This window comes from Burkholderia sp. NLJ2 (genome assembly GCF_049487195.1).
GTDB lineage: Bacteria > Pseudomonadota > Gammaproteobacteria > Burkholderiales > Burkholderiaceae > Burkholderia > Burkholderia pyrrocinia.
Genome location: NZ_CP137810.1, coordinates 173,015 through 229,937, shown reverse-complemented (window position 1 = coordinate 229,937; position 56,923 = coordinate 173,015). Strand labels below are relative to the sequence as shown.

54 protein-coding genes, 1 tRNA gene and 3 pseudogenes (1 of these 58 only partly in view) are annotated in these 56,923 nt (G+C 62.3%); 15 read left to right on the top strand and 43 right to left on the bottom strand.

Annotated elements, in window-relative coordinates:
• Positions 1-132: 132 nt before the first annotated feature.
• Positions 133-217: transfer RNA gene (locus tag R9B84_RS23375), tRNA-Leu, on the top strand.
• A 209-nt stretch (positions 218-426) separates the two neighbouring features.
• Here the strand turns inward: R9B84_RS23375 and R9B84_RS23370 are convergent.
• Positions 427-708, bottom strand: coding sequence for a YciI family protein (locus tag R9B84_RS23370; RefSeq protein WP_423762455.1), 282 nt, complete (start codon positions 706-708; stop codon positions 427-429).
• A gap of 390 nt (positions 709-1,098) precedes the next feature.
• Entirely contained in the window at positions 1,099-1,890 is a 792-nt protein-coding gene (locus tag R9B84_RS23365) for an alpha/beta fold hydrolase (RefSeq protein ID WP_423762454.1), read from the bottom strand.
• Between the two features lie 290 nt (positions 1,891-2,180).
• On the opposite strand from R9B84_RS23365, the gene R9B84_RS23360 reads away from it, so the two are divergent.
• Positions 2,181-3,041 (top strand): helix-turn-helix domain-containing protein, encoded by an 861-nt coding sequence (locus R9B84_RS23360; RefSeq protein ID WP_423762453.1) that lies wholly within the window; start codon positions 2,181-2,183, stop codon positions 3,039-3,041.
• 60 nt (positions 3,042-3,101) lie between these two features.
• Here R9B84_RS23360 and R9B84_RS23355 read toward each other — a convergent pair whose 3' ends face one another.
• From R9B84_RS23355 to R9B84_RS23310, 10 genes are all read right to left on the bottom strand, one after another.
• Positions 3,102-4,034, bottom strand: coding sequence for a fumarylacetoacetate hydrolase family protein (locus tag R9B84_RS23355; protein ID WP_423762452.1), 933 nt, complete (start codon positions 4,032-4,034; stop codon positions 3,102-3,104).
• 48 nt (positions 4,035-4,082) lie between these two features.
• A complete protein-coding gene (locus tag R9B84_RS23350; RefSeq protein WP_423762451.1) occupies positions 4,083-5,384 on the bottom strand; it encodes an MFS transporter in 1,302 nt (433 codons plus the stop codon).
• 94 nt (positions 5,385-5,478) lie between these two features.
• Entirely contained in the window at positions 5,479-6,666 is a 1,188-nt protein-coding gene (locus R9B84_RS23345) for an acetamidase/formamidase family protein (RefSeq protein ID WP_423762450.1), read from the bottom strand.
• 48 nt (positions 6,667-6,714) lie between these two features.
• Positions 6,715-7,149: a GlcG/HbpS family heme-binding protein gene (locus R9B84_RS23340; protein WP_423762449.1), complete on the bottom strand. Its 435-nt coding sequence runs from the start codon at positions 7,147-7,149 to the stop codon at positions 6,715-6,717.
• Between the two features lie 304 nt (positions 7,150-7,453).
• On the bottom strand, positions 7,454-8,584 hold the full coding sequence (locus R9B84_RS23335) for a YncE family protein (protein ID WP_423762448.1): 1,131 nt from the start codon (positions 8,582-8,584) through the stop codon (positions 7,454-7,456).
• 102 nt (positions 8,585-8,686) lie between these two features.
• The gene (locus R9B84_RS23330; RefSeq protein ID WP_423762447.1) at positions 8,687-9,790 is read right to left on the bottom strand and encodes a porin; all 1,104 of its coding nucleotides are present in this window, start codon (positions 9,788-9,790) and stop codon (positions 8,687-8,689) included.
• Between the two features lie 276 nt (positions 9,791-10,066).
• Positions 10,067-11,074, bottom strand: a complete 1,008-nt coding sequence (locus R9B84_RS23325; RefSeq protein ID WP_423762446.1) for an ABC transporter permease — start codon at positions 11,072-11,074, stop codon at positions 10,067-10,069.
• Complete coding sequence (locus R9B84_RS23320; protein ID WP_423762445.1) at positions 11,071-12,051, bottom strand: ABC transporter permease; 981 nt, start codon at positions 12,049-12,051, stop codon at positions 11,071-11,073. The genes R9B84_RS23325 and R9B84_RS23320 overlap by 4 nt, the downstream gene beginning before the upstream one ends.
• Positions 12,052-12,053: 2 nt before the next feature.
• Positions 12,054-13,559 (bottom strand): sugar ABC transporter ATP-binding protein, encoded by a 1,506-nt coding sequence (locus R9B84_RS23315; RefSeq protein ID WP_423762444.1) that lies wholly within the window; start codon positions 13,557-13,559, stop codon positions 12,054-12,056.
• A gap of 92 nt (positions 13,560-13,651) precedes the next feature.
• Positions 13,652-14,662, bottom strand: a complete 1,011-nt coding sequence (locus R9B84_RS23310) for a sugar ABC transporter substrate-binding protein (protein WP_423762443.1) — start codon at positions 14,660-14,662, stop codon at positions 13,652-13,654.
• 380 nt (positions 14,663-15,042) lie between these two features.
• Here R9B84_RS23310 and R9B84_RS23305 point away from each other — a divergent pair, with 380 nt between their 5' ends.
• Positions 15,043-16,107, top strand: a complete 1,065-nt coding sequence (locus R9B84_RS23305) for a LacI family DNA-binding transcriptional regulator (RefSeq protein WP_423762442.1) — start codon at positions 15,043-15,045, stop codon at positions 16,105-16,107.
• A 217-nt stretch (positions 16,108-16,324) separates the two neighbouring features.
• Here the strand turns inward: R9B84_RS23305 and R9B84_RS23300 are convergent, their stop codons facing one another.
• From R9B84_RS23300 to R9B84_RS23275, 6 genes are all read right to left on the bottom strand, one after another.
• Positions 16,325-16,675 (bottom strand): cupin domain-containing protein, encoded by a 351-nt coding sequence (locus tag R9B84_RS23300; protein WP_342311034.1) that lies wholly within the window; start codon positions 16,673-16,675, stop codon positions 16,325-16,327.
• Positions 16,672-17,649: a quinone oxidoreductase family protein gene (locus R9B84_RS23295; RefSeq protein ID WP_423762441.1), complete on the bottom strand. Its 978-nt coding sequence runs from the start codon at positions 17,647-17,649 to the stop codon at positions 16,672-16,674. The genes R9B84_RS23300 and R9B84_RS23295 overlap by 4 nt, the downstream gene beginning before the upstream one ends.
• Positions 17,650-17,754: 105 nt before the next feature.
• Positions 17,755-18,636, bottom strand: coding sequence for a 3-keto-5-aminohexanoate cleavage protein (locus tag R9B84_RS23290; protein WP_423762440.1), 882 nt, complete (start codon positions 18,634-18,636; stop codon positions 17,755-17,757).
• A gap of 18 nt (positions 18,637-18,654) precedes the next feature.
• Positions 18,655-19,332 carry an SDR family NAD(P)-dependent oxidoreductase gene (locus R9B84_RS23285; RefSeq protein ID WP_423763561.1) on the bottom strand — a complete coding sequence of 226 codons (678 nt, stop codon included), beginning with the start codon at positions 19,330-19,332 and terminating at the stop codon, positions 18,655-18,657.
• 85 nt (positions 19,333-19,417) lie between these two features.
• The gene (locus R9B84_RS23280; protein WP_423762439.1) at positions 19,418-20,332 is read right to left on the bottom strand and encodes a dioxygenase; all 915 of its coding nucleotides are present in this window, start codon (positions 20,330-20,332) and stop codon (positions 19,418-19,420) included.
• A 268-nt stretch (positions 20,333-20,600) separates the two neighbouring features.
• Positions 20,601-20,921, bottom strand: coding sequence for a hypothetical protein (locus R9B84_RS23275; protein ID WP_423762438.1), 321 nt, complete (start codon positions 20,919-20,921; stop codon positions 20,601-20,603).
• 292 nt (positions 20,922-21,213) lie between these two features.
• Here R9B84_RS23275 and R9B84_RS23270 point away from each other — a divergent pair, with 292 nt between their 5' ends.
• Entirely contained in the window at positions 21,214-22,122 is a 909-nt protein-coding gene (locus R9B84_RS23270; protein ID WP_423762437.1) for a LysR family transcriptional regulator, read from the top strand.
• 358 nt (positions 22,123-22,480) lie between these two features.
• Positions 22,481-22,726 carry a DUF4148 domain-containing protein gene (locus tag R9B84_RS23265; protein WP_423762436.1) on the top strand — a complete coding sequence of 82 codons (246 nt, stop codon included), beginning with the start codon at positions 22,481-22,483 and terminating at the stop codon, positions 22,724-22,726.
• Positions 22,727-22,820: 94 nt separating this feature from the next.
• On the opposite strand, the gene R9B84_RS23260 is transcribed toward R9B84_RS23265, so the two are convergent.
• Positions 22,821-23,693, bottom strand: coding sequence for a LysR family transcriptional regulator (locus tag R9B84_RS23260; protein ID WP_423762435.1), 873 nt, complete (start codon positions 23,691-23,693; stop codon positions 22,821-22,823).
• Between the two features lie 139 nt (positions 23,694-23,832).
• On the opposite strand from R9B84_RS23260, the gene R9B84_RS23255 reads away from it, so the two are divergent.
• Complete coding sequence (locus tag R9B84_RS23255; protein WP_423762434.1) at positions 23,833-25,074, top strand: MFS transporter; 1,242 nt, start codon at positions 23,833-23,835, stop codon at positions 25,072-25,074.
• 239 nt (positions 25,075-25,313) lie between these two features.
• Here the strand turns inward: R9B84_RS23255 and R9B84_RS23250 are convergent, their stop codons facing one another.
• Positions 25,314-26,198, bottom strand: a complete 885-nt coding sequence (locus R9B84_RS23250; protein WP_423762433.1) for a LysR family transcriptional regulator — start codon at positions 26,196-26,198, stop codon at positions 25,314-25,316.
• Between the two features lie 79 nt (positions 26,199-26,277).
• On the opposite strand from R9B84_RS23250, the gene R9B84_RS23245 reads away from it, so the two are divergent.
• The 3 genes from R9B84_RS23245 (at position 26,278) to R9B84_RS23235 (ending at position 29,070) form a co-directional block, all read left to right on the top strand.
• Entirely contained in the window at positions 26,278-27,579 is a 1,302-nt protein-coding gene (locus R9B84_RS23245; protein ID WP_423762432.1) for an aspartate aminotransferase family protein, read from the top strand.
• 181 nt (positions 27,580-27,760) lie between these two features.
• Complete coding sequence (locus R9B84_RS23240; RefSeq protein WP_423762431.1) at positions 27,761-28,618, top strand: AraC family transcriptional regulator; 858 nt, start codon at positions 27,761-27,763, stop codon at positions 28,616-28,618.
• A gap of 44 nt (positions 28,619-28,662) precedes the next feature.
• Positions 28,663-29,070 (top strand): DUF2000 family protein, encoded by a 408-nt coding sequence (locus R9B84_RS23235; RefSeq protein WP_423762430.1) that lies wholly within the window; start codon positions 28,663-28,665, stop codon positions 29,068-29,070.
• A gap of 27 nt (positions 29,071-29,097) precedes the next feature.
• Here R9B84_RS23235 and R9B84_RS23230 read toward each other — a convergent pair whose 3' ends face one another.
• The 8 genes from R9B84_RS23230 to R9B84_RS23195 form a co-directional block, all read right to left on the bottom strand.
• Positions 29,098-29,448 carry a VOC family protein gene (locus tag R9B84_RS23230; RefSeq protein WP_423762429.1) on the bottom strand — a complete coding sequence of 117 codons (351 nt, stop codon included), beginning with the start codon at positions 29,446-29,448 and terminating at the stop codon, positions 29,098-29,100.
• Between the two features lie 85 nt (positions 29,449-29,533).
• Entirely contained in the window at positions 29,534-29,980 is a 447-nt protein-coding gene (locus tag R9B84_RS23225; protein WP_423762428.1) for a DNA-binding protein, read from the bottom strand.
• Positions 29,952-30,551: a nucleotidyltransferase domain-containing protein gene (locus R9B84_RS23220; RefSeq protein WP_423762427.1), complete on the bottom strand. Its 600-nt coding sequence runs from the start codon at positions 30,549-30,551 to the stop codon at positions 29,952-29,954. The genes R9B84_RS23225 and R9B84_RS23220 overlap by 29 nt, the downstream gene beginning before the upstream one ends.
• A gap of 218 nt (positions 30,552-30,769) precedes the next feature.
• Positions 30,770-31,471, bottom strand: coding sequence for an ABC transporter ATP-binding protein (locus R9B84_RS23215; protein WP_262545724.1), 702 nt, complete (start codon positions 31,469-31,471; stop codon positions 30,770-30,772).
• Positions 31,471-32,244 (bottom strand): high-affinity branched-chain amino acid ABC transporter ATP-binding protein LivG, encoded by a 774-nt coding sequence (gene livG / locus R9B84_RS23210; RefSeq protein ID WP_065501344.1) that lies wholly within the window; start codon positions 32,242-32,244, stop codon positions 31,471-31,473. The genes R9B84_RS23215 and livG overlap by 1 nt, the downstream gene beginning before the upstream one ends.
• Positions 32,241-33,512: a high-affinity branched-chain amino acid ABC transporter permease LivM gene (locus tag R9B84_RS23205; RefSeq protein ID WP_423762426.1), complete on the bottom strand. Its 1,272-nt coding sequence runs from the start codon at positions 33,510-33,512 to the stop codon at positions 32,241-32,243. Before R9B84_RS23205 ends, livG begins: the two co-directional genes overlap by 4 nt.
• A gap of 11 nt (positions 33,513-33,523) precedes the next feature.
• Positions 33,524-34,450: a high-affinity branched-chain amino acid ABC transporter permease LivH gene (gene livH, locus R9B84_RS23200; protein ID WP_069748923.1), complete on the bottom strand. Its 927-nt coding sequence runs from the start codon at positions 34,448-34,450 to the stop codon at positions 33,524-33,526.
• A 171-nt stretch (positions 34,451-34,621) separates the two neighbouring features.
• Positions 34,622-35,740: a branched-chain amino acid ABC transporter substrate-binding protein gene (locus R9B84_RS23195; protein WP_423762425.1), complete on the bottom strand. Its 1,119-nt coding sequence runs from the start codon at positions 35,738-35,740 to the stop codon at positions 34,622-34,624.
• A gap of 815 nt (positions 35,741-36,555) precedes the next feature.
• Here R9B84_RS23195 and R9B84_RS23190 point away from each other — a divergent pair.
• Positions 36,556-37,179, top strand: a complete 624-nt coding sequence (locus tag R9B84_RS23190) for a hypothetical protein (protein WP_423762424.1) — start codon at positions 36,556-36,558, stop codon at positions 37,177-37,179.
• Between the two features lie 84 nt (positions 37,180-37,263).
• Here R9B84_RS23190 and R9B84_RS23185 read toward each other — a convergent pair whose 3' ends face one another.
• The 4 genes from R9B84_RS23185 to R9B84_RS23170 all read right to left on the bottom strand — a co-directional run bounded on the left by R9B84_RS23185 (position 37,264) and on the right by R9B84_RS23170 (position 41,324).
• A complete protein-coding gene (locus R9B84_RS23185; protein WP_065501341.1) occupies positions 37,264-37,482 on the bottom strand; it encodes a hypothetical protein in 219 nt (72 codons plus the stop codon).
• A 596-nt stretch (positions 37,483-38,078) separates the two neighbouring features.
• Positions 38,079-39,047 (bottom strand): hypothetical protein, encoded by a 969-nt coding sequence (locus tag R9B84_RS23180; RefSeq protein WP_423762423.1) that lies wholly within the window; start codon positions 39,045-39,047, stop codon positions 38,079-38,081.
• A 650-nt stretch (positions 39,048-39,697) separates the two neighbouring features.
• Entirely contained in the window at positions 39,698-40,342 is a 645-nt protein-coding gene (locus tag R9B84_RS23175; protein WP_423762422.1) for a LuxR C-terminal-related transcriptional regulator, read from the bottom strand.
• A gap of 43 nt (positions 40,343-40,385) precedes the next feature.
• The gene (locus R9B84_RS23170; RefSeq protein ID WP_423762421.1) at positions 40,386-41,324 is read right to left on the bottom strand and encodes a S1C family serine protease; all 939 of its coding nucleotides are present in this window, start codon (positions 41,322-41,324) and stop codon (positions 40,386-40,388) included.
• A 360-nt stretch (positions 41,325-41,684) separates the two neighbouring features.
• Between R9B84_RS23170 and R9B84_RS23165 the strand changes: the two genes are divergently transcribed.
• Positions 41,685-42,860 carry a Fic family protein gene (locus R9B84_RS23165; protein WP_423762420.1) on the top strand — a complete coding sequence of 392 codons (1,176 nt, stop codon included), beginning with the start codon at positions 41,685-41,687 and terminating at the stop codon, positions 42,858-42,860.
• Positions 42,861-42,950: 90 nt separating this feature from the next.
• On the opposite strand, the gene R9B84_RS23160 is transcribed toward R9B84_RS23165, so the two are convergent.
• The 9 genes and pseudogenes from R9B84_RS23160 to R9B84_RS23120 form a co-directional block, all read right to left on the bottom strand.
• Positions 42,951-43,247 carry a hypothetical protein gene (locus R9B84_RS23160; RefSeq protein ID WP_423762419.1) on the bottom strand — a complete coding sequence of 99 codons (297 nt, stop codon included), beginning with the start codon at positions 43,245-43,247 and terminating at the stop codon, positions 42,951-42,953.
• Positions 43,248-43,380: 133 nt separating this feature from the next.
• Complete coding sequence (locus R9B84_RS23155; protein ID WP_423762418.1) at positions 43,381-43,845, bottom strand: hypothetical protein; 465 nt, start codon at positions 43,843-43,845, stop codon at positions 43,381-43,383.
• Positions 43,846-44,224: 379 nt separating this feature from the next.
• Complete coding sequence (locus R9B84_RS23150) at positions 44,225-44,434, bottom strand: hypothetical protein (protein ID WP_321787964.1); 210 nt, start codon at positions 44,432-44,434, stop codon at positions 44,225-44,227.
• 11 nt (positions 44,435-44,445) lie between these two features.
• Positions 44,446-44,865 (bottom strand): HNH endonuclease signature motif containing protein, encoded by a 420-nt coding sequence (locus tag R9B84_RS23145; RefSeq protein ID WP_423763560.1) that lies wholly within the window; start codon positions 44,863-44,865, stop codon positions 44,446-44,448.
• Positions 44,848-45,030, bottom strand: a pseudogene (locus R9B84_RS23140) (RHS repeat-associated core domain-containing protein); the annotation flags it as partial. The pseudogene R9B84_RS23140 and the gene R9B84_RS23145, both read right to left, overlap by 18 nt.
• A gap of 386 nt (positions 45,031-45,416) precedes the next feature.
• Positions 45,417-45,905 (bottom strand): competence protein ComJ, encoded by a 489-nt coding sequence (gene comJ / locus R9B84_RS23135; protein ID WP_423762417.1) that lies wholly within the window; start codon positions 45,903-45,905, stop codon positions 45,417-45,419.
• A complete protein-coding gene (locus R9B84_RS23130) occupies positions 45,898-50,205 on the bottom strand; it encodes an RHS repeat-associated core domain-containing protein (protein WP_423762416.1) in 4,308 nt (1,435 codons plus the stop codon). The genes comJ and R9B84_RS23130 overlap by 8 nt, the downstream gene beginning before the upstream one ends.
• Positions 50,202-50,660 carry a DcrB-related protein gene (locus R9B84_RS23125; RefSeq protein WP_423762415.1) on the bottom strand — a complete coding sequence of 153 codons (459 nt, stop codon included), beginning with the start codon at positions 50,658-50,660 and terminating at the stop codon, positions 50,202-50,204. The genes R9B84_RS23130 and R9B84_RS23125 overlap by 4 nt, the downstream gene beginning before the upstream one ends.
• A 17-nt stretch (positions 50,661-50,677) precedes the next feature.
• On the bottom strand, positions 50,678-52,816 hold the full coding sequence (locus tag R9B84_RS23120; RefSeq protein WP_423762414.1) for a type VI secretion system Vgr family protein: 2,139 nt from the start codon (positions 52,814-52,816) through the stop codon (positions 50,678-50,680).
• A gap of 381 nt (positions 52,817-53,197) precedes the next feature.
• On the opposite strand from R9B84_RS23120, the pseudogene R9B84_RS23115 reads away from it, so the two are divergent.
• The 4 genes and pseudogenes from R9B84_RS23115 to R9B84_RS23100 all read left to right on the top strand — a co-directional run.
• Positions 53,198-53,413, top strand: a pseudogene (locus R9B84_RS23115) (transposase); the annotation flags it as partial.
• Between the two features lie 130 nt (positions 53,414-53,543).
• Positions 53,544-53,780 (top strand): annotated as a pseudogene (locus tag R9B84_RS23110) (contractile injection system protein, VgrG/Pvc8 family); the annotation flags it as partial.
• A gap of 290 nt (positions 53,781-54,070) precedes the next feature.
• The gene (locus tag R9B84_RS23105; protein ID WP_423762413.1) at positions 54,071-54,970 is read left to right on the top strand and encodes a hypothetical protein; all 900 of its coding nucleotides are present in this window, start codon (positions 54,071-54,073) and stop codon (positions 54,968-54,970) included.
• Between the two features lie 17 nt (positions 54,971-54,987).
• On the top strand, positions 54,988-55,272 hold the full coding sequence (locus tag R9B84_RS23100; RefSeq protein WP_083214408.1) for a PAAR domain-containing protein: 285 nt from the start codon (positions 54,988-54,990) through the stop codon (positions 55,270-55,272).
• A gap of 124 nt (positions 55,273-55,396) precedes the next feature.
• On the opposite strand, the gene R9B84_RS23095 is transcribed toward R9B84_RS23100, so the two are convergent.
• Together R9B84_RS23095 and R9B84_RS23090 are read right to left on the bottom strand one after the other, a co-directional pair.
• Entirely contained in the window at positions 55,397-55,906 is a 510-nt protein-coding gene (locus tag R9B84_RS23095) for an OmpA family protein (RefSeq protein ID WP_423762412.1), read from the bottom strand.
• 87 nt (positions 55,907-55,993) lie between these two features.
• A protein-coding gene (locus tag R9B84_RS23090; protein WP_423762411.1) for a diguanylate cyclase domain-containing protein crosses the window boundary here: on the bottom strand, positions 55,994-56,923 show its 3' portion. Its footprint extends 339 nt past the window's final position; the window shows 930 of its 1,269 coding nt (coding positions 340-1,269); its start codon lies beyond the right edge, outside the window; it ends in the stop codon at positions 55,994-55,996.

The window sequence follows — 56,923 nt, the reverse complement described above, 5'->3', positions numbered from 1 at the left end:
TGGCAGTAGCGATGATCGTCGGACCGATCGCACGAATTCTACCGGGATCGCGCTCTCACACACCGCAATCGTGTCATACCCCCTTCACAAACGCGCAATGTGACGCTAGAATTGCGCCCCTTGCAGTGCAGTGCCGACGTGGTGAAATTGGTAGACACGCTATCTTGAGGGGGTAGTGGCGAAAGCTGTGCGAGTTCGAGTCTCGCCGTCGGCACCAGATGCGGTTTCTCCGCGTTTCGAGCATTTTCAAAAACCCGCGACAGCGCATGGCCTCGCGGGTTTTTTGTTTTTATCATGTTCCATGTCCCGCAGCGGGACAACTGAAACGGACCGGACCGGCGACACGGTGCAAGAGGCGGCCTGCGTCTGCATGTGCCCGCTCACGGAGCCGCCCCCCGGACTCGATGGGCCGCGCGGAACAACACATCAGTGCTCGTCGGCCCGGTTCAGGAAAAACCGGATATCGACCGTCTTCCAGATGCCTTCCGTGTTGAACGGGTCGTCGTGCACGAGTCGCCGCACCGCGTCGATATCGTCCGCTTCGTAGAGAAACAGGCTCCCGCCCACCGAGCCGTCCGGATCGATGAGCGGCCCGGCAATCCGCGCCTTCAACGGTGAAGCCAGCAACCGCGCCTTATGCGCTGCAAAGTGGGTCTGGCGACGCTCCGCCATACCCGGGTGATCGAGGCAATAAACGATGAAGAGCATGTTCCTTCCTTGGGGGATGCGAGCCGCCGACGGCCGTGCCGCCGGACATCAGCGAGACCCGCTGCACCCGCCACTGCCGAATGGCGCACATCGGATCACGTGTCCAGGTTCTCGTTGACTGGACTATACGGCTCGCATCGCATGGGGCGTTGACCGAAAGATGCGCCCGCTTACCGGATCGTCCGCATTTCGTCGTCTGCGCCGGCTGTCTCGGCGATGCGAGATGCGAAGACACCTGCGCGCACGTCGCCAGGCAGCACGACCCCGCGAATAAAATCGACTTCGACGGATCGACGAACGCCTGATCTCGTTCGGATTCCTCTATTCAAGCCGGACATCCGACGAATGCGCGAGCAGAGCCGCCTCGTCAGAGCGAAAGAATCGACGCGATCAGCGTCCGTAGCGCAACAGGAAATCCCTCAGCTTCGGATTGACATCGTGAGCGTGGGTCAGGTTCGGCGTGTGTCCGGCACCGGCCACACCGACCAGTCCTTTGGAGTTCGGCAGCCTTTCGGCAAGTGCCTCGCCGCAACGGAGCGGGATGGCTGCATCGGCATCGCCATGAAATACGATCGACGCATGAGTGATCTCGCCGAGCCGCGGCGTAATATCGTCGCGCGCCGTCAGCGCATCGACCGGGTATTCGAAGTTTTCACGCGGCATTTCCAGCCACTTCTCGATCCACGCCGACGGGGGATAGTCGGCACCGAGCAAGAACCCGGCGAGGTGCGCGGCGACGTTGGCCGCGCCATTACGCGCCCATTCCGTCTTGAGTTCCTCGAACGAGGCGGTCACCGATGAGTCGTCGAGATCGCTTCGCGTGGCGATCAGCGCCAGCGCGCGGAATCTGGCGGGCTCGAGCAGCGCCGCGCGCATCGACACGAACCCGCCCTGCGACATCCCGACCAGCGAAGCCGACGCAATTTCAAGGTGATCGAGCAGCGCGATCAGGTCGCGTGCCGAATCCCAGTAGCTGAACGCCCGGTCGATCGGCCCCGTCGAGCCGAAGCCGCGCTGATCCCAGACGACGCAACGAAACGTGTCGTTCAGTGCCGCGACGTTGGGGCGAAACATGTCGCCATCCATCAGAAAGCCATGACTGAAAACGACAACCGGTGCGTCTTGCGGGCCCGATTCCTCATAGGCGAAACGGATACCCTCGCGTTCAAACCATGCCTTCATCCTCAGCCTCTCGTCAGCTCAGACCAATCGGGGCTGCGCCATGCGGCCCGCACGCGTCACACTCTATCGTGCGCGTTGCTTCGGCGATGGTCGATTGAAGCGGCCACTTACCCGATCGTCCGTTTTTTAACGGCGATGCGTGTCGAGCGTTGCGCAAGCAACATCTGCGATCTTCCCCGGATTGACGGGCCGCCGGGCATTTGATTAAGTAGACGGCTTATGCGGACGTTCAAGCGACGCCTCTTTATCGCGACGGCGCTCCAGCCGCGGCGATACCGGAGAAGGTTGAAATGGTGCTAGCAGCAATGGAATCGGAAAAGCCGGTATGGATACTGCAAGGTGAGTTCGGCCGTGCCACGGTGAACTTCATCAGCCGGCCGCTAGTCGCGCATGCGCACTCGCAGTACCAGTTCCTGTTCAAGCTTGGCGGGAGCGACTGCGCTTTCCGGATGGGTGCCGAGGCATGCACGCTCAGCGCCGACTCCGCCATCTGCCTGAATCCATGGGTCGAACACGCAAAGTGCGCAAACGAGGACACACCGTCGCTGATCCTGTCGCTCGTGATCGAAACGCCCTGGCTGCGCAAACGGCTCGGCCTGGCGGACGGTGGCCCGTCCGACATTTTCCCGCGCAGGATGGTTGTCGTGACGCCGGACGTGCAGCATCACGTCGATCGTCTGGCAGCCGCCATCACGAATCATCTCGTTGCACAGGATGCCGGCTGCCTGCCGATCCTCGAGGATCTCGTCACGGCACTCGGGCGCGATTTTGCCGATCCGGAGCTGACGACACGCATCGCACCGTCGACGCGTCCGGTCGACTTCAGAATCAGGAAGGCGCTCGACTTCATCAAGCGCGCGCCGTCCGCGAACATGACGGTCACGCAGGTCGCCGCCGAGGTCGGGCTGTCGAGATCGCGTTTTTTCGAGCAATTCCGGCGCTGCATGGGCATCTCGCCGCAGCACTTCATCGACTGGGTTCGAATGTCGCACGCCATCCGGCTGCTCGCGGAAAGTGACCGGCCGCTCGCCGACATCGCGGACGAGCTCGGCTTCGAAGAGCATAGCCACTTCACTCGCTTCTTTGCGCAGCACATGGGCGTGCCGCCGAGCGATTTTCGCCGGCATTCGGTCAAGCTCGATCTCGAGTGACTCGACTGACCGGCGCGGTCGGTCTGCCGCATGCGCGCGGCTGCGCACATGCGGCGCAGGTCAGGCCAGCAGGTCGGACGGATCGGCAATCACCGGATTTCCCAGCACGCCCAGGCCGTCGATCTCGATTTCGACCCAGTCGCCCGGGCGCATGTGCACGAGACCCGGTGTCGGAAACGGCCCGTACTGTCGCGACAGGTCATTCCCGTCCACGTCGTCCGGCCCCGGCTTCAGCGCGCCCGGCGTCCCCATCGCGATCAGGTCGCCGGGTCGCAGCCGGTATCCGCGGCTCAGGTAGCTGACCGTGCGCGCGACGTCGATCAGCATGTCGTCGAGGGGCGCGCGCTGCCGGACGATGCCATTGATGCGCGTGAGCACCGTGTGCTTCGCCGGGTCGCCGAACTCGTCCGAAGTCATCAGCCACGGGCCGTACGACCCCGACGCTTCGAAACATTTCCCGAGGCCGAATTGCCGGTTGTGCACCTGGTATTCGCGTACCGAACCCTCGTTCAAACACGTGTAGCCGGCGACGTATTCGAGCGCGCGCTCGACTGGGATGTAGCGCCCCGGCTTGCCGATGATCACGCCGAGTTCGCCCTCGTAGTCGAATGCGCGTGCGACCGCTTCCGGCGGCGCGACGATCGACTCGCCCGCACCGACGTACGACGCGGCGGTGCGCAGGAACAGATGCGGATAGTCGGGATTCGTTTGCAGGCCGGTCTCGGCGATGTGGCTCTTGAAGTTCAGCGCGAGCGCCCACATTGCGTTCGGCCGGCCGAGGAACGGCTTCAGCGTCACGGACGCGAGCAGCCGATTGCCGGTCTTGCCGGCGGCCGCTGCGCGCAAACGTTCGAGCCCATCGTCCATCTCGAGAATCGCGTTCAGATTCGTGGGCAATTCCGGTGCGATTTCCGCGACGGGAACGAAATGCGTGTCGCTGGTGACGACGCCGAGCGCTTGATGGCCCGCGTCCGAGTAAGCAATGATTTTCATGATTGAGCGTGATTCCGCAAGGTTCCAGGAAGACGTGTCGAAAATGATTCAGTGCGCGGCCGGCGCGCCGCCCGCGGCCAGTTCGCGACTGGCCGCACGGCGGCCGACGATCGCCAGCACGCCGAGCGCAGCGATCGCGGCGATCGCCGGCACCACGGCGACGAGTACGATGTCGCGCGGATCCCAGCCTGTCGCGAGCAGCGCCCCGCCGATCGCAGGGCCGACGAACGAACCGATCCGCCCGATTGCATGGCCCCAGCCGACGCCGGTGGCGCGGATGCCCGGCGGATAAAACGCGACCGCAAGCGCCGTCTGGCCCATGATCCCGTTCACAAGTCCCGCGCCGATCACGCCGATCGACAGCAGCACCGCCGACGGCGACAACGCGGCCTGACTCAGCGCCGCAATGCCGGCGATCACGCAGACGATCCCCACCGCCAGCGCCGACTTCACGCGCAGCCTCCCCGAAACCGTCATCGCCGTCACCGCAGCCGTCATCAGCAGGTTGCCGCTCAATCCGCCGACACTGAACGCGGCCATCCCGGCCGGTGCCCGATCGAGCGAAAAGCCGAACGACAGAAGCATGGTCGGAAGCCAGAACAACAGTGCGTAGACGTCCATGAAGATCAGGAACGAGAACAGCCACAGCACGCCGGTATAGCCCGCACGTCCGTCAGCGAACAGCGCGCGCACCGGACTCGCCACAGGCTGCTCCGGATGCTGCATATCCGTTGCCGTGGATGCGGACGCGGGCAGGATCCGGAAAAACGCCGATGCGACCACGAACGGCAATACGCCGCCGATCAGGAACACCGACTGCCAGCCGAAGCGGTGCATCAGCGGGCCGCCGATCAGCCCGCCGGTCACGGCACCGACCGACATCCCGGTCGTCACCAGCACCGACGCGGCGACCTTGTGCTTCGTGCCGATGATCGACGCCGAGGCCGTGATCGCGATCGGCAGTGCCGCACCCAGTCCGATCGCCGCCATCACCCGCATCACCGACAGCAGCGCCACGCTGCTCGCGGACATCGTCAGCAGCGTGCAGCCCCCGAACAGCGCGACGCTGGCCAGCCCGACAGCGCGATGTCCGAAGCGATTGGCGAGCGAACCCGTGACGATGAAGCCGATCGCCGCGCCGACATTCGTCGCGACGAAAACCGGTGTGAATGCAGCGGGCGCGAGATGCCATTCCCGAGCCAGCGTCGGAACGACGAACGAGATCGACGTCGTGTTGAAGCCGTCGAGCACGACGACGAGAAAGCAAACGAGCAGCGCGACTGCCCGGCTCATTCCGCCGACCGCCGACATGCCGGCGTCGCCTGCGGTCTTTTGATCATTCAGTTTCACTACGCAACCTCCTGCAGCACGCGCGGCCCGGTTCGCCGTGAAGCGCGGACCTGCCCGTGCGGCCGCTCGTTCCAAAGCCGTAAATGACGTGCGCCTACGCGCGCACGGAATCCGACAGGCGCCGCAGCATCTCGGCGGAGAAAATATTCTTCGGCACCATGCAGTGCACGCCTTTCGGCGGTTCCGTCTTGTAGACGGTGCCGGTCTGGTGCGCGTACTGCGTGATCCGGAAGCTTCCGGCAACGCTCAGGATGCCGTAGCAATCGACTGGCGCAATCCCGGTGGCCGAGGCCATCCAGCCGATCGTTTGACGAATGCACGCGACGAGCGCGCCGTCGAGGCTATCGGCGAAACCGAAGCCGATCCAGTGCTCCGGGGTCTCGGCCATCGGGCCGTTGAGCGACGATCGCTTGTGGAGCAGGAACTGGATCCGCATTTCCTCGAACGCGGATTCGATCGACGTCTGATCGACATTGCCCTCGCCCGATGCGCCCATGGAGCCGCCCGTCCACACGCGTGCGCCGGCGACCTGCACGGGCAGGAATACCGACGTCCCGACGCCGAGCACGGCGCAGTCGAGATTGCCGCCGTAGCTACCGGCGAAGTTCGCACTTGTCACCCGGTCGCCGGGCGGCTGGGTGCCGAGATACGCCTGAAACGGCTTCAGCGGAATCTGCACGCCCGGTACGTACGACGCATAGCTGCGCGCGTCGTCGAACTTCAGGTAACGAAGGTACGGACCGAAATCGCCTGGCAGTGCGCCGACGCCCGGGGGCGCGGAATTCCAGCCCCAATCGATCGGTCGCATCTTCAACATGCGGCATTCGACCACGTCGCCAGGTTCGGCGCCTTCGATCTCCACGGGCCCGATCAACGAGAATGCGCCGTTCGGATATTTCTTGCGGATAGGCTCGCGCTCCTTGAATCCCATCCCGTACTTCGCTTCATTGCCCCAGTTGGTCCACGTGCCGTCGTACCAGACCGTATCGCCGGACCGGATCGAAGCCGCGGCCTCGGCATCCGGTGTCATTTGACCGACCTGCACCGTTTTCCACGACGGCACGAGCTTCACCGTCTTGCCGCCCGGCACCACGCGCATCGTGGCTGCGCGCGCCTTCGGGGCCGCCGTTTGCGCGCGTGCGACGCCGACGAAACCGGCCGCGATCGCACCGAAGCCGAGCTTCAGCATGGTGCGGCGGCATTGCGTGGTCCCATCCATCGTCAACGCGCTGCTCGTCTCCGTGCCGCTTGCCGGGTCGGCTCCCGAGTGTTCCATTTCCATGTTGTGTCTCATACGTCTTCCAGACCTGGTTTTAAGGACAATGCGCGTTCAACGCGCGGATTGAGCGCCGAGCCCGGCGATCGCCTTCAGGACCACCTGATCGTCGATCTCGGACGGCGCGCCGGCAGCGCCGAGCGCGCCGAGCAGATGGCCGTTCATGAACACGGGGAACGTGCCGCGGCCGGGCAGGAACGGTGCGTAATAGCCGGCGCCGGACATGTTGCTGTACTCGGACGGATCGTCGCGATAGCGATGTTCGAGCGTGACGCCGGATTGGCCGCCGAGCGCGACGGACGCGAACGCTTTGCCGCGCGCGAAGTCGATACTCGAAAACGATGCGCCGTCCATCCGCACCGCGGCGAGCAAATGACCGCCAGGATCGACGACAGCGAAGCCCATCGCCAGGTGTCGTGCATTCGCTTCCGCGATTGCGAGCGAGAGCAACGTCTGCGTCTGTGCGTAGCTCAGAACATAGGTCGGCATCGCAACGTTGCCGTGTGTGTCTTCGGCGAACGAAGCGTGCATCGCGCCGGCGAATCCAGCCCAAACGCCTAGCACCTTCACCAACCACCGAACCCGTAACCTGAATTTCACTTCCATCTCCTGACTCCGCTTCGCCCTGTACGCTCGAGTCCCAGCGTACGTCCGGCCAGGCCGCATGACCTAACCATCCCGCCTCGCGATTTACCGTCGAGTCCGATATTCGGTTTCACGCAGCGGTCGAGCGCGGTGCTCAAAAAAATCCGCGGGAGCCCATCTCCCGCGGAAAATCACCACACTGGAGACCTTATTCCGTCGCGAACACCGCGACGCCGGTTCCCGGGAACTGCGCGGGCGAGCCGGCACCGTACGGAACGAAAACGTGATGCGACGCACCGTCGACCGCGACCGAATGCGAGGACTTGCCGGTCGGAACGATCGCGACGAGGCTGCGGGTGCTGGCATCGATGATCCCGAGGGCGGAGTCGAACTTCGCATCCTTCGCGCCTACCCGCGATACGTTGTCCGCCGAGTGGTGGCCGCCGGCGAGGAAGTAGCGATTCGAAACCGGGTCGTAGGCCACCTCGTCGGCGCCGCCGAACGGCAATTGAGCGAGCGGCGTACCGTTCGTCCGGTCGATGATCAGCGTCGTCTGCTTGCCGCCTTCGTCGGGATCGCAGCCGATCAGCGCATCGTTTCCCGGCCCGAGCGCGAGACCGCTCGGGCCTTCGCAGCCCTTCAGCTTCAGCGCGGCCTGAACGACCGGCTTGCCTTCGAGCACCGACTTCACCGGGATCAGGTCAACCTCGCCCTTGGGGTTGGCCTTCGTCCCATCGTTGTTCAGCACGAAGTTGTCGTTCTTCGTGTCGAACTCGCACGCCTCGAGGCCGGTCGAATCCGCCAGCGGCATCTTCGCGATCACCGAATGCGTGTCGGTATTGAAGAAGGTCACGAATGGGGGTTGCTCGGCCCCGCTCGCGAACATCGCGACATGATGCTTGGGGGCGAGGCAGCCTTCGTCCACACGAATGCCCGACGAGCTGACCTCGATGCGCTTGACGAGCTGCTTCGATGCAACGTCGATCACCTTGACGGCGTTCACGTCGCCCACATACACCAGCGACGTGCCGGAAATCGGCAGCACGCCCGACGGACCCGACTTTTCGCGCGACGGACCGATACCCGCGAAGTCGGCCTTGATCCGGTCGCGGAGCTTCATCGTGGTCGCGTCGAATACGTCGAGTGTCCCGTTCGCACCGTCAGCGAGGTAATAGTTGCCGTCCGATGCGGCGCTGATATCGAAACCGAACGGCTTTTCGCTCGAGACCGGAATGGTCGTAATCAACTTCGGGCCGCCACCGGCGGCATCGGCTCCCCACGCAACGGCAGCGGCGGCCGTCAGGCTCATCATTGCGAATGCGACATAGGTTTTTTTCATCGTTGACTCCTCCTGGTACTTATCGATAGACCCGGTACGAACCGGGATGCGTAGCTTTCGCGGTCCGCCGACACCCTGTCGGCGGACCGCCGCGCGATACGGTCAGAACGTGTGTGCGAGGCCGATCCGGATGTCCGCCTGATGGCCGGTCGGCGCCGGCGCAAAGCTCGCGCCGATCACCGCATCCACGCCCCCGGACGCCTTCAGGTAATCGGACGACAGGTAGACCGTCGTGCGCTTCGACAGCGAATACAGCGCCGCGGCCGTTACCTGGTTCCACGCGTGCGCTTCGAAGCTGGTGTGCTGATAGCCGCCGACGAGCTGGAACGCGGGCGTCACCTGCCACGTCGCGCCGCCTTCGTAGACGTTCATGACCGACTTCGCGTCCTGGAACTTCAGCACCGTGTTGGTATAGTCCGCGTACAGCGTGACGTCGCCGATCGCGTACGACCCGCCGACACCGAGCGTGCCGAGCGAGCGGATCTGGAACGACGGCGCAGTGTCGGTGACGCTGTCTCCCGACCCGGTCGCAACAGGAAGGCCGAAGAACGAATGCACCCCGATCTGCGCGTAGGGGTCGATCGTCGGTGTTGCGACGAACGTGTACATCGCCGCGAGCGTCATCGGCCCGTTCGTGTACTGCAAACCGGCGCTCCAGCCGCTGCCGTCGTGGAAGCTGCCGGGGGTATTGCTGAACCCGTACATCGCACCGAACTGGAATCCGCCCCACGTCGGGCTCATGTACTTGATCGAGTTCGTCAGCCGGTCGTTGTTCGTGCGGTCGAAGTCGCCGAGGTGAATCGCATAGCCGCTGCCGGCCGAACTGACGTTGAGCGGCGCGAGGAATTCGGCAGTGAAGTCGAACTGCTTGCCCAGCGTGACCACGCCGTAGGGTGTCTGTACGCCGACATACGCCTGTTGCCCGAACATCGTGCCGGGCTGATTCAACTGCCCGTTGTTCAGGTTGAACAGCGACGACAGCTTGAAGATCGCCCGATTCCCGCCGCCCAGGTCTTCCGCACCCGACATGATCCAGACGTTCGGGAACAGCACGCCGCTGTCCATCTTGAAGTTGTGATGCCCGCCTTCGTTCGTCACGTAAGTCAGGCCGTTGTCGATCTTCCCGGAGAGCGTGATGCTGCTCTGTGCGAAAACCGATCCGCTCAATGCGACGCCGATCAGTGCCGCGATCGCTGTTTTCTTCATCTCCACCACTGTCTACCCCTCCATTTCAGTCGTTCGATACCGGATGCCCGCGCATGGAATGTCTTATTTAATCTGTATAGCTAATCATTCCAATGGCTACTTCGAAAGCGAAAGGTCACGAGAGCCGATTTGATTTGTCGCCCGAACCGGATCGCGTCATGCCGATCACCTGGAGTTCATGTTAAGGACACTTCGGTCGGCGACCGTCGCCGAAGAGTCCCGTCGCTTGTCAAATCGTCTCTTTGTTTTCGTCGGGAGAGTCTTGCTTGCGGGCCGTCAGCCGACCCGCTCGGCATGCCGGCGACCGAGCGCGTCGGCGAGCACCGCTATCAGGAGCACGACGCCGACGACCAGCGGCTGCAGGTTCGCATTGAGATTCAGCAGGTTCATCCCGTCGATGACGAGCGCCAGTGTCAAACAGCCAAGCAGCGTGCCGAGCAAGGTGCCGGTTCCTCCGAATAACGACGCTCCGCCGATCAGGATCGCCGCGATCGCGGGCAGCAGGATCGGATCGCCCATCGCCGAATCGGCCGCATTCACGCGTGCGAGATAGACGACCGCGGCGATCCCTGCCATCAGGCCGCTGATCGTGTAGACCACAATCCGGCGGCGCCGCACCGGAATCCCGGACAGCCGCGCCACTTCCGGATTCGCCCCGATCGCATAGATCTCGCGACCGATGTTCAGGCGCGCGGTGACGACCGAGCCGACGACGAGCACGAGCAACATCATGTAGACGGGAATCGGCACGCCCCACCAGAAGCCGGTACCGAGGGCACGAAAGCCGGCCGGGAAGCCGAAGATCTCGTTGCCGCCCATGTAATGAAATGCGAGCCCCTGCACGACCCAGAGCATCCCGTAGGTCGCGAGGAACGGCGGCAGCCGCAAGAGCGTGACCGCCAATCCGTTCAGAAGCCCGATCGACGCGCCGCATGACATCGCAATCGCGACGGCGAACCACGGGGACACGCCGGCCTTCATCGCGCCCGCTGCCAGACAGGCGGAAAGGGTGAGGTTCGCGGCGATGGACAGGTCGAACCCGCCGGAAAGAATCACGATCGTGAGGCCGGACGCAAGCAGGAACATCAGACTGGCCTGCCGCAGCACGTTCAGCAGGTTTCCGGACGTGGCGAAACTGTCCGACGCGAACGCAAGCGCGATTGCCAGTACACCGACAAACACTGCGCGATAGATCAGTGCGGTCGCGTCTTCGGACAAGCGACCGCGACGTTCGAGGCCCATGACGCGCATCGCCGCAAACGGAGATTGATTCCGGGTACTCATGCTTGCGCTCCTGCGATGCGGGATTTACGGACACTATCGATGACGACGACCGCGAGAACCAGCAAGCCGATCGTCACGACCTGCAGCGACGATTCGATTCCAACCAGGTTGAGTGCATTGCGAAGCACGCCGATCGTCAACACGCCGATCGCCGTGCCGGGCAACCACCCTTCCCCGCGCTCGAACGACGTACCGCCGAGAACAACCGCGGCGATTGCGTCGAATTCCATGCCGATCGCGGCATTCGGCTCTGCCGCGTTCATGCGTCCGACGAGCAGGAGCGCGGCAAGGCCCGCGAACAGGCCGCTCATCACGTAGATCGCGACGTGATAGACACGGGCGCGGACACCCGCCAACGTCAGTGCGTCCCGGTTGCCGCCGATCGCGAACACATAGGCGCCGAACCGGGTGTGGTAGAGCAGCAGATGCGTGACGGCGTAGGCCGCGAGCGCGCAGGCGATCGGAAACGGAACACCGAGTACCGACGACCCGTAAAGCGTGCCGACCACAGGATTCGCCACGACCACCGCGTTGCCGTCGGTCATCACGAGCGCAACGCCGTGTGCGACGCCGAGCGTGCCGAGGGTCACGACGAACGGCGGCAGACCCAGTCGGGCGACGAGCGTACCGTTCAGGAAACCGATCGCGATACCGACCGCCGCGGCCGCGCCGAGCGCGGCACCGACGCCGGTGCCGGTGCCGAGCAACTGCGCGAATACGACGCCGCAGAGGCTCAGCAGCGCGCCGACCGACAGGTCGAGCCCCTCGCTCAGGATCACCAGGGTCATCGGCATCGCGATCATCACGAGGATCGAGACCTGGAGGCCGATATCGACCAGATTCACGCGCGACGCGAAGCCATGTACGCCGAAAGCCGCCGCTGCGACCAATGCGACACTGGCCCACACGATCGAAGGCAGCGGCCGTTTGCGCCGCGCGGCCGGATCCCCGCCATTACGTTTCGTTTCAACCGACATCGTCAACCTCCGTGCATTGCCAGACCCAGGATGTTTTGCTCGCTCAGTTGTTCGCGCTGCAGTTCGCCCGAAATCGCGCCGCCACGCATCACGTATGCGCGGTCGCAAACATGCACGATCTCCGACAGCTCCGAGCTGATCAGCAGGACGGCCGCGCCTTCTTCGACCAGCCGCTCGATCAGGTTGAAGATTTCGGTCTTCGCACCGATATCGATGCCGCGCGTCGGCTCGTCGAAGATATACAGGCGACACTCGGCACTGAGCCACTTGCCGATCACGATCTTCTGCTGGTTGCCGCCGCTCAGGTTGCGCGCCCGTTTCGCCGGATCGCCCGGTGCGATCCGCAGCATGTCGATCAGGTCGCGCGTCGCTCGCGTTGCGCGGGCCGGGCGATACCAGCCCTTCGGGAACAGGTTCCACAGGCTCGACACGAGCAGGTTCTCGTGCACCGAGCGGCGCAGCGCGAGACCTTCCTGCTTGCGGTTTTCCGGAATCAGGCCGACGCGGCGTTTGACGACCTCGTGCGGGCCGCCCGATACCGACGTGCCGAAAATCTCGATGCGGCCGCCCTGGATCGGGTCGGCGCCGATCACCGCGCGCGCGACTTCGGTCCGCCCGGCGCCGACCAGGCCCGACAATCCGACGATCTCGCCGCAGCGCACCTGCATGTCGACCCCGTTCACACCGGTCGACGTCGTCAGGTCACGCACGTCGAGCGCGATCTCGCCGCACGCGCCGAAATAACGGCGCTCATAGACCACGCCGACCTTGCGCCCGACCATCAACGCGATCAACTGGTCGGGAGTCGCGTCGCCGGCCGGCATCGACGTAACGAGCCGGCCGTCGCGCAGGACGGTCACGCGATCGCCGAGATCAAATACTTCCTTCATCCGATGCGAGATGTAGACGATCGCAACGCCCGCATCGCGCAATCGATGCACGACCGTGAACAGCGCGTCGGCTTCCCGGTCCGAGATGGCCGCGGTCGGCTCGTCCATCACGAGCACGCGCGCGTCGTGCGACAGCGCTTTCGCGATCTCGACCATCTGCTGCTGCGCAACGCCGAGGTCCGCCGCATGGGCCCGCGTGTCGTACGCGAGCCCGAGCTGCGCCAGCACGGCGGCGGCGTCCGAATGCATGCGCCGGTGATCGACGAGGCCGAAGCGGTTGCGCGGCTCGCGGCCGAGATAGATGTTCTGCGCGATCGACAGATGCGGCACGAGCGAGAATTCCTGGAATATCACCGCGATGCCCAGGCGCTTCGCGTCGGCCGGCGATTCGATCGCGACCGGCATGCCGTCGTATCGGATCTCGCCGCCATCGGCACGGTAAGCGCCGAACAGCACCTTCATCAGCGACGACTTCCCGGCGCCGTTCTCGCCGAGCAACATGTGCACTTCGCCTGGATACAGCGTGAGGTCGACGTCGGTCAGCGCAGCCACGCCAGGAAAATGCTTGCAGATCTTGCGTAATTCGAGACGCGGAACGCGCCCGGTCGAGGTTTCCATGTTCATCTCCACGGTGCTGTTCGGCGGGCAGCCGTGCGTCATGCGACAGCCGGGGCTGCCGTGCCGCACGGCGGCCCGCCCGGCCGCGCGCGTCACTTGCTGGCCACGTCGCTCCACGCCGGGCATCGACGCTGGTCGCCCGGTAGTTCGAACGGTGCGTAGTTCGTCTTGTCGATCACGATGCCCTTGATCAGCACCGTATCGGGCACGGGTTCGTTCCGCAGGGTGCGGACCGCGGCAATCGTCGCGATGCAACCCATCTTGAAGCCGTTGAATTCGGCGGTCGCAAGCAAGCGCCCTTCCTTGATCGCCTTGACCGATTCAGGCACACCGCCGATGCCGACGACCTTCACCTGTTTCTGCCCCGCCGCCTCGAGGGCTTCGATCGCACCCATCGCCATCACGTCGGCGGCCGCCAGCACGCCGTCGATCTTCGGATTCGACTGGATCAGGTTCTCCATCACCTGCAGCGCCTGCAGCCGCTGATAGTTCGCCGGCTGCGACGCCAGCAGGTGAACGTTCGGGAATTCCTGAAGGGCCTTCCTGAACCCGCGCACGCGCTCGTCGCTCGTCGTCGAGCCTTTCACGCCTTCGAGGATCACGACATTGCCGTTGCCGCCGAGGCTCTTGAACAGGTACCGCGCAACGTCGAGACCGAGGTTGTAGTCGTCCGCGACGACGACCGACGAAAACTTGCCACCCGCCACGCGATCGTTGTAGTTGACGACCGGAATGCCGATCGTGTTGATCTTCTGGATCGCCGGCACGACGCCGTGCGGATTCACGCCCATGAACAGCACGGCGTTCGGCTTCTTCACGCCGACGTCTTCCAGCTCGCTCAGTTGCTCGCCGAGATCGTTCGGCCGCGTCGGCGCGTAATGCGTGACCGACACGCCGAGCTGCTTCGCCTCGGCATTGACGCCCGCGCGAACGAGCGCGAAATGCGGGTCGACCTGGTTCTTGTAGAAGGCGGCGATCGTCTCGCTTGCCGCAAGCGCGCTCGCGCCATGGAACATGCCGATCGCCGCCGCGGACGCGGCGACGATGCACATCGCGGCCCGCCTGCGTGCCGGCTGCCGTTCGGGTTTGGGGTTCGTCTCCATCCACTGGCTCCTGTACGTCGTTCACATTGGCCACGCCGCCATCCGGCATGGCATCCTGGGCAACAGTGTGCAACCGTTTGCATAAATTCAGACAAAAGGTGGCCAGGTAACGCATCGGCGTTACATGTCGCACCTTTTAATCGACCCGTCTTTTTCCGGGCTTCTGCGTGCCCGACCGCCGATGGCATCTTCGGCGCTGGAACCGCTTCGACCGGCTGTATCGAGCACGTGACTCACTTTATGCAAACGTATGCACATCCTACCCAAGGCAATTACCCTGTCAATGAGGTTTAGTGCTGAAAACATTAGGGTTTCACCTGCAACATTGATCGCAACCCATTGCATCGATACAATCGGATCCCTATTCACCAGCAGGTTCCATGAGCCCATCCCCCGAAACGCGCGGCACCGGCCGCGTCACGATTCGCGAAGTCGCCGCGGCGGCATCCGTCAATGCGTCGACGGTGTCGCGCGTGCTCAATCCGGCCACACGCCACCTGATCGGCGATGAGGTCGTGCGCCGCGTGCTCGCCGTGGCCAAGTCGCTCGGCTATCGACAGAACCGGCTCGCCTCCGCACTGCGCGGCGGGCAATCGAAGGTGATCGGCGTGTGCCTGCCCGACATCTCGAACCCGGTGTTCCCGCCGATGGTCTGCGGGATCGAGGAGGAGCTCGCGGCCGAAGGTTATGGCGTGCTGATCGCGAACATCGTCGGCAAGCCCAGGAACCAGGAACGGATGCTCGAGCAGATGCTCGAGCGCCAGGTGGACGGGCTGATCCTCGCTACCGCCGCGCGGCACGACCCGCTCGTACGGCGCTGCATCCTCGACGGCGTGCCGGTCGTGCTCGTCAATCGCGGCGAGGACGGCGGCCACGTACCCGAAGTCGTCAATGACGATTTCCTCTCGATGCGGCTCGCGGTCGAGCATCTGGTCGGTCTCGGGCATACGCGCATCGCGCACCTGTCCGGGCCGGAACGGCTCGCGACCGGCCTGTCGCGACTGCAGGGCTTCCAGATCGCCACCCAGCAGCACCATCTTGCGGCCAACGTCGTCGTGGAAGCGGCCGAGTTCACGCGCGAAGCCGGGCGCGTCGCATGCGCACAGTTGCTCGACACGCATCGCAGCGTGACCGCCATCATCGCGGCGAACGATTTGATTGCGCTCGGCTGCTATGACGTGTTCGCCGAGCGGCGGATCGCGTGCCCGAAGGACATCTCGCTGATCGGGCACAACGACATGCCGCTGCTCGACATGCTGAATCCGTCACTGACCACACTCCGAATCCAGCATCGCGAGATGGGCCGTCAGGCCGCACGCCTGCTGCTCGGCATGATCACGACACCGGGCAAGGCGCCGTTGCGCATCACGCTGCCGCCTGAACTGATCGTGCGCGGATCGACGGGTGCCCCTCGGGCGGGGGGCAGCCGGGCGCGCGCGAACTGACGCGTCGCGTCGATCGTACGGTTACCGAAACGGTCGTTGCCGTCCCCGCGCGCCGGTGTGAATCGGGTGAGACAAATATAAGGTTGCGGGCGTCCGGAAACCTGACCGAAATGGCTTGCGGCTTGCCGGATCATCCGGTTTTCGCGACCGTCGTAGCCGCTCGCGGCCGCATCGATCTGTCGCGGGCGGCATTGCGCCACCCGCCCCGCCTCCGCATCTAGTCGCGCGGTGGGCGCGCGAACGGCATCGCGAGCAGGATCCTGGCCGGACGGTCCGACCGGTTGTGCAGCGAACGCCGCTCGCCCGGCGCGAGGCGGCACGAATCGAACACCTGCAATTCGACTTCGACGCCGTCTGCGTCTACGCACACCTGACCTTCCAGCACGACGTAATGCTTCTCGACGCCCGATCCGTCCATCGTCGTGTGCCCGCCCGGCTCGATCGTCGACACGCCGAGCCAGAGCGATTCGGCCGGGCCTGCCTCGCGTCCTTGCAGGCGTACGCATTGCATCCCGAAGTGATTCGGCGGGAAGTATTCGGGCGCATCGCGAAAGCGCGTCACGTTCACGGCTTGAGCAACACCCGGTTCGCGGTACCGCTGAACACCGTCCGATACGCGTGCGCCGCATCCGCAAGATCGAACACGGAGCCGGCATCGATCGGGAACGGCTTCAACGAACCCTGCTCGAACGACGGCAACAGCGCATCGAGGACGTCGGCGCAGTGCCGCGTGTCGAGCGCGAGCGTGTCGATCCCGACGTAGGTGTGCTGCCCGCGATAGAACGCGAAGATGTCGAACGGCACCGCGCGCTCGATCGTCGAGATGAGGATTTGCGTGCCGCGCACGCCCATCGCGCGATTCGCACGCTCGAAATACGGACTCCCGACCGTGTTGTAGACGATGTTTGCGCCACGGCCGGCCGTCATCTCGAGCACGAGCTCGTCGAACGGCTCCGCGGACGCGTTGATCATCGTCACGTCGCCGGTGGCGTGCCCGATGTACGACGGATCGTCGCGCACGACACCGATCACCTCCGCCCCCGCCATGGTCGCGAGCTGGACGGTCGCCTGCCCGACCTTGCCGTTTGCACCCAGCACGAGCACGACGTCGCCGCGCCGCACGCCGCCGGCACGGTGCAATCCCTCGAAAGCGGTGACGAACGGCACGCCGATCGATCCCGCCTCGTCCATCGTCAGGTTGGCCGGTTTCTCGCGCACGCTGTGCGCCGGCACAACGAGATGGCTGGCATGGGTTCCGTCGCGCCGGATGCCGAGCTCGCCGCTGCTGCCCCAGACCTCCTTGCCGATCAGGTCCGGCGGGCCGTCGATCACGCGCCCCGCGTAATCCCGGCCCGGCGTACGCGGCCACACCGCGTGCGGCATGAACCCGAGCACGGCCTTCACATCGCTCGGATTGACGCCCGCGCTCTCGATCTCGATCAGGCAGTCGGTCGTATCGATCGCCGGGACAGGCTGCGTGTCGATGCTCAGTGCGAGCGCGCTGATATCAGCGCTTTTCTGCTGGACGCGAATGCATTTCATGCTCGATTGATTCCTGGAAATGGTCGATTCGGACACATGGCGCGGCGACCGTCGGCCCACCGCGCATCCATGCGTCGCCCTGAATGAGCGTGCGTCGGGTTGCGCTCAGGATGCAAGGCCGAGGCATTCGCGCGCGTCGCGGCTCGTCGCGATCTCGCCACCGAGCAGCGTGACGATCTCGCGTGCTCGCGCGACGAGCGCCGCATTGCTCTCGGCGAGCACGCCTTTCTCGATATAGATGTTGTCCTCGAGGCCGACACGCACGTGCCCGCCCGCGAGCCACGCCTGCGCGACGATCGGAAACTCGAAACGCCCGATCCCGAACGCGGACCATATCGCCCCCGGCGGCAGCAGGCTGCGCGCATAGAGCAGCGTTTCCGGCGACGCGGCGAAGCCATACTTGACGCCGCTGACGAACGTCCAGAGTCCCGGGCCGTCGAGCACCCCGCCCGCAATGAGGTCTCGCGCCAGATGGATATCGCCGGAGTCGAAGATCTCGAGCTCCGGCTTGACGCCTGCCCGCCGTATCGCCTCGGCCATCCGCGTAACGTTCTTCGGCGTGTTGATGACGACCTCGGCCCCCGAATTCATCGTGTTCAGGTCGAGGCTGCAGATGTCCGGCTTGAGTGCGAGTATGTGCTCCACGCGCTTTTCGGGCGGCAGCAGCGTGGTGCCCGGCGCAGCCACCTTGGGATCCTCGTCGCTCGGAATGAAACGTCCGCCCGGACCGGTCGTCAGGTTGATGATCAACTCGCGATCGACCGCGCGAATCCGCGCCATGACGTCGCGATAGAGATCGACGTCCATCGAGGGCCTGCCCGTGGCCGGATCGCGGACATGGATGTGCACGACGGCGGCGCCGGCCTGCGCGGCTTCGAGCGAAGCATTCGCGATCTGCTCGGGCGTGACCGGCAGGCCCGGATGCTGGTCGGGTCGCGTGATGTTGCCCGTGACGGCGCACGTAATGATGGTCTTGCGAGCATGCATCGAAAGGTCTCCAGGCAGTCAGTTCAGCCGGCGGCCGCCGTCGACGACGATCGTTGCGCCGGTGCTGAACGTCAGCGTCGTCGCGCACGCGACGATGGCGGCAGCGACGTCGTCCGGCGCGCCGATCCGGCGCAGCGGTGTCGTCGCGGCGGCCTTCTCGTTGAAATCGTCGCCGCGCCCGGGAACGAATTGCGTATCCACGACGCCGGGCGACACGTTCACGACGCGAATGCGCGGTGCCAGCGCGCGGCCCAGCGACAGCGCCATCACATCGATTCCCGCTTTCGCGGCGCAGTACGCGACATTGCTGCCATTGCCGGTCGTCCCCGCGATGGACGACACATTGACGACGAGCCCGTCGCCCGATTCGTCGAGCAGCGCACGAAATGCCCGGATCGCCGCGAACTGGCCGCGCCAGTTGACTTGCATGATCTCGTCGATCAGGTCGTCCGTCAGCGCATCGAGGTCCGCATGGCGAACCGGCTTCGTGAAGCCGGCGGCATTCACCAGGATGTCCGCCCGCCCGTATCGCTTGCGCACATCGTCGGCGAGCGCGGTGAGCGTCGCGCTGTCGGTAATCGTCGCGAGCGCGGCCGAATGCCCTTCGCCGGGCAGTTTGTCCGCGATGCGCTGCGTGGCGTCCAGGTCGCTTCGTCCGACAACGACAACGCGCGCGCCCGCTTCGGCGAAATGCATTGCGGTCGTGACGCCGATCCCGCCGGTACCGCCGAGAATGACAGCGACTTTTTCGTTCAGATTGCGTGGCACTGCCGCCTCCTGTTCAGTCGATGGGCGGCGTCGGGTACGTCGGCGTACCGTCGGCCATGATGAATTCGAAATCGAGCGTGTAATACGCCTCGCCCGCTTCCGCGTACGGCCCCGTCTGCGGGTCATGGCGCTCGAAATTGCCGACGAGGCGACGATTCACGCCGAACACGACGTCCGAGTCGAGATGCTCCGAATCATCGGCGAACACCTGCGACACCAACGTCGCATGACCTTCCGCGACGATCACGAAGTGGATGTGCGCGGGCCGGTACGGATGGCGGTTCTGCGCCTCGAGCAGCGTGCCGACGGGGCCATCGACGGGCACCGGGTAACCGGCGGGACGCACGGTACGGAAGTTGAACCGCCCCTGCGCATCGGTATGAAAGCGGCCGCGCAAATTGCGGTCAGGCTGGCCCGGGTCCTGGTTCTCGTAGAGACCGACCGGCGACGCTTGCCACACATCGACCGCCGCGTTTCCGACCGGCCGCCCCGACACGTCGAGCACACGACCGCGCATGAAAAGAGGCGAGCCAGGCGACCCCGGGCTTGCGATCGATTGGCCGTCTTCGTAGACCGGCGAACCCCCGCGATAGAACGGCCCGAGCAACGCGCCCGGCGTGCGGTCGGTCGAGTCGGAATTGTTCAGCAATGCGACCAGCGTCGAAAAACCAAGGACGTCCGACAGGAGCACAACCTCGTTGTGCCGCTCGTTGCATGCGTGCCCTGCGGCACGGAGAAACGAGAGACCGCGCTCGAACTCCTCGTCCGTCAGCTTCACCTGCTTCAGGAACGCATGCCCGTGATCGACCAATGCATTGACGATTTCCTTCAGCCGAGCGTCCCGGGTTCCCGCCATCGCCGCCTTGACGATCGCGGTCACGGACGCGGGATCGTCGGTAATCGCACTCAATACCGCTTGTTCCGCCATGACATCCTCCATGCAACCGTTTGCATAAGTTGATGCAATAGTACTCGTCGATTTGCCCGGGCAGATAGAGCGTTAACCCTAATCCATCGGAATCAGACGATGAATATGGGTATCCTGTGGAACGCAACCGTTTGCATAAAACCGCGTCAACGGAGCGCGCGTTTCCCGATGGTTGCGTGACGCGGGCGGACGAGGTGCGCGCAAGAAGGTGCAGGCGGACGCCGTCACCTGCCCCGCCTGGCAGCGGAGCAGATGCGGCACGGGATGGTTATTGCCCGGGCGCGGATGCGCCGGCGGCGGCTTTCTGTTCTGCGGCTTTGTGTTCCGCCCTTTGGAGGCTCTGCGGATAGTGATCGTCCTTGTTCATGCGATAGCCGTTCTTCTCGAGCGCACGCAGTTCCTGGTTCCGCTTCAGCCGGGCGTCCTTGCGCTGCGCTTTGCGTTGCGCTTTCAACTCCTGCTTCGACATCGGGGCACTGGCCGCTGCCGGCACAGCATCCGAATCCTGTGCGTGCGCAACCGGCGCACCCAGCAGCACGACTCCCGTCAGTACTGCGAGTGCGAGCGGCCTCAAGCCGGACTTGTTCATGTGATTCTCCTTTTTTCGTCGATGATTGAATGACAAGCTGCAGCGTGCCGGCGCCAGTTCGACTTGGTTCGACCGTGGCTTCATCCGATTCGCGCCTTCACAAGTTACACGACGGCAAGATTATTTTTCTTAAGACACCTGAATTTTCCTGATCGAAGACGATAGCGACAGCAGACAGTCCATCGGACCGGCAACACGCTGCATGGCCTGTCGCGGACTGCTCGCGGAACACCACGATCGACGAAAGCATGTCGGACATGCGCCCCCCGTTAACGCACTGAGGAAAGCGGAATTGAAACTGTCACTCGAAGCCCTCGAAGCACTGGATGCGATCGATCGGACGAGCACGTTCGCCGATGCGGCCACCCTGCTGCACCGCGTGCCGTCGACCCTCAGCTACCTCGTGCAGAAGATCGAGAGCGACCTGGGAGTCACGTTGTTCGACCGCAGCGGCCGCCGTGCGAAGCTGACGCGCGCGGGGCGCGTCGTCGTCGAGGAAGGCCGCCGGCTGCTCGCCGCCGCCGAGCAACTCGAACTGAGGGCACAGCGGATCCACGATGGCTGGGAGACCGAGCTGCGCGTGTGCGTCGATGAAGTGCTGCCGTTTGCAGGATTCTGGCCCTACGTGCATGAATTCGACGCACTCGAGATGGGCACGCGTTTGCACCTGTCGACCGAGGTGCTCGGCGGAACCTGGGATGCGCTCGTTTCGGGGCGCGCGGATCTCGTCGTCGGCGCAACGGGAGAGCCCCCTGCGCTGACGGACATCGTCGCGCGCCCGATCGGCATGCTGCGTTATGTGTTTGCGGTCGCGCCGCATCACCCTCTCGCGAAAATGCCGGAACCGATCACGCTCAGTGCCGTGACTCAATATCGTTGCGCACTGGTCGGCGGCCCTTCGCGCGAATCGCTCCTGCGCTCGGCGGCGTTCCAGCCGTCCCAACCCTACCTCGCGGTGCCGACCCTTGCGACAAAACTCGCGGTGCAGTGCGAGGGACTTGCGGTCGGCACGCTACCCGCAGGCCTTGCCGCCCGCGCGATCGACGAAGGCAGGCTTGTGACGCGCCACGTGGCCGGGATGCGCGAAACGGCCCAGTGCTATCTGGCATGGCGCGACGACGAAGCCGGGCGCGCCCTGCGATGGTGGCGCGACAAGTTCGATCGCCCGGATCTGCTCGAGCAATTCATTGCGCTGCGGTGAACACTGACGGTCCGGTCGACCTGGTTCACCATTCGAGCGAATCTCGCGCCGCCCGGGGAAAACCTCCGGTGATCCGATCCGGATCATTGCCGGCTTCTCTATCAGGGGTCGGTCAGGACGCCCTTCGAACAAGCATGTCTTCGATCAGACGATGCTAGGTCATTTTCCTTCCTCCATGTCTCAAGCATTTCGATCGAACGGATCGATTTTTTCGAAATGACGTGCGCAGAACCAGAATTGCGCGCTTGAGCAATCATGTTTTACCAGCATCGGAATGCGGTCTCGGCTACACTGTTCTTACCGGTAGCTGACAAGAAGGTAGAGAGCGCCGCACGTAACTGCATCGGAGTAAATCATTATGGAATCCTTTATTAAAGCTTTCGCCATTGCGGCAATGATCGCCGTTCCCGTCGTGTCGTTCGCCCAACCGGAGAAGCCGGCGAAAACCCGTGCGGAGGTCCGCAACGAGCTCATTCAAATCGAACAGGCGGGTTATAAGCCGTCCATGGCCAGAAGCACGCAGTTCCCGGAAAACCTGCAGGCCGCCCAGGCACGCGTAGCAGCGTTGAACGGACAGAACGCGGGCCATCAGCCGGCACAGTGAGCGGCTCGTCGCCGTCGGGCAGTGCCACCCTCTGCCCACTGCACAAATGCAGGACGTTCGGCACGCCCGTTCTCCCCGCAGCGGCGGCCGGCAGCTAGGCCAGCAAAAGAAAATTGCGAACGACCGCCGACGGCTCGTCGCATCGCGACGCAATGGCCAGCCTTGCACGAAGCGCATTGCCCGCGAACGGCCGATAGACGACCCCGGCAACCTGCACCTGCGTAATCGCCTTCGGCACGACAGACACGCCGAGCCCGGCAGCGACCAGCGTCACCGCGGACGCAATCTGCGGCGCGGGTTGCGCCATCCGCGGCTCGAATCCTGCGGCGTTGCATGCGGCGACGATGTCGTCGAACAGCGCGCTGCCGGCTTCCCGCGGCACCTGCACGAACGACTCGTCGGCCAGCTCGGCCAGATCGATGCGCCGACGCTGCGCCAGCCGGTGCGCCACGGGCAGCGCGACGAACATCGGTTCCTCGTCCCAGTCGGATACCCGCAACGTCGTGGCAACACGGCGTTCCGGCCGCACGATCGCGACGTCGAGATGCCCGGCATCCAGCGCCTCCAGCAGGACGCGCGACGTCGCCTCCTGCAACGTCAGCTCGGCGTCCGGAAACGCCTCCCGAAAGCGGCGAATCAAATCCGACACTTTCGAATTGAACGCCGCCGTCCCGGTGAAGCCGACCCGCAAATGCCCGGTTTCGCCGCGTGCGGCCCGCCTTGCCGCCCGTGCCGCGCGCTCGGCATCGTCGAGCACGCGGCGCGCCTCTTCCGCGAAGACCTCGCCCGCCAGCGTCAGCTCGGCACCGCGCGCGGTCCGCTTGAACAGCTCCACGCCGAGTTCGCTCTCGAGCGCCTTGATCTGCTGGCTCAACGGCGGCTGCCCGATGCCGAGCGTTTCGGCCGCCTTGGTGAAATTCGACGTGGCCGCCACGGCCAGAAAGTATCGGAAATGTCGGAGTTCCATTCGCTAGGTGACCTCACGGTGAGCCGGGCCGGCTCGTCAGCCAGTGGTTAAACATATCGCTACGGTTTCTTTCATATATTGGACATATACATGACGGTACGCAAGAATTCAGGCATTCCGTCGCACATCGAGTGCACCCATGTCCTCCGCTTCGATTTCCCGATCCACGCCCGGCACGCAGAACGCCGCATCCGATGCGCTGCCTGCCGGCGTGTCCCCGCGCTCGGCCGCGTACAAGCGCATCGCGCTGGCGCTTTTCCTGGCCGGTTTTTCCACTTTCTCGCTGCTGTACTGCGTCCAGCCGCTGCTTCCCGCGTTCGCACGGGAGTTCGGGCTCGGCGCGGCATCGAGTTCGCTGTCGCTGTCGTTGTCGACCGGGATGCTGGCGGTGTCCATCTTGTGCGCCGGCGCACTGTCCGAACGCGTCGGACGACGCGGGCTGATGTTCGCGTCGATGACGCTGGCCGCCCTGTTCAACGTGTTCGCCGCGCTGTCGCCGAACTGGAACCTGCTGCTGGTCTGGCGTGCGCTCGAAGGTTTCGCGCTGGGCGGCGTCCCGGCGGTTGCAATGGCCTATCTCGCGGAAGAAATCGCGTCCGACGGGCTCGGTTTCTCGATGGGGCTCTATGTCGGCGGGACCGCGTTCGGCGGCATGATCGGACGGATCGGCATGAGTGCGCTGGAAGAACACTTCTCGTGGCGGACCGCGATGCTGACGATCGGCGTCGTCGATCTCGTCGCGGCGGTCGCCTTCGTGATGCTGCTGCCGCCATCGCGGCGCTTCGTGAAGCGCACCGATCTGACGCTGCGTCACCATGTTCGGCTGTGGAACGCGCAACTGCATCACGCCCGGCTCCCGTTCGTGTTCGCGATCGGCTTCCTGGTGATGGGCGCGTTCGTGACGATCTACAACTACGCGGGGTTCCGGCTCACGGCGGCCCCTTTCAACCTGAGCTCGACCGAGTGCGGCCTGATCTTCGGCGCCTACCTGTTCGGGATGGTGTCTTCGTCGAGCGCCGGCGCGCTCGCCGACCGTCTCGGACGCGCACCGGTGCTTGTCAGCGGCATCCTCGTATTCGCGGCGGGCCTCGCGCTGACGCTGTCGCATTCGCTCGCCGCGATCATCGTCGGCATCGTGCTCGTCACGATCGGCTTCTTCGTCGCCCATGCGGTCGCGAGCGGCTGGGTCGGCCACCTCGCGGGATCCGCGAAGGGGCACGCCGCTTCACTGTACCTGCTTGCGTACTATCTCGGGTCAAGCGTCCTCGGTTCGGTCGGCGGGTCGTTCTGGCAGCATGGCGCGTGGGCGGGGGTCGCCGCGTATGTCGCGGTGCTGCTCGCCGTCGGGCTGCTGGCTGCACGTCGATTGGCCCGCGCGTAACGGGTGCAGCGGGCTCTCCGCGCTTTGCGGTCAGTCGCCGCCTGCTGCATCGGCGCCGATTCCGATCCGGTCAATTAATATCAGGAAACCGAACCAAATATGCCGGGCATGCAGGTGAAGATCCGGATGCGCGATACGGCCGTGGATCTGAATGACCGCGCGCCTGCACAAACCTCATCGATGGTCGGCTGATTCGGAGCTGCGGAAAACGGCGGCGCGACGGTCACGCGCATCGCCCGTCACAACAACGGCAGCGTCAGCCGGATATGCTCGGCGAACACCGTCGTCAAATGCGACGGCCGTTTCCGGTCGAACCGCAGCGTAATGCCCACGGCCGGCAACGGCGGCAACCGCGGATCGCCGTTGACGATCGCCAGGTCGGCCGGCACGGCCGTCTGCGTCATCACCGCGAACGCCTGCCCTGAGCGCACCAGCGCGATCAGCCCCGCGAGGCTGCTGCTCGCATACGCGACACGATAATCGCGGCCGGCGCGATCCAGCGCTTCGCAAGCCGCGATGTGATCGAGCGTATCGCGATCGGACAGCGCGAGCGGCAACGGCTCGAAATGCGCGGGTTCGAGCCCCGGATAGCCGATCCAGACCAGTTGCTCGCGACGAATGATGTCGTCGCTCGCCCCGTCGTCCGGTAATGAAATCATCGCGAGATCGACCGCGCGTTTCTCGAGCTGTTCGAGCAGCCGCGGCGTCGGCCCGCAGACGATTTCAACGATCGCCTGCGGATGCTGGCTCGAAAACTGCCGCAGCAGCGACGGCAGAAACACCTCCGCGTAATCGTCCGGGCACCCGAACCGGATGGTCCCCGACAACCCCGTGCCGCACAGGTCGGCCATGGCCTCGTCGTGCAGCCGCAGGATGCGCTGCGCATGCACGAGCAGCCGCTCGCCCGGGTGCGTCAGCACCACGCCGCGGCCGGTGCGCTGGAACAGCGGCTGGTCGACGATCTCTTCGAGCCGCTTCATCTGCTGGCTGAGCGCGGACTGCGTCCGGCCGACGCGCGCGGCCGCGCGGCTGAGCGCGCGCACTTCGGCGATCACGACGAACGAACGCAGCAGGTCGATGTCGAGCGAGCGTCCCAAGGTATTAGCTCCTTTTCTACCTTGCATAAGAACTATTCGTTTCCATCAAACCAGACGCGCGCCTAGACTGCAAGCGATCCCTGCCCCTTTTGCCCGGAGAAGCCCGATGTCCCTGAACGACGACGCAACCTTCTGGCGCAACGCCAGGCAGCATCTGGTCCGCTACGGCGGCACGTTCGAGCCGATGATCATCGAGCGCGCGAAAGGCAGCTTCGTCTACGACGCGGACGGCCGCGCGATCCTCGATTTCACGTCGGGGCAGATGAGCGCGGTGCTCGGCCACAGCCATCCGGAGATCGTCTCCGTCATCGGCGAATACGCGGGCAAGCTCGACCACCTGTTCAGCGGGATGCTGTCGCGGCCGGTCGTCGATCTCGCGACGCGCCTCGCCGACATCACGCCCGACGGGCTCGACCGCGCGCTGCTGCTCAGCACCGGCGCGGAATCGAACGAAGCGGCGATCCGGATGGCGAAGCTCGTCACCGGCAAGTACGAGATCGTCGGTTTCGCGCAGTCGTGGCACGGGATGACGGGCGCGGCCGCATCGGCCACGTACAGCGCGGGCCGCAAGGGCGTCGGCCCGGCCGCCGTCGGCTCGTACGCGATTCCGGCGCCGTTCACGTACCGGCCGCGCTTCGAGCGCAACGGCGCCTACGACCCTCTCGCCGAACTCGACTACGCGTTCGACCTGATCGATCGCCAGTCGAGCGGCAACCTCGCGGCGTTCATCGCTGAGCCGATCCTCAGTTCGGGCGGGATCATCGAACTGCCGGAAGGCTATATGGCGGCGCTCAAGCGCAAGTGCGAGGAGCGCGGGATGCTGCTGATCCTCGACGAGGCGCAGACGGGCGTCGGGCGCACCGGCACGATGTTCGCGTGCCAGCACGACGGCGTGACGCCCGACATCCTGACGCTGTCGAAAACGCTCGGCGCCGGGCTGCCGCTCGCGGCCATCGTGACGTCCGCGGCGATCGAGGAACGCGCGCACGAGCTCGGTTACCTGTTCTATACGACGCACGTGTCGGATCCGCTGCCGGCGGCCGTCGGCCTGCGCGTGCTCGACGTGGTGCAGCGCGACGGGCTCGTCGCACGCGCGAACGCGATGGGCGACCGGCTCAGGCGCGGCCTGCTCGACCTGATGGAGCGGTTCGACTGCATCGGCGACGTGCGCGGACGCGGGCTGCTGCTCGGTGTCGAGATCGTCAAGGATCGCCGGACGAAAGAACCGGCGGACGGGCTCGGCGCGAAGATCACGCGCGAGTGCATGAACCTCGGGCTCAGCATGAACATCGTGCAGTTGCCCGGCATGGGCGGCGTGTTCCGGATCGCGCCGCCGCTGACCGTCAGCGAGGAAGAGATCGACCTCGGCTTGTCGCTGCTCGGACAGGCGATCGAACGCGCGCTGTAGCGGCACGCGGTAACACCCTTCCCCACATCGCGCAATCCGTCGCGCCGGTCCGACCGACCGGCGCGACGGATTCCCGCATCGCTTCTCGCACGATCACCGAACGAACCGCCCGCGCCTGCCACCGGCATCACGCGACCTGCGTACACTACCGGTCACGCAACGACGACGCGCGAGGCATCCAATGACGACTGCGACGAAAGACATCGGCACGCCCGACCACTGGCTCGTCGCGCGCCGCGATCAGGAAACCGGCATCGAAAGCCTGCATGCGCATTTCAACGGCCATGCCTACGACGCGCACGATCACGACGACATGCTGGTCGGCTTCACCGAACAGGGCGTCCAGCAATTCCAGTGCCACCGGTCGCTGCATACGAGCGTGCCCGGCCGCGCGATCCTGATCGAGCCGGGCGCGATGCACGACGGCCATGCGCCCGAAGCAGGCGGCTTCACCTACGGGATGCTGTATCTGCCGCAGGCATGGGTCGAGCGCGCGGCGCGCCGGCTGGATTTGCCGGGCCTCGGCGGCGTCGAGGCCGCGTTCGGCCATACGCTCGTCGACAACCGCGGCCTCGTCGACGCGATCAGGCAGGCGTTTCTCGCGATCCACGGTAACGAGGGCCGACTCGCGCGCGACCAGACGCTCGACCGCCTGCTGACGCGACTCGGCGGCGAACTGCGCGGCACGCTCGCGCTGGAAGGCGGTGTCGTGCCGCCCGCGATCGCGCGCGTTCGCGATCTGCTGCATGCGCAGATGGACGGCAACCTCGGGCTCGACGAACTCGCCAGCGTCGCCGGGATCGACCGGTTCCGGCTGACCCGGCTGTTTCAGCGCGCGTTCGGCACGTCGCCGCACGCGTATCTGGTGCGCTTGAGGTTGCGTGCCGCGCGTCGGCTGCTGGCGGCCGGCCGCACGCCCGCGCAGGCGGCCGCGGACGTCGGCTTCGCCGACCAGAGCCATCTGGGCCGCTGGTTCCGCCGCGCGTACCGGATCACCCCGGCCGCCTACCGGCAAATGTGCACAAACGTTCCAGACTGATCGCACGCGGCATCCGATCATGAGTGCCCCAATGAGGAGCAAGCATGTTCGATACGAAAGTGGCACTGATCGTGCGCGACGATCTCGCGGCGTGGCAGAAACTCAATGTCGTCGCGTTTCTCGCGACGGGCGTCGCGGCCGGCGCGCCCGAAGCGCTCGGCGAGCCTTATGAGGATGCGGCCGGAAATCGCTACGCCAGGATGTTCGGCCAGCCGATGCTGGTGTTCGCGGCCGATTTGAACGGATTGCAGGCCGCGCACCGGCAGGCGCTGTCGCGCGAACTCTCGATCGTGCCTTACGTGCGCGCGATGTTTTCCACCGGGCACGACGCGGCCAACCGCGAGGTGTTTCGCGCCGAGGATGCGGTAAATCTGGATCTGGTCGGGCTGGCGTTGCACGGGCCGAAGAAGGCCGTGGACAAGGCGGTGAAAGGGCTGGCGTTGCATGCATGAACGCCGGTTCGAACCCGACGCTTCAGGTCAGCGATGCGCCAGCACGTTGACAAGCTTGCTGAGCGGATCGCGCACGTAAAAGCGCCGAACGCCCCACGGCTCGTCGACCGGGCCGTATTCGACCGGAACGCCCGCCGCATGCACGCGCGCGAGCGCTTCGTCGAGATCGTCGACCTCGATCGACAGGTCGGGCGTCGGCGTGCCCGATCCGCCTTGCGATGCGAAGCTGATCTGCACATCCATCTGCTCGGCATTACCGTAGGTTGCGATCCAGCCGTGATCCATCAGCAAGTCGAGACCGAAGATCTGCTGATAGAAACGCTTCGCGTCGTCGACCGACTGCGTATCGATATTGGCGACGATTCGTTTGACCTTCATCGGTTGTCTCCTCGAGTCGTGTCACGAGAATTGCCCGAGGTCGCAGTCGAAACCCAGGCACGATGGCGCTTCAGAACCGCCGTAGCTATTGCGCTTCCAGCAACTCGCGTTTGTTCGTCGTCAACCACGTCTTCACGTCGATCATGAGCGCCGTCGCACTGGCAAAACACTCATTTACCGCGGACGCTTGAACCACCTCCCCGGAGTAATCCGACAGATTGCGCTGCTTGCGCAGCGCGTCGAGCACGATCATGCGATCGACCGGCAGGCCGATCGTCTGCGGAAGCGTCTGGATCGCTGTCTGGTGATGTCCCGGTCGGCTCGTCATCGTGCGAAAGCCATTCGCGTGCAACGCCAGCATCGCAAGTTGCATGATCGCCTTATAGGCCGCGTCAAAGCGGTTTTCGTTGCTCAATCCCTCGAGTTGCGCATCCGCCAGATTTCGCTCCGCAGCAGCCAGCAGCCGCGTCGCTTGTTCCCGGTCCGGCTGGACCACGTCGAGGCTAACGCCGAGTAAGTTCTGCAAGGTCATCGTCGCTACCGATCAAGAAGATCTTGGGTTTTCCAAGCACGTCCCGCAAGAATGCGTCTTGCCGGTCGACACCGGCACGAAACTCGTCGGACGACAGTACTTGGGGATTGATATCCCGCCCCAATGTCGCTTGAGCATCGTAAAGCATTCCTACCACCGCAGCGAACCCGACCGAACCGATCACCATCACGTCGACATCGCTGTCCGCCGTCTCCTGGCCGCGCGCGACCGAGCCGAATACGAACGCCACGGCGATTTGCTCGGCGCAAGGCAGCAGTGCTTCAGCCAGCACGTCACCCATGCCCGAGGTCTTTCGCATGATCGAAGCCAGCTCCTCATAGATCGGACAGCTTCGATTGGCGCGATAAACAACCTGATTTCCCTGTCGATCACGGCTCAAGATGCCAGCTTCGGCCAGTTTGCTCAGTTCCTTGTGCAGGGTACCGGGGGTTGTGCCCGTCAAACGGGCAATTTCGCGAACGTGTAACGCCTGATCAGGCCGCAACAGGAGCAGGCCCAGCACACGGCGCCGGTAGTCGCTAAATAGGGTCGAGGCAATGGATCGTAGCATGATTGGCTACGATTGTAGCCGAATTGGCTACGAGATATCGTCCCGACGAATGCTCTTGTCAGTCCGGATCGGCAAGTTAAATGTAGCCGATTCGGCTACGATCGAAGCTGGATCGGCTACACATTTCCTGCAAACCTGTGTTCCAAAGCGTCACAAGAAGAAGACGCCAATCAGATCAGCGGCGCCGCCGGCCCATTGCAGGCCGGCGACCTCCCTCATCAACCGCCGAGGTACGCCTGCTTGATCCGGTCGTTCGCGAGCAAATTCGCGCCCGTATCGGCGAGCACCACCCTCCCCGTTTCGAGCACATATCCGCGATCGGCCACACCCAGCGCCTTGTTCGCGTTCTGCTCGACCAGGAACACCGTGACACCTTCGTCGCGGATCGTCCGGATGATGTCGAAGATCTGCGCGATCACGAGCGGCGCGAGGCCGAGCGTCGGTTCGTCGAGCAGCAGCAAGCGCGGCTTGCTCATCAGCGCACGGCCGATCGCCAGCATCTGCTGCTCGCCGCCCGACATCGTGCCGGCCCGTTGCGTCGCACGCTCCTTCAAGCGCGGAAACAGCTTGAACACGTGCTCGATACCGTCGTCGATCTCGTGACGGCTCGCGAAGAAGCCGCCCATCTTCAGGTTCTCGAGCACCGTCAAACTCGGAAACACGCGCCGCCCTTCCGGCGAAATCGCCATCCCCTGCCGCATGATCTGGTGCGTCGACATCGCGGTGATGTCCTTGCCCTCGAACATCACACGGCCCGACGACGCGCGCGGCGTGCCGCACACGGTCATCATCAGCGTCGTCTTGCCGGCGCCGTTGCTGCCGATCAGCGTGACGATCTCGCCCTTGTTCACCTCGATCGACACGCCCGCGAGCGCCTCGACCGCGCCGTAGTGCGTATGGACCTGTTCCAGCTTCAACATCACTCTTCCCCCAGATACGCCTTGATCACGCGCGGGTCGTTGCGGACCGCTTCCGGCGTGCCGATCACGATCGGCCGGCCGTGCTCCATCACGAGGATGCGGTCCGACACGCCCATCACGAGGCTCATGTCGTGTTCGATCAGCAGCACCGACACGCCGAACTCGCGGCGCAGCTTGTCGATCAGGTGCTGCAGCTCGATCTTCTCCTGCGGGTTGAGGCCGGCCGCCGGCTCGTCGAGCATCAGCAAACGCGGCTCGGTGATCATGCAGCGCGCGATCTCCAGACGCCGCTGGTGCCCGTACGACAGCGTGCCGGCCGGCCGGTTGGCGACCGACTTCAGCCCCATCCGGTCGAGCCACACGGCCGCGCGTTCGAGCGCTTCCTTCTCGGCGCGGCGATACGCGGGCGTCGAGAACAGGCCGGGCAGCAGCCCCGCCTTCACCTTGCGGTGCTGCGCGACGAGCAGGTTCTCGACGACCGTCAGCGACTTGAACAGGCGGATGTTCTGGAACGTGCGCACCAGCCCCTTCACCGCGATCTTGTGGCTCGGCAACCCCGCGATCGGGTGACCGTCGAGCACGACGTCGCCGCCGGTCGGCTTGTAGAAGCCGCCGACGCAGTTGAACACCGTGGTCTTGCCCGCGCCGTTCGGCCCGATGATCGCGAACACCTCGTCGCGGCGCACGTCGAAATCGATGCCGTCCACCGCGAGCAACCCGCCGAAGCGCATCTGCAGCCCGGCGACCTTCAACAGTTCTGCATTCGCGCTCATTGCGGCAGCTCCACGTGGGGACGGCTCGCGGGCAGCAGGCCCTGCGGACGCCACATCATCATCAACACCATCACCAGACCGAAAATCAGCATCCGGTACTCCGCGAAGCCGCGCGCGACTTCCGGCAGCACGGTCAGCAGGATCGCCGCGAGAATCACGCCGAGCTGCGAGCCCATCCCGCCGAGCACGACGATCGCGAGGATCAGCGCCGATTCGATGAAGGTGAACGATTCAGGATTCACGAGGCCCTGGCGCGCCGCGAAGAACGCGCCGCCGATGCCCGCGAACGCCGCGCCGAGCGTGAACGCCGACAGCTTGATGCGCGTCGGGTTGAGACCCAGCGAGCGGCACGCGATCTCGTCGTCGCGCAGCGCTTCCCACGCACGGCCCATCGGCATGCGGATCAGGCGGCTCGTCACGAACAGCGTGAAGCCGACCAGCACCAGCGCGATCAGGTACAGGAAGATCACCATGTGCTCGCCGCTGTATTCCAGCCCGATCAGTTCATGGAAGGTCTTCGCGCCTTCGACGCTCGCCGAGCGCGCCATCTCGAAGCCGAACACCGTCGGCTTCGCGATGCCCGAGATGCCGTCCGGGCCGCCGGTGAGGCTCGTCAGGTTGTTCGCGAGCAGGCGGATGATTTCGCCGAAGCCGAGCGTGACGATCGCGAGATAGTCGCCGCGCAGCCGCAGCACCGGGAAGCCGAGCAGGAAGCCGAACGTCGCCGCCGCGATCGCGGCGAGCGGCAGGCATTCCCAGAACGACAGCCCGAAGTACTGGTTCAGCATCGCGTACGTATAGCCGCCGACCGCGTAGAACCCGACATAGCCGAGATCGAGCAGCCCCGCGAACCCGACCACGATGTTCAGCCCGAGGCCGAGGATCACGTAGATCAGCGCGAGCGTCGCGACATCCACCGCGCCGCGCGAACCGAAGAACGGCCACACGAGCCCGACCGCGAGCAGCACCCACACGACCACGCGCTGCTGCTGTGCGCCCATCGCGGGCATCGCCGGCAGCTTCACCGCCGATTTCGCGCGCACGAGCCACGGCTTGAACAACTGGAACAGGAACACGGCCGCGACCGCGATCCACACCGGCCGCCAGTGCGGCGTGAGCACGACCTGGTAGCCGTCGAGCTTCAGCTGCAGGCCGAGCACGGGAATCGTGAGGATCGCCGTCAGGAGCGCGGCGGCCATGGCATTTTTCAGCGCCTGGCCGAACGAAGCGTCGGCGGCCGGGCGGCGAACGGAAATGACTGTACTCATCTGCGTCTCCGTCAAACCTTTTCGATGTCCGACTTGCCGAGCAGGCCGGTCGGGCGGAACAGCAGGATCAGCACGAGCAGGCCGAACGCGACGACGTCCTTGTACTCGGCCGGCATGTAGCCTGCGGCGAAGGTTTCTGCGAGGCCCAGCAGCACGCCGCCGAGCATCGCGCCCGGGATGCTGCCGATCCCGCCGAGCACCGCGGCGGTGAACGCCTTGATGCCCGCGACGAAGCCGATATACGGATTCAGCTTGCCGATCGTCAGCCCGATCAGCACGCCGCCGACGGCGGCCAGCATCGCGCCGAGCACGAATGTGAACGAGATCACGCGGTTCGTGTCGATGCCGAGCAGGTTCGCCATCTTCATGTCCTCGGCGCACGCGCGGCACGCACGGCCCATCCGCGAGTGCCCGATGAACAGCGTGAGCGCGATCATCAGCACCACCGTCACGCAAACGATCATCAGCCGCGAATACGGGATGGTCACGTCGAAGTCGCCGCCGAGATGAATGTCGAACGCGCCGGAGATCAGCACGGGCACGGACACGTCGCGCGCGCCCTGGCCGATCTGCACGTAGTTCTGCAGGAAGATCGACATGCCGATTGCGGAGATCAGCGGCACGAGGCGCGGGCCGCCGCGCAGCGGCCGATACGCGACGCGCTCGACCGCGAAGCCGTACAGGCCGGTGACGATCACCGACACGATCAGTGCGGCGCCGAGCACGAGCGGCAGCGGATAGCCGGCGGAGATGCCAATGGCGGTCAGGGTCACGAGGCCCACGTACGCGCCGATCATGTAGATCTCGCCGTGGGCGAAGTTGATCATGCCGATGATGCCGTAGACCATCGAATAGCCGATGGCGATCAGCGCATAGATCGCACCCAGCGTCAGGCCGTTGACCAGCTGCTGGGCGAATTGCGGAAAGAAGTCAGTCATGTGCGGGAAGCTCCCGTTGGCGCCGCGTCGCGTGCCGCGCCGGATCACGGCTGCGGCCGCGCGCAACGCACGGTGTCGTCTCGGGCCGCCCGTTGGCCGCGGAACGGCCAAATGCGCACGCGCTCCGCCCGGGTGACGGGCAGAGCGGGTGCGCGGGGCGGGTACTCCGTATTACTTGGCGGCGGTCTTCGTCGCGTCCTTGTGCCACGTGTACACGACGAACTTGAACGCCTTCAGGTCGCCCTGCGCGTCATACGACACCTTGCCGATCGGCGTGTCGAACGTCGTCTTGTGCATGTACGCGGCGACCTTGGTCGGGTCGGTCGTCTTCGCGCCTGCGATCGCGTCGGCGATGATCTTCACCGCTGCGTACGACGGCATCTGGAACGGGCCGTTCGGGTCGCGCTTCTTGTCCGCGAACGCCTTCACGAGCGCCGCATTCGACGGGTCCGCCGAGAAGTCGGCCGGCAGCGTGACGAGCATGCCTTCCGAAGCCGGGCCGGCGATCGCCGTCACGTCCTTGTTGCCCACGCCTTCAGGGCCCATGAACGTGGCCTTCACGCCCTGCTCGCGCGCCTGGCGCATCAGCAGGCCCATTTCCGGGTGGTAGCCGCCGAAGTAGACGAAATCGACGCCTTGCGACTTCAGCTTCGTGATGATCGCCGAGTAGTCCGAATCGCCGGCGTTGATGCCTTCGAACAGCACGACCGGGATCTTCGCGGCTTCGAGGTCCTTCTTCACCGACGACGCGATGCCCTGGCCGTACGACTGCTTGTCGTGCAGGACGGCGACCTTCTTCGGCTTCACGTTGTTGATGATGAAGTGCGCGGCGGCCGGGCCTTGCTGGTCGTCACGGCCGATCGTGCGGAAGATGAAGTGACGCTTCTTGCCTTCGGTCAGCTGCGGCGCGGTGGCCGACGGCGTGACCATCACGATGCCTTCGTTCTCGTAGATGTCGGATGCGGGGATCGTCGAACCCGAGCACACGTGGCCGATCACGTACTTGATCTTCTGGCTGACGATCTTGTTCGCGACGGCGACGGCCTGCTTTGGTTCGCATGCGTCGTCCATCAGCACGACTTCGAACTTGTTGCCGCCCGCACCGCCTGCCGCGTTGATCTGCTCGATCGCGGTCAGCGCGCCGGCCTTCACCATGTCGCCGTATTGGGCGACCGAGCCGCTCATCGGACCAGCGATGGCGATCTTCACGGTTTCCGCTTGCGCGGCGGCGGCGCCCGCGGCGAACAGCACGGCGGCGACGGAAATGGACGTAAGACGGGACAGCGTCATCTGGGAGCTCCTCGATGTTGTTTAGTCATACGGGCAAAGGCGGCATGACTTGCGCAATCGAACAGCACCCGGGGCGAGGACATGGGACACGCCCGAGACACATAGAAGACGGAACTCCAGCGGAATGTTGCGTAGCGGGGCCCGGCTCTTGCAGTCCCCGAAGGGGACGTCTGGTTCGGAAAGACATCATCGTGATGCGTCTTGCATTGCGCAAGCGTTTCGCCTGCCCCGCTTGCCAAACCGCTTGATCGGAGGGATGGTCCGACAGCCGTTGGCAAGGCAGTCGAAATTATATGGGCGTTTTTCAATCGTCTGTCAAAAATGCCGGTTGAATGAGGGAAAACACGTAGGGATTCGGTGACAGTCGGTAGCAATGTCGGCGCAACCTTGGGGGCGCGAGAACGCTTGCTGGTGGTGCAATTTGGTTGCTATCGGTGAGGCGCTTCTGACGCTGTGCCTTGTCGGGATTGGGATCTAGTGGTAGGCGATCTTGTGAGGTGTGTGTCGGGGCGGGTAAAGGGTCGCATCGTCGTACTTCAATCGACTGATGATTGGTTGGGTGGGCACCATTGCAGTGCGTTGGGTGCGGCTGCTCAAACCTACTGTTTTCCGACGGTTTTCGTTACACAGAAAGGTTATCGTTATTAATATGAAATAATACGGATTCGCCTCTGCAATCCAGCCAGCCTTCCTCCGAGTCGCGTCCGCCGCGCCTCGGAGCCGCTTCAGGGCCGCTTCGGCGCCCGCCCGTCGCCCAGCCGCCAGCCAGTGATCTGCCGTTTTTTTCATTGCACATCACCTGATTTGGATCGCTGATGAATCATCCCTTCCGTCTTTCTTCCGCCGCCGCGTTTGCGTGTGCGCTTTCTGTTTCCGCAGCCGATGCTTCAGGTCGCGATACGCTGGTCGATCGGTCGGCCGGGGCTAATGTGTTTCGCTCGGAGCGGCGTGCTGCTGCTCGTGATGATGGGCATGCGGCACGTATGAACCGCCGCCGCGTGCAGTACGCTGCGCCCGTGGAACGTACTCCGTTCGATACGCCGGATACGCGGCCGCTGAGCGTGTCGGGCGATACGCTTGTGGCACCGCCGCCTTCGTCGGAGCACGAACCCGATTTGGTATTGCCCGCGAATCGCGTTGCGCTCGGCGCCGGTGGGAGCGATAGTTTTGGCCGCGCGGTGCCCGGATACGAACAGCGCCAGCAGAACTGGAATGAATACCTGCGCGCTAACGGCTCGCGGCCGGCTGGTAGTGGCAGCTCGTATGCGCCACAGCGCCCGTACGATGCCGCGCGTGGTCCGCATGGCACACCGAATCCGTACGATCCGTCGGTGCCGCAACCGGAGACGCGGACTTTCTACGACGACGGCGCGGGCTCACGTTGCACAGCTACTGGCGGTGCGGGGACGTGGCGGTCGTCTTGCAATATCGACTGGTGATGCGTTGGGGCGGCTGGTAGCAGCAGCCCTACCCGGCGCGCTGCGCGACTTCGCGCAGCGCGGCCGCATCTTGCGGCGTTGCCTTTACAACTGCGTGATGATCAGCCGGCCAGGCTCAATATCGATTCGCGCCTTTCGGCCCGGGACAAAACACGCATCGCTGATCAACCACATTCCACCAATCTTCATGTACGGATAGAACTTCTCAGGCTTGAGGTCGGTTTTCGGCGTACCCCACATTTCCTGGATCGTTACGAAACGTTCCGTCTTCGGTGGTCGTGCTTTATGATTCGGCTTAGCCATGGGCAACTCTCCTATAGTTGGCTGTGGTTAGCGGGTCGTGAGTGTTGGTAGCACTTGCGGCCCGCGCTCGTTTACTGCGGCGGTTTGATGGTTCGGATTCCTCCTCTGTTGGTGGTTCGATGGAAATGGGGCTTCGACGTTCGGGTCAGGACGTGCGACGTATCCATCCGCGCGCGCGATCATCATCAGCGGGGCATTGCTTATTAGACAGTGTTTGTTGCATGGACACACGTTAGCCGTTAGTTATAGGCAGACAATGAGGTCAATGCTCACGGCCATTGCGAGAGTTGATGGCGAACGTCGATCTGTCACAGTGAGCGATTGATCAGAACTTGACGCTTCGAAACAGTTCTATTGGATCAGACGAACTGTATGAGTTCGTCTCGATACGGATGCGACTGCTGCTCACTCTTTGTTGTCGTTCGGGGCACCGGAATTGCTTGCGGGTGATGTCCGGTTTCAGCATCTCACTCAGACTGCTATCGACTGCGGATTCAACCCGGAGCGGACGTTCGCGCCCGATGAAATACCGCTCACTGTCAATACAACGACCCATTCCATTTTTTGTACGAGTGGCTCTCTTGCACGCGAGTCGGCTACGCAGAAGACTTACCGTGCGTTGGCACCTCAACCTCTGTAATAAATGCGGGTTCGTCAGAGAGTTCGTAGTCGCGTGAAAACGTGTATTGCTGCGGAAACTTCCCGTTGAGTTTAACAAACGAATATTTTCCCAGATCTGCATTGACGACGTGATTCCATGCGAAATATTGACCATTTTTTCTAAAAATCTCTCGCCCCACAAGCACTGACTGGCTTGCATCAAAACCAATCATCATGCACTCTCGCACGTCCGCCGGGAAATTTATATTGTAGTCAAACGAGCGTGGAACGTTATACCCCAATTCCTTACTAATCCCGTTTGTTAATTCGTGAATATCATGAAACGACTTGTCGCAAAATTGGAAAACATTTTTCCCTTGTGTATACGAGAACTTTCGAAGAGATTTTTCATGGGGATTGTCTGGCAAGTAAATCATCAGTTCCGAAGTATCCGCATTCCTCTTGATCCATGCATGCCGGGCAACCAGTCCGAAGTGCTGATCAACGTCGCGATAGGCCTTGACCTCTCTTCCGCTAGCACTCCAATAGTCCTGTATTAACGTAACAAACGGGTTTGGAAGCTTATGCTTGCTCGGATTCTTTACGAAATCACTCATGCTACTGGGTAGACTCTTTCCTAGTTTCTGCCCCAAGAGATCCATGAGTGCGTTCTGGCAAAGTCGCTGACTTAAGAGGGTAGTAGAGAACGTCGAAAAGACTTCAAACATTCCAGGTGAGTCAAACAGTATTTCATCGTCCGTGCAATTTGTTTCACCGGAAAACGCGAAAAACTGTTCTAGGCACTCGTCGCGCAGATAGTGCAATTTTTCGAGCGAGTAAACCATTAGACCAATGCGGTGTGCCATGACGACATGATTTTGGTCTGCACAATTCCCATCTTCATGCCACGCGGCATAGTGTCTAAATAGGCCAGCTCTGTTCACGAGATCAAGGCGAAATGTCATCTACGATATCCTGCATGCTAGTTATGGCGCGGCGGCTCAAACTTCCGATTCGGTATCATGCAAACAGACAACCGTAACGGAAGAAAACGAACATCAATTATGTTTGCGCAGATGCGCAAAGGCAAGAACGCAGACACCGCTCGGTCAGAGATGTTTCTACTTTGCGTAGCAGAATTGGATACAGATGCGGCTGGCTCCGCAATGAGTCTTTTTAGAGTGGAGCGACTGTACAGACGTCTAAAGATGAAAAGAGTCGAACGTCCCTTCCTGGCCGAACGCGGCCGGCCGCCGCCCTGTGACGCGCGACCGGCGCAGATCGACCCGAAGATGACAGCCGCTCTTCTACAAGGCGGTCATTCAACTATCGTCATAGACGCCGCTGCAGTGCCTACCTATCCGCAGGTGCGGGGCCTGTACCGTAGGCATTGACGTGCCTCACCCCGCTGACGCTGGACCGATTTGAAAGAATATGCGTTATCAGGTTAGCCTGACAAGCTCTCAAATCTGCCCGCTTGGTTAATTGTCGACGATCTACGCTGCGCTGTCGAATGTCCCAAACTGGCCAATCACTGCCGCCTCCGCAGATGACGCGTGACGGGTTCAAGACATGGATTTCATGCGAGTCTGGCCCACATCCTTCGGACTTCCGACTACATCATGATGAGGCCATGTCGCATGCCCTGCATGACGGCTTCGGTGCGGCTGCTTGCGCCGAGCTTGCCGAAAATGGAGGACAGGTGGAACTTCACCGTATTGTCCGATATGTCGAGTTGGTGCGCGATCTCCTTGTTGCCGAGCCCTTCGGCGAGCATCGTCAGCACTTCAATCTCGCGTGGAGTGAGCATTTCGATAAGCGCCGCGGATGCCGTCGAGCGAGGCGCCGTGCGCTCCGCCAGCAGCCGGGCGAGGATCTCCGGGGATAGCACGCAAAGGCCCGCGGCCACAGCTTCGATCGCGGCGATGATTTCGCCGGACGTCGCGCCGCGCGGCAGCAACGCCGTGGCGCCGCCCGCCAACGCCTCATGGATCCAGTCGCTGTCCGCGTCGTCAGTGAGCACGACGAGCGCCGGTGTTGCGAGATGGCGATCCACTCCCGGCATCGGCAAGTCGCCGGCCTGCGGCTCCAGTTCGACCAAGACCACATCCGGCAATTCGTTGACAAAGTGGTCGGAGATCACGGCGGCGTCGGCTGCGCTTCCCGCAAAATTCAGCGTCGGCGCTGCGTCGACAAGCGCCTGCAGGCTCGCTCGCGCTTGCGGTGAGGCGGCGACGACGGCGACCCTGACCGGGCTCATCTGTATCATATCGGCACCCGACGTGCGACAGCTTGCACGGTTCTCAGCGGCACGAATTCCGTTGCGGGCGTTCGCCCACCGTGACCGAGCACTCGCTACGCGCGCCGCCCCGGATCAGCCCGATCTTCAACGACTTTCCGATATGGTCGCCGCCAAGCGCGGCATGCATGTCGTCCATGTCGCGGCACGGCTTGCCATCCAGTTCGATCAGCACATCCCCGATCAGCACCCCGGCGCGCTCCGCGGGCCCGCCCGCTGCAAGCGAAACCACCAGCAGCCCGCGCTCGGAAGCCAGATTCAGTTTCGTCACCCATGCCTCCGGCACGTTCACCGGCTGTGTGCCCACGCCAAGGTAGCCGTGCGAGACACGTCCCTTTCTTAGCAGTTCGTCGCTCACGCGCGCCACGGTCAATGCCGGAATCACGATGCCGGCACCAGGCACGAGCGCCGATGTGCACAGGCCCATGACCCGCCCCTGCATATCCGCCAGGGCCGCACCGGAAAAGCCGGGGCGCAGCCCGCCGTCCAGCCGCACGAAGGTATCGAACTGGCCCCCTCGCCAAGTACGCCACGGACCGCTGGCCGTGCCGACGACGCCGAAATCTGCGCTGGTGCCGAGCCGGTCCACGCGTGCCACCGCGAGCACCAAATGTCCTGCTTTGAGGGAGCGCGCGTCACCGGATTCAACCGGATTCAGCTCCACGCCATCAAGCCTCAGTACCGCCAGGTCGGTGCCAAGGTCCCGTCCGGCCAGGACGGCCGCCACGGTGCGGCCGTCGGCCAAGGTGACTTCAATGGCGTCTTCGCGCCTGAGCGTATGCGCCGCCGTGACCACTACGCCGGATTGCCAGATTACTCCACTGGAGGGGAAGCGGTGCCGCCCGTGCACCGCGACAACACTCTGGCCGACACGCTCAGCGATGGCCGCCAGGTTGTTGGAAAGATCCTGCAACGGATTTGCGCCGGGGGTTGGGGTTTCCATATGACGACTCCTGTCATGTGCTACCTGAATCGATGCTTCGTCCACCCGGCCTGCGTGAAGATGCCAGACAGGCAAGCGCAGACGAGTGGATTCACAATGACAGGCGCGCGACGGCCGCGCACCACCCTAATGGGTAGCCTGCGTGTCGGACAGCGTGTTCAAAGCCGGCATCTGCCCAAAGTGATCGTCGGCTTCCGGCCCTGAGTGGACTCTCGACCTAGCGAGGCGTCAATGACGGGTTGAATCCGCAACCTTGAACGGCCTTTTGACCGAATGCTCTCGCGCCTCCAACTCGGGGGGGGAGCCGCAATTTTTTCAAAACGGCTCAAGATATGAGCCGAATGTGGTAGATTGCGGCTCATGAGTACGAAATCTTCCTGGATTTGGCGTCGTGCCGAATGGCCTGACTTCACCTACGACGCGCAGATGACCGCACCTGATTTGGCAGATGCCTACAGGATGCACGGTGTGGTCGAAGGTAAGGCCATGGCCATCGGCCTTGGTAGTACCAGCCAAGTCGCACTGGATGCGCTATCGGATGAGGTGCTGGCCACGGCCGCCATAGAAGGGGTGCGGTTGCCGCTCGATGTTGTTCGGTCGTCCGTGATGCGGCGACTCGGACTGACAACGTCGGGACCTTTCGACCGCCAAGTTGATGGCCTTGTCGCGGTCATCAATGATGCCACGACAGCGTTTGATTTGCCCCTCGATGAGGACCGCTTATGCCGCTGGCAATCTGCGCTGTTCCCCGGTGGCACGTCCGGCATTCACCGAATCGCCGTCGGCCGATATCGCGACCATGACGATCCGATGCAGATCGTGAGCGGTACGCCAGGCCGTGAGGTAGTGCATTACGAGGCGCCGCCGTCCAAGGATGTGCCAGCGCAAATGAAGCGCTTTCTCACATGGTTCGCAAAATTTTCGCCGGCGCAGGCCTTGGCGCCGGATGGCAAGCCGATCGATGGCTTCGCTCGGGCCGCCATCGCGCACCTGTGGTTCGAGAGCATCCACCCGTTTGAGGATGGCAACGGACGCATTGGGAGGGCCATCGTTGACATGGCCATGGCGCAGCATTTGCGGCAACCGGTGCGCCTCTACAGCCTTTCGCGGCAGCTACTGACTTCCCGTTCGGCGTACTACGACGCCCTCAACCAAGCTCAACGCGGTAACACTGATGTCACGGCGTGGGTGCAGTGGTTCGCGCGCCAATGTACCGCAGCCTGTCGTGAAGCGAACCACGTCATCGACCAGGCTATCGAGAAGAGGCGCTTTTGGGAGAGGCACGAGGGCAGCAAGTTGCATGAGCGGCAGCGCAGGGTGCTGCAGCGTCTTCTTGACGACGGGGACGGTGGCTTCTTGGGCGGGCTGAACGCCGAGAAGTATATGAAGATGACCGGCGTCTCAAAGGCCACGGCGACACGCGATCTTTCAGAGATGGTCGCAGGTCGACAACTGTGGTGCCATGGTATGGGCAAAGCGATGCGCTACTACATCAATGTGCCTGGGTGGTCACACGGCGTAGCCTTGGAGCCATGAAAACCCGGTCGCGAGAGTGAACCGGCGTTGGTGAACTATTTCTTGGCCTGGCTTAGTGACTGACGGTCCAGCTAGTGGCACGCACAACCCTTACTCCAAAAAATCGTCGTTCTCAAGGTAGTAGATCGCTGCGTTCGCAAAATCCCTTGTAGTCGGGTCTTTAAAATTCTTTTCGCGAACGTTAAGAATGGCTAGGAATGTCGGCACCTCCAGCCACGACGTAAGATGATCTTCACCGTAAAACTCGTCATCTTCATCTTCTGGAATGTGGAAAGCTGCAGTCATCAATGCGTCGGCAGAATTTTTGTTGAATCCCTTATCTAAAAACATCCAACCGACCTTCGGCAAATCCGATCTTGCAAAAATAAGCGCCTTCAAACCACTCACTGCCTTCAAATTTTCCTCGTTGCAAATAGTCTCGTCACCATCATTTTTCGAGTCGTATGCGACGAGCAAGACGATGACTACGGATGAAGAAAATCCCCTTGAAAATAAAAACAACACCACTCAAACGACAACATCAAAGATAATCTCTTTTTTCAGTTTGAATCACCTTTTCCGCAGGATCGAAACTGTCGCCATATATCACAATATCACCAAGAAACAAGTGATTGACAAAAAAATCGACCAATTTCACATCAACAAATTCATCGAGCAAAATTGATATAGCCGAATACTGGCTGAGGAAATAGTCACCCTCCTGAAATTTTAGCTCCACCTCGCGAGGGGAAAAAACAATCTGGGCCAGCCCCCCACATTGCGAACTTCCCTGATCGCTCAATTCAACTGTAGGCTCATTCAATCGCTCGTCGTCTTCGAGGTAGACACATGTCTGAATCGAAAGATACCCATCCTTCAATTTAAACGTGACCGCATTTGCATCCAATTCATCATAGACAAAATCAACTTCAATCGGACGTATCGTTTGCTTCACCACAAACCCCTTATCGTGAGCAACCGCTTGAACCGAGCCCCTTTCTTGCATTTCTTCGAGCGACGGCCTTCACCCCCTTGTCCGCGTCGGTGAACCACGAACCTGACTGTCCTTTGCCATCGGCCCACTGGTATTCGACCGTTAATCAATCGATCTTGTGCTCACCAGAAATCATCGCTGAAACGCAGTTGCCAAGTTCATCGTAGGTATACGCACGCCGATGTCCGTCGAGTCTGCTTTTCTCACCCGACAGGTCCGGCGATCATGGTGGAAGCGATACGTCTCGCGATTTTCGTTCGTCCAGTGTTGCGAACCGGAACGCGTTGTCGTATCCGAACTTCACGACGCGATCTGCGGCATGGCATCCGCGCCAGCAGCAACCCGCATGGATTCAATTCATACGCAGCTCATACCTCTCACTCGCATGAAGTCACAATTGTATCGGCTTATATGAGAGCATTTTATCAACAACTTCCTCCAGCGACATGTTTTCGTATTTTTTCTGGAAAATGTAATCCATTGCATATGGATCCATCACATTCTTATTCAAAACCTCAATATCAGACTCAGCCTCCTCATCGGAGGTGTAGTTTGATTCCCTCATCCTACCAACCAAAACAATCAATTCATCCCTATTCATCACTCAACCTCTCAATAATGGTATGCAGGATCCAGTACTTCAGCGTGATATCTAGGTGTTACGATACGCAAATTATTCATATCATAAACACCTCCACCATGCTGAATCGGCTCTATATGATGGAGTACATATGAGGTGTTTTTACCCACCCCCTGAGTAACCGACGCCTTTGGAGCCAATCCATTAGCCATTCTCGATACATTGGATTTCGAAAATTGACTACTCAAATCGGGATCCATCGAAACCTCCTTCCAGAATTCCGATCTAAAATGATCAAAATCTCTAAAGGAACGCCCCTTCATCTTGCTTGCAATCGATTCTGGAAAAGCGCCTGCATTCCCATGAGTACCGCGCAACCATCTTCCAGGAGTCACTTTACGCCCAGTCCCTGTTGCCTCGCCCGGCCCGCACCTCAAGCCCCACGGGTCAATCCAGCTTACCGGGTTCGGCGCGTACATATGCAGATTGATGCCGCCAGCGAGCCCAATCGGATCGTGCGTGATGAACCGCCCAATATCCGGATCGTAGTACCGAAACGTGTTGTAGTGCAGCCCCGTCTCACGATCCAGATACTGCCCCTGGAAACGCAGGTTTTGTGGCCGCTGTACGTGGGCCGATGTCGGCGTAGTTAACTGCACCTCTCCCCAATCGCCATCGACGTCAGTCAGTTCCTCCAACAACCCCTACACGTCGCTATAAATATAGTAGACCGTATCTCTTGCACCAGCATTGTTAGCCGCCGGCGTCCTGTGGCCGATCAGCGCATGTAGGGCGTAGCCGTCCCCGTCCGATTCGTACAAGCACGGCAGCGCTTCTTCACCCTGGCGATCGTGGTACGTCTCCTGCATCAACCGCATGCCATCCCACAGGAACCGTACCCACGTAGTCGCAGCGCTCGCGCCTGGACTCCTTTGCAGTCAGTCGCTCGGGCAAGACCACTGCGAATTTGGTCCAGTTGATCCAAGGAGCAACCGAATCTGCGTTATCTGTCAAACCTCCCTGCTACAAGCTGCTTGTCTTTCTTGCCCCCCCACGGGTCATCTCGCAAATACATTGCTTGCCGATGAACCGCTTCCGAAGCAAACGTGAATTTGTAGAAAACCTCTTCTCCTTCGCAGACTTCGTAATACACGTCGTAAGAATCAAGTGGCAACGCCACCGTGATCTTAAATTTTTCCGTCGCCGAGGCAACTTCGAGCGAATTGCGATCCTCAATACGAAAAGGCGAAACAATGCACCGAGCGGCTTGCTCGTCCATCTCGAATTTGTCTACCACCTGCAGGTACACCTTGGCACCAAAGGTATCGTCCGGAAGCGGATCGAAAATGAGATAGTCGGAATGCAGCACCGCACCTTGATCAATGTTGCCAGTTCCCCACTGGCTCAAACCCTCATCATACGGTCGAGACCGAACCAGGATTTGACTATGGGAGATCAACAGATCAACCGTTTGACTAAGATTATCACTCATCGTAAATTTCCACCTTAACTCTTGTTCCGTCTGGCAAATCAGACAACGCATTGCCGATACTTGATCCGGCTCCCCGGTTGTCACTCGGGTCAATATATCTCACGCTAGCACCGTTACCACCTTCCTTGAACATCGCCATTGGCCACTCGTCTCGATCCATACCTGTTTTCGTCTTGACGCCAGCCAAACTGAGCTTCCGATTAAGCTTTGCACTCCCTCTCTGAACAGTCACGATATCTGCGTGTCCGTCGCCGATAGCATCAGAGATATGTCCGAATGTCTGCGGATATTCGGATCGCTTCAAACGGAGGGTGTAGTCATAGTCCTTTGCTTTAGCTTTGGTTAGGGTACAGCCCGCCCATCCCCATGGGTCGATCCACGTGATCGGATTCAGTGTATAGCGATATAGATTGTGCCCGCCGTTCAGTCCGATAGGATCCGGATTGATAAAGCGTCCGATATCCGGATCGTAGAACCGGAAGGTGTTGTAGTGCAGGCCAGTTTCGCGGTCCAGGTACTGTCCTTGAAAACGCAAATTTTGCGGCCGCGGGACGTGGGCGCGCGGCAACTCGGTTGCCTGGACCTCGCCCCATGCAGGCGTCGGTTGATACGGTCTCCGCGCAATCCACTCCTCCCTTACCGCGTTGCCCCACACCTTATAGCGGGCTTGCCAGATCAACGCACCACCAGCGTCGGTCAATTCTTCCGGCATTCCCGACACGTCGTTGTGAAAATAATAGACGTTGTCACCTGCGTCAGCGTCATTCGCCGCTGGCATCCCGTGATCGATCCGCGCTAGCGGCACGTAGCTGTCGGACTCATATAAGTACGTAAGCGCTTCCTCGCCTTGGCGATCGTGATACGTTTCCTGCACAAGCCGCATACCGTCCCACAGGAAATCTGTACTTGCGTAGCCCCCGTTTAGCTTGCGGATCCGCCGGCCAAACGCGTCGTACTCGAAGTGCGTTGTCGCGACGCCAAGTCGATCCTTCGTCACAACGGTCTTGAGTTGATGCCAGTCATCATATTCGAAGCTCTGCTCTTTGCTGGGCCCGTGCCCACTGAGCTTGTGCACCAGACGTCCGTACTCGTCGTAGTTGAACCGCTTGTCTTCGAACATCCTGAGCCGGTTGTGCTCGACGTAGCCGCCTGGATGATCGCCCGATACGAGGTTTGCAGCTGCGTCCCATCGGAACACTTCCGATGGCAATCCCGCCCCAACTGCCTGCTCGATTCGGCCAGTAGGGTCGTATTGGTACGCCGTTGTGCCGTAGCGCTGATCGCGCTTCTGAATCACATCGCCCACCGCATCGTATTGCCACTGCTTGGCGAGTAACGCGTCTGCCGCTGCGCCCCGCTGCGCCGCATGCCGTGCACGGCGGCCTACAGCGTCGTATCCAAAATGGCTAGTCAGCTTACCTTGCGTTCGCAGCACTTCTTGATGCAGATCGTCACGCTCGATGTCCGTCACCGTACTGCCATCAAAACGGATCTGGTGCACGTGACCCGAGCCGTAGTGCAGCCAGTCGATCGTCCGCTCACCCGAGATGGTCGTGCTGACGCGGTTGCCAAGCTCGTCGTACGTATGCGCGAGCCAGCCGGTTGGCGTGTATTCCTCGAGAACCGCTCCGCGCGCGTCGTATTTCAAGCTGACCCGATTCTTCAGCGACGGGCCACGAGCGGCCAGCGTGTACAACTCGGCAGATGCGATTCGGCTCGCCTTGTCGTACAAGTACTCACAACGCTCATGCGTACATTGCTTCGCCGTCAGTCGCCCAATCGCGTCGCGCTCGTAGCGCGTCTCGATCTGCCCATCCCGTACGATGGCGCCTTGGCCGCACACGTCGTATTCGTATGTACGCTTGTGGCCATCGAGGCCGATCTGTGCAGAAACCAGATCGCGACGGTCATACTGGAAGCGATACGACTCACGATTTTCGTTGGTCAAACTCGCGAGCCTGAACGCATCGTCGTAACCGAACCGCACCACACGATCAGCTGCATCCGTGCGGGACAGCAGCAATCCACGCGGATTGAGTTCGTAGCGCGTGCTACGCTGGTTCGCATCAACGACCTCGACAAGACGTCCGGCCGCATCGTATCGAAACACCTGACGCGCGCCATCAGCCGTTCCGATCCCTGTGACCCGTCCCATTGCATCCGCTTCGTACACGGTAGACTGGCCCGCCGCATCGGTCACGCGCGCGAGTCCGCCACGTGGGTCATACGCAAACCGCGTGACTTTGCCGGAGCAATCGGTGTACGAGGTTAACTGCGCACGACCATTCCATTCGAGGAACTTGTAACCACCCCGCGCATCACGGATCGTGTGCACGAGCCCACGCTCGTCCCGGTGATATTCGGTCGCAAATCCCGCCGGATCGCGCGTCATCGTCAGGTTGCCGCGATCGTCGTACCGATAGATCCAGCGCGCGTTGGCCGGATCGGTTTCAGCGACAGGTAGATCGTAGTGTCCGTTCCACTCCGTGCGCTCAACCTGGCCAAGCGCATCGATACGCTGCGTCTGCCGCCCCCGCTCGTCATATTCGAAGCGGGTCGGATGCCCGGCCGGATCGGTCGTACTGACCAACTGCCGTACCGCGTTCCACTCGAATTGCCAAACATGGCCTTCGGCATCCGTATGGCTTGTCGGCTGCTGATCCTCGTTCCACATCCAGTGCGTAACGCGCCCGATCTGGTCGGTAATCGTCACGGTACGCTGCGCGAGGTCCGCGTTGAACGTGTACGCTTCGCCGTCGTCGGTCCAGTGGCGCACAACACGCGCGTCGCGGCCGACACCCTGCCACGCATAAAAACACTGCAAACCACCGCGCAACGTGTGCTGGACCATCAGTCCACGCTCGTACGCGAAGCGCCGCGCAATATGGCCACTGCGATCCGTAACGGCTACCAACTCACCAGCATCGTTGTACGCGTAACGCACCAGCGTGTCGGGTTGCTCACCGTCCACACCACGAGTCAGCTCGATCGCGGCAATGCGTCGCGGCTGCGATTTATCGTAGACCAGCGTCAGCACGCGCCCAGCGCTGTCATGCAGCCGGGCCGGCCGCACAACCTCATCGGCCGCTTCTTGCTCCACCTCGATCCAATTACCGTTGCGATCCTCAAGACGCCACAGCCTGAGCGTCTCGCTGTCCGCATCGCTACGAGCACGGCCGAAATCGCGATACAAGCCATCGACCGTCTCAACCACGTAGTGGCCGCCGGCAGTACAAATCAGGTAAATGCCTTCGGGAACGCTGAAATGGCTCTCACCCGGCGGCACCGCCGGGAACACGATGTCGCGCCCCTGCTCATCCCAATACGTGATCGACGTGACCTCGCCATGCACACGCGCAAGCCGCAGCTCAACGCTGATCGGCACGCTCCAACCGGTGCCAAACAAACTGTCAGCACGATCATCGTGACTGCTGTAAAAACGCCGCCACACGATCGGCAGCGGCCCGGGCAATGCGAAGTCGGTATCGTCCGTGCCATCGAGAATCTTGCCGCCGGTAATGACATTGACCGGGTGGCCCGCGGACGGCCTCGCCAAACTGCCGAGCCAAGTACCGAAGGCCCCGGCTGCAAAATTGATCGCGAGGCAAGGCAGCTTACCTTTCAGAAACTGCCCCCAACTCATCTTCCCGCGGCCGCAAACCGCGAGCGCAATACCAAGCGCCGCCCCCAGCCATCCGAGCCGGGAAGCAGACTTCACGTCCCTTACCCGCTGCGTACCACCGCCGATAAAAACGTTGTCCGAACCTTCGGCAATCGTCCCGTCACAAGTCGTCTTGTCGCCGACCCGCGCGGCCGGATGATCGTTGATATAAACGCTCCCCGACCCATCGGCAATCATCTGCGGCCCAGGATGATCGGTACACGCAACGGTATCGAGATCCCCCGGTTTCGCTGCCCGCGCCGCCGGCTTGTTATTGACGTAAACGTTCCCCGACCCGCTCGCGATCTTGCCTTTGATCTCGGGCGGCACGATCGAATTGGCCAGTGCCTTCGCGCCGTCGTCGATGGCCTCGTTCGTCCCGGTCGCTTCCATCAGCGCGCCAGACCCAACCGCCACACCCACACCGATCGCAATCACGAGCGGCGTCGCCAATCCTGCCGTGCCGATCTCAAGCGCGGCCAGGCCGACGAACACCAGCCCCTCCAACGCCTCCGCCACCAATGCACCGACGATGGCACCGCCGACCACCGACCCGACCGTGCCGACAAGTTCGCCCAGGAACGACGTGTGCTGGATCGGATCTTCGAAGCGAGCGGCCGCGAAGTTTTCCGCGCTCACGACGCGTCACCCGATCCGAGCAGGGTCGGTCGAGCCGCGCGCGGCTGGAAACTGGCGAGCATACGATCGGCGATCGCCTGCTGTTCTTCGGTCAGCGGTGCCGCGCTGGTCAGCGTCATCACCAGCACGCGGCCTGCGTCGTCCGACGGAAACATGGTCTGCATCTGATGCCAGAGCCGGCCATCCCGCTCATGCGTGGAATCGATCTGGACGCCTGAACGACTGGCCACCGTCACAGGCCGGCGCGCCTTCTCGGTGAGCATCTTCGCATCGCGCGACGCCACTTCCCATTCGCGCGCGACGAACGCATCGATATCTTCCCCGTCGCGCAGCCGCCCACGGGCGATCACGAGGTTGAGGCCGCCGGGGCCGGCGTTCATCACGAGAATGTTGACCGTGCGGTCGAGCGCCGCGTCCGGCAGTTCGAAAGTGCCTTCGTGGATTGCGTAGTGCATGGTTCGTGTCGTTCGCGTTATTTGTTGAGATCGATGCGCTGGCCGTTGACCATCACGCCGTCGTCGGTCATCAGGATCACCGAGCCTTTGTGTTCGAGGCGGATGCCTTCGGGCGCGAGCGAGATCGAGCTGTCCTGCACCTTCAGCAGGATGCCGCGCTCGGCCACGTAGACCTGCGTGCCGCCGCCGCCATCCTTGGCAGGCGTCGTCACCTCGACCGTGGTCGCGGTGGTACTGCGCTTCTCGGCGATCGTCTCGGTCAGGTTGCCCTGCGGAATCTGCTTTTCTTCGCTGCCTGTGGCCACCAGCACGGTACGCATCGGCCCCAGCACCTTGTGCGTCTCGGTGTTCTCGACCACGGTGTTCATGTCTTTCTGGGCGTGCATGAAGAATTCCTGCATGCCGTTCGTGTCGGTCATGCGGATTTCGTTCGAACCTTGCCCCTTGTGCGTCTGGCTCTTGATCCCCATCGTCTGGCCGGCAGCACCATGATAAGGATTGCCTTGCTCGCCGTTGAACACGCGGCCCACGATCACGGGGTTATCCGGATCGCCCTGATTGAACGCGACGAGCACTTCCTGCTTGATCCGCGGAATCGCGGCCGCGCCCCAGCCATCGCCCGCCCACGGTTGCGACACGCGCACCCACATCGAGTCGGAGCCGTCCTTCTTGCCGCGCCGGTCCCACGGGAAGTTCACCTTCACGGCGCTCCCGTTGGTGTAGATTTCCTCGCCCTTCGGACCGACGACGATCGCCGACTGCGTGCCATGAATCACCGGTTTCGGCGTGCCGCGCGGCGCGCGGTACGGAATCTTCTTCGGCAGCAGCGCGAAGCTGTTGCGGTACGGCAGTTTTGCGCTGTGCTGCGTGTAGTCGTTCACCGCCTCGTGACGCACGTGCAGGATCACGTATTCCTGGTTGTTCTCGAGGACCGGGTGATTCGCCACGTTCACTGCGCCCGCGGTGGTCATGCGCCACGCGTAGCCGCCGCCGGTATAGCGATGGGCCTGCGCCTCCTCGGCCTCCATCGCAAAACGGGCGTAGCGGTTGCCGTCGTCGCCGTGGTCGTACAGCGACTGGTGCTCGAACCGCTCGGTCGAGTCGAGCCGCGCGTGCTTGAGGTTCTGCGGGCCGGCTTCCACCAGCATCAGCGGCGACGATGGATTCTGATGATTGAAGTCGCGGAACGTGACCTTGCCGACGCCAAAGCGCCGGCCTTCGTGCAACTGGTCGATGCCGCTGTCCTCACTCGCCTCGGTGGCGGCGAACGGCACAGTTGCCAGGCCGTCGATCGGGCGGAACAGCAAATTCGTGTCGCCGATCACGAGCATGTGCTTGTCCTTCTCGTAGCGGTGCGTCCAGACCAGCCCTTCCTGCTCCATCAACCGCGCGCAGAAGTTGTAGTAAGACTCCTGGTACATCACCACGTATTCGAGCGGTTTCTGGCTCGTCCGGATGTCGAACACGAAGTCGGAGAATCCGTGCTCCTGAAAAATCTCGGTGAGGATGTCCTGCGCGGTCTTGTTCTGGAAAATCCGGCAGTCGGTCGAGCGCGTCAGGAACCAGAACCACGGCACGGCCGTCAGGTGGTACTGCGTAACATTTCCGGGATTGCCGGCGCGGTCGAACGACGCGACGTAGCCGTCGAAATAACGGTCGTTCTCGCCGGCACCCGATGCAACGAAGCGTTCAAGCGTCGACAGGCGCGCCTGTTGATCGAATCGGATCTTGACCTGCTGGCCGATCAGGTCGTCGGGGCGGAGGTCATGGCGATGCGACAGCAGGTCGAGATGGATTTCCGGCAACCGGTTCACGTACTCGTCGACGACGGCGGCGCTGACCAGGAGCACATCCGGGCCGAGCGGCGTATCGAGCGTGACGTAACGATTGAGCTGGGTCAGGCGCGCGGGGTTGGCGGCGCCGTTGATCGCTTCGGCAACCGCGCCGGGCGTCTTGTCCATCAGCGAGAAGCCGGTCTGTGCGAGCTGCATCGCACGCTGGACGGTGTCGACGTGCCCGGCCAGGCCCGCGAGCGGCCCGAGGCTCCCGGCAACACTCGAGGCGACCGGCCCTGCAAGGCCGCCAAGCGCGCTCAAGGAGCCGAGCGCGCTGCCGCCCAAACCATTGGGAATACCCCCATTCGGAGCGAAACTCATTCTTGTTCCTTGCGTGTGATCTCAGGTTCCGTGGGCCGGCTGGCCGGCCCGAGGCCCCGATAATGTAGGACAAATTCCGACCGCGCGAAAGGCACCCGCAAACGTTTTCGTTCGGGCCCTGAAACTCGAAAAAACAGACCAGCGGCTGGACGCCGGGGCACGGTTGCCCACGGCGAAGCAGCGCGCCGGTTTGCGCTGAAAACAGCACAATCTGCACGAAGTTAGTGACAGGAACGTAGGGGGCGAAGAACCGATCCATCACACGTGCGAATCTGCCAAGACTAAAAGGTACTAACAGAATGATTTGCTGGGACCGTTAACCCGCCGCTCGCTCTGTAACCCCTTCGTTGTTTCGCTGACGAGAACGTCGTAGCAAAGCCGATACTCGATGACGAACTGTGGTCACTGATCCAACCGTTGCTGCCACCACCGAAGCCGCGCCGGACGCGATACCCGGGATGCACGCCTCTCGACGATCGTGAGGTGCTGACCGGCATCCTGCTCGTGCTGCAGTCCCGCATCCTCTGGGACATGCTTCTGCAGGAAATGGGCTGTGGCTCGGGCATGAACTACTGGCACAGACTCCACGACTGGCAACAGTCGGATTGGCTGACCGGCGCGACAATCCCGCCTGGGGTAAGCCCCAACCATTAAGCTGTAGAATCGCTTCCGAGAGAGCCTGCGCCGTCGCGGCAACAGGTACATAAAAGTAATAAAAAGGATCGGGATGAATGTGCAAGACATTGTGAGGGCACTTCAAGGCGGGTTGATTCTGCAAGATCGCCTACTGAAACTCGATACCCCGCTCGGGGACAACGAATTGTTACCGCGGCACGCCGTGGGCCATTCCCGGATTGGTCGGAATTTCGACTTCACACTCGATGTCGTGTCGACACGCAGCGAGCTCAAGCTGAAAGAGCTGATCGGTCAGCCCGTTACCCTGTGGATCCAACAGATCAATCGACGGCCCAACTGGATACCCGCACTCCCATCCTAAAAGACGGAACGCCTGACTATCGATTCAGTTCGCACACCATTTCCAAAACCAAGATCGAACCGGGCGATGCGCTGTTCTAGAGAATTACAAACAACGAATGGCATGGATCAAGGACACAGGAAAATTATTTCATTTTCTCATGCAAAAACAACGCAAATATATTCCAAGCGAATTACAATCAATTGCCCCAATGAGCGGCTTGACATGATTGACTTTTAAATCGAGAAATTATATCCATGTCGCTCGCTCGGAAGTCGATGAAAATATTGTGGTGGTCTTTAGCAGCACTTCTTCTATACGCTGCGATTCTGGTATGGACGACCACTCAAGACAAAAAGGATGGAGCAATGACACCACAAGTTGTCACGATAAAGTTCGGAGCTGATGGGAGGCTAGACGCCCAAAATCAGGGATTTTCCACAATGAATCACCCGTCCGGTGTATATCGCTACCAAATTCACTGGGATGACCCAGCGAAACTTGGAACAGTAACGTACATTCAGGGATCGCATTCATTTGATGTCGATAATGTCATGATTACGACTGGGCTGGGTGACAAAGACAGCCCGGAAGATGGGGTTGACAATTGGGATATTAATTTCAACATTTCTTCATCAAAAACAATCTCGCATGAAGAGGGACGCGATAAAGTCATGTCCCTGCTTGGCAGGTTGCGGGCCACCGGATGGAAAAGGTACGTAGATACGGCATCTCCCCGGCTTGTTGGAAGAGAGGCCATGATGTATGCCTCATCAGAATCCGGAACTCTTGATTCGCTGGATTCCACATACACACCGACAATAGATGAGTGGAAGAAATTGATTACCGTTGAGCCAAGATGGATTTTTTATGCCGACGGAGTATTTCTGACCCTATCGCTATCCTATCAATCATCGGGCTCTCCTGACATAGGATACTATTTGACTGATATCCAGGTTAGCACTGCATCTGATCATTACACTCCATATTTTACAGATAGTGTTGAGCGCAGAAAAAACTGGAAAAAACTCTTATCTGACGAATTGAAACCAGCCAGGGAAGAGCGATCGAAGAAAGAAGCTGAACTGAAGACTCTGGGTTACACGATCGACGCGACGTATCAGCCCCCGCAGTTCGAAGCCCCGGACTTCTCGGTCAAAGCTGATAACGTCCATTGATCTGGAGGAGGCAATCGATGCAACGAGCAAGCTTGCACGGGCGAGCACAGATCGTAGTTGGTGACGCAACGAGCCACGGTGGCAAGGTGATCTCGGGCAGCCCGTCCTCCACCTGGAGCGCCGCTAAGGTTCCCATTGCCCGCAAGGGAGATCAGGTGACGTGTCCGCTTTGCGCGCCACATCTCTTTGAGATTGCGGAGGGGCTGGACGGGTGCGAGGATTTCGGGCAACCGATGGCCTTGGAGGGGCATAAAACGACCTGTGGCGCCGTTCTCATTGCGCAACCTGCTCCGAACGATTAGCCGCGTTCATTTTCGGCTTGCTCGCTCGTGAGCCACTGTTTTTTACTCCGGGTGGCTCACGATTCGGGCTGTTTTCTCGGGGAAGTGGTCCGACTACCTCCCCGAAATGAAGAGAACCGCCCCCTCACCTCGGCGAAACCACAATCGCCGCCCTCCGATTCTGCGTCCTGCCGGCCGGCGTACGGTTGTCGCCCACCGGGTCGCGCTTCCCTCTTCCGACGATCGCAATGCGCTTGCCATCGAGCCCGACGTCGACGAGTTCTATCGCCACGACCTCGGCCCGCCGCCTGGACAACTCGAAGTCGTAGTCATCCGCGCCCTCCTCATCCGAGTACCCATAAACCCGCACCCCGTTGATCCCCGCCGACCTGAGCGTGCGCCCGATCCGCTCGACGATCCGCCGCACATCGGGCTTGAGGTTATAGCGATCGAAATCGAACAGGATCGGTCCGGTCGAGCCGAACTCGAAACCCTCTACGGTCTCGTGGAAACCGGCCGACTTGAGCGTCGTGACCTGCGTCTGCGTCAGCCCACGATGAAGCGGCGGCGCCTTGCAGCCCCCCAGCAGCAAACACAGCAGCAGCGCGCTCGTGACGCATATCCGCCCCGTGCTCACAGGAAACGAGTGGTTCATTTCACATCCCCTTCGAGCGCGCCCGCGTTGGGCGCGCTTTTTGTCATCCGCTGCCGCGGCCTCGCCCGCAGCGCGAAACGATCGGCATCAAACCGGTCCTGCAACACCTTCAGCCAACTGCCACGAGCCCGGCCGAGTGCGCTTGGCCCGGTACATCGCCGCATCTGCCGCGCGCAGCAAGCCGCTCGCGTCCGATGCATGGTCGGGATACAGCGCAACTCCGGCACTCATCATGGTGGCCACCATGCGGCCGTCGGACAACTCGATCGACGGCGCCATGCCGGACAATATCTCGTCGGCGATGCGACACACGCTGCCCGCTTCGCGCACAGCCGACAGCATCACCGCAAATTCGTCGCCGCCCAGGCGGGCGACCAGATCGGCCTCGCGCACCTGCGTGCGCAGCCGCGCCGCGATGCCGATCAGCACCGCGTCGCCGGCGTCGTGGCCGAAGCAATCGTTGATCTCCTTGAAGTGGTCGCAGTCCAGATACAGGATGCCGACCCGCTCGCCTGTCGCGCCGGCGTCGCCGAGTGCACGCGCGAGGCGCGACTCGAACTGCACGCGGTTGGGCAGGCCCGTGAGCGCATCGTGCGTCGCCTTGTGTTCGAGCGACGCGTTTTCGTCGCGCAGCGTGTTCTGCCAGTCTTCGAATTCGTCGAGCAACGCATTGAAGTCGTCGCCGAGCTCGTTCAGTTCGGCGATCGGCACGGGCGCGACCCGTCGCGCGAACGCACGTTCGCGCCGTACGGCGTGCGCCACGCCGGCCAGCGCGCGCAGCGGCGAAACGATGTTGCGCAGCAGACGCTTCGAGCTGACATACGCGCCGAACACGCTGACGGCCAGGCCGCCGAGAATGCCGCCGACGCCGCCGAGCAGGAAGCCGAAGAACTGGTGCCCGCGGCCGCGCACGACGACGTGACCGACGACGATGCCGTCGTGCATCACCGGAACCGTCACGGGCCCGGGTAGCGCAACGTCGGCGACGCTGCGCTCGAGCCGGGCGATCTCGTTTCC

Coding starts and splice junctions, on each gene's coding strand:
- R9B84_RS23370 (WP_423762455.1), bottom strand. CDS start 708: ATGCTCTTCATCGTTTATTGCCTCGATCACCCGGGTATGGCGGAGCGT.
- R9B84_RS23365 (WP_423762454.1), bottom strand. CDS start 1,890: ATGAAGGCATGGTTTGAACGCGAGGGTATCCGTTTCGCCTATGAGGAA.
- R9B84_RS23360 (WP_423762453.1), top strand. CDS start 2,181: ATGGTGCTAGCAGCAATGGAATCGGAAAAGCCGGTATGGATACTGCAA.
- R9B84_RS23355 (WP_423762452.1), bottom strand. CDS start 4,034: ATGAAAATCATTGCTTACTCGGACGCGGGCCATCAAGCGCTCGGCGTC.
- R9B84_RS23345 (WP_423762450.1), bottom strand. CDS start 6,666: ATGGAAATGGAACACTCGGGAGCCGACCCGGCAAGCGGCACGGAGACG.
- R9B84_RS23340 (WP_423762449.1), bottom strand. CDS start 7,149: ATGCCGACCTATGTTCTGAGCTACGCACAGACGCAGACGTTGCTCTCG.
- R9B84_RS23335 (WP_423762448.1), bottom strand. CDS start 8,584: ATGAAAAAAACCTATGTCGCATTCGCAATGATGAGCCTGACGGCCGCC.
- R9B84_RS23330 (WP_423762447.1), bottom strand. CDS start 9,790: ATGAAGAAAACAGCGATCGCGGCACTGATCGGCGTCGCATTGAGCGGA.
- R9B84_RS23325 (WP_423762446.1), bottom strand. CDS start 11,074: ATGAGTACCCGGAATCAATCTCCGTTTGCGGCGATGCGCGTCATGGGC.
- R9B84_RS23320 (WP_423762445.1), bottom strand. CDS start 12,051: ATGTCGGTTGAAACGAAACGTAATGGCGGGGATCCGGCCGCGCGGCGC.
- R9B84_RS23315 (WP_423762444.1), bottom strand. CDS start 13,559: ATGGAAACCTCGACCGGGCGCGTTCCGCGTCTCGAATTACGCAAGATC.
- R9B84_RS23310 (WP_423762443.1), bottom strand. CDS start 14,662: ATGGAGACGAACCCCAAACCCGAACGGCAGCCGGCACGCAGGCGGGCC.
- R9B84_RS23305 (WP_423762442.1), top strand. CDS start 15,043: ATGAGCCCATCCCCCGAAACGCGCGGCACCGGCCGCGTCACGATTCGC.
- R9B84_RS23295 (WP_423762441.1), bottom strand. CDS start 17,649: ATGAAATGCATTCGCGTCCAGCAGAAAAGCGCTGATATCAGCGCGCTC.
- R9B84_RS23290 (WP_423762440.1), bottom strand. CDS start 18,636: ATGCATGCTCGCAAGACCATCATTACGTGCGCCGTCACGGGCAACATC.
- R9B84_RS23285 (WP_423763561.1), bottom strand. CDS start 19,332: ATGCATTTCGCCGAAGCGGGCGCGCGCGTTGTCGTTGTCGGACGAAGC.
- R9B84_RS23280 (WP_423762439.1), bottom strand. CDS start 20,332: ATGGCGGAACAAGCGGTATTGAGTGCGATTACCGACGATCCCGCGTCC.
- R9B84_RS23275 (WP_423762438.1), bottom strand. CDS start 20,921: ATGAACAAGTCCGGCTTGAGGCCGCTCGCACTCGCAGTACTGACGGGA.
- R9B84_RS23265 (WP_423762436.1), top strand. CDS start 22,481: ATGGAATCCTTTATTAAAGCTTTCGCCATTGCGGCAATGATCGCCGTT.
- R9B84_RS23260 (WP_423762435.1), bottom strand. CDS start 23,693: ATGGAACTCCGACATTTCCGATACTTTCTGGCCGTGGCGGCCACGTCG.
- R9B84_RS23255 (WP_423762434.1), top strand. CDS start 23,833: ATGTCCTCCGCTTCGATTTCCCGATCCACGCCCGGCACGCAGAACGCC.
- R9B84_RS23250 (WP_423762433.1), bottom strand. CDS start 26,198: ATGCAAGGTAGAAAAGGAGCTAATACCTTGGGACGCTCGCTCGACATC.
- R9B84_RS23245 (WP_423762432.1), top strand. CDS start 26,278: ATGTCCCTGAACGACGACGCAACCTTCTGGCGCAACGCCAGGCAGCAT.
- R9B84_RS23240 (WP_423762431.1), top strand. CDS start 27,761: ATGACGACTGCGACGAAAGACATCGGCACGCCCGACCACTGGCTCGTC.
- R9B84_RS23235 (WP_423762430.1), top strand. CDS start 28,663: ATGTTCGATACGAAAGTGGCACTGATCGTGCGCGACGATCTCGCGGCG.
- R9B84_RS23230 (WP_423762429.1), bottom strand. CDS start 29,448: ATGAAGGTCAAACGAATCGTCGCCAATATCGATACGCAGTCGGTCGAC.
- R9B84_RS23225 (WP_423762428.1), bottom strand. CDS start 29,980: ATGACCTTGCAGAACTTACTCGGCGTTAGCCTCGACGTGGTCCAGCCG.
- R9B84_RS23220 (WP_423762427.1), bottom strand. CDS start 30,551: ATGCTACGATCCATTGCCTCGACCCTATTTAGCGACTACCGGCGCCGT.
- R9B84_RS23215 (WP_262545724.1), bottom strand. CDS start 31,471: ATGTTGAAGCTGGAACAGGTCCATACGCACTACGGCGCGGTCGAGGCG.
- livG (WP_065501344.1), bottom strand. CDS start 32,244: ATGAGCGCGAATGCAGAACTGTTGAAGGTCGCCGGGCTGCAGATGCGC.
- R9B84_RS23205 (WP_423762426.1), bottom strand. CDS start 33,512: ATGAGTACAGTCATTTCCGTTCGCCGCCCGGCCGCCGACGCTTCGTTC.
- livH (WP_069748923.1), bottom strand. CDS start 34,450: ATGACTGACTTCTTTCCGCAATTCGCCCAGCAGCTGGTCAACGGCCTG.
- R9B84_RS23195 (WP_423762425.1), bottom strand. CDS start 35,740: ATGACGCTGTCCCGTCTTACGTCCATTTCCGTCGCCGCCGTGCTGTTC.
- R9B84_RS23190 (WP_423762424.1), top strand. CDS start 36,556: ATGAATCATCCCTTCCGTCTTTCTTCCGCCGCCGCGTTTGCGTGTGCG.
- R9B84_RS23185 (WP_065501341.1), bottom strand. CDS start 37,482: ATGGCTAAGCCGAATCATAAAGCACGACCACCGAAGACGGAACGTTTC.
- R9B84_RS23180 (WP_423762423.1), bottom strand. CDS start 39,047: ATGACATTTCGCCTTGATCTCGTGAACAGAGCTGGCCTATTTAGACAC.
- R9B84_RS23175 (WP_423762422.1), bottom strand. CDS start 40,342: ATGAGCCCGGTCAGGGTCGCCGTCGTCGCCGCCTCACCGCAAGCGCGA.
- R9B84_RS23170 (WP_423762421.1), bottom strand. CDS start 41,324: ATGGAAACCCCAACCCCCGGCGCAAATCCGTTGCAGGATCTTTCCAAC.
- R9B84_RS23165 (WP_423762420.1), top strand. CDS start 41,685: ATGAGTACGAAATCTTCCTGGATTTGGCGTCGTGCCGAATGGCCTGAC.
- R9B84_RS23155 (WP_423762418.1), bottom strand. CDS start 43,845: ATGCAAGAAAGGGGCTCGGTTCAAGCGGTTGCTCACGATAAGGGGTTT.
- R9B84_RS23150 (WP_321787964.1), bottom strand. CDS start 44,434: ATGAATAGGGATGAATTGATTGTTTTGGTTGGTAGGATGAGGGAATCA.
- comJ (WP_423762417.1), bottom strand. CDS start 45,905: ATGAGTGATAATCTTAGTCAAACGGTTGATCTGTTGATCTCCCATAGT.
- R9B84_RS23125 (WP_423762415.1), bottom strand. CDS start 50,660: ATGCACTACGCAATCCACGAAGGCACTTTCGAACTGCCGGACGCGGCG.
- R9B84_RS23120 (WP_423762414.1), bottom strand. CDS start 52,816: ATGAGTTTCGCTCCGAATGGGGGTATTCCCAATGGTTTGGGCGGCAGC.
- R9B84_RS23105 (WP_423762413.1), top strand. CDS start 54,071: ATGAAAATATTGTGGTGGTCTTTAGCAGCACTTCTTCTATACGCTGCG.
- R9B84_RS23100 (WP_083214408.1), top strand. CDS start 54,988: ATGCAACGAGCAAGCTTGCACGGGCGAGCACAGATCGTAGTTGGTGAC.
- R9B84_RS23095 (WP_423762412.1), bottom strand. CDS start 55,906: ATGAACCACTCGTTTCCTGTGAGCACGGGGCGGATATGCGTCACGAGC.